Annotated in this window: 46 protein-coding genes (1 of these 46 running past the window's edge); 32 read left to right on the top strand and 14 right to left on the bottom strand. The window is 43.9% G+C overall.

The features are described from left to right. On the bottom strand, positions 1 to 1,343 hold the beginning of the coding sequence (locus G563_RS0109090; protein WP_028665054.1) for a CHAT domain-containing protein. The gene continues 2,497 nt to the left of window position 1, outside the view; only the first 1,343 of its 3,840 coding nucleotides appear in the window; its start codon is at positions 1,341 to 1,343; the stop codon falls past the left edge of the window. A 125-nt stretch (positions 1,344 to 1,468) separates the two neighbouring features. Here G563_RS0109090 and G563_RS0109085 point away from each other — a divergent pair, with 125 nt between their 5' ends. Beyond that, a complete protein-coding gene (locus G563_RS0109085) occupies positions 1,469 to 2,083 on the top strand; it encodes an RNA polymerase sigma factor (RefSeq protein WP_028665053.1) in 615 nt (204 codons plus the stop codon). Then, positions 2,076 to 2,852, top strand: coding sequence for a hypothetical protein (locus G563_RS0109080; RefSeq protein WP_028665052.1), 777 nt, complete (start codon positions 2,076 to 2,078; stop codon positions 2,850 to 2,852). Before G563_RS0109085 ends, G563_RS0109080 begins: the two co-directional genes overlap by 8 nt. A 3-nt stretch (positions 2,853 to 2,855) precedes the next feature. Here G563_RS0109080 and G563_RS0109075 read toward each other — a convergent pair whose 3' ends face one another. Next, complete coding sequence (locus G563_RS0109075; RefSeq protein ID WP_028665051.1) at positions 2,856 to 4,472, bottom strand: M48 family metalloprotease; 1,617 nt, start codon at positions 4,470 to 4,472, stop codon at positions 2,856 to 2,858. 453 nt (positions 4,473 to 4,925) lie between these two features. Between G563_RS0109075 and G563_RS0109070 the strand changes: the two genes are divergently transcribed. The 8 genes from G563_RS0109070 to G563_RS34090 all read left to right on the top strand — a co-directional run bounded on the left by G563_RS0109070 (position 4,926) and on the right by G563_RS34090 (position 14,238). Then, positions 4,926 to 5,918, top strand: coding sequence for a TolB family protein (locus tag G563_RS0109070; protein WP_028665050.1), 993 nt, complete (start codon positions 4,926 to 4,928; stop codon positions 5,916 to 5,918). A 55-nt stretch (positions 5,919 to 5,973) separates the two neighbouring features. Then, on the top strand, positions 5,974 to 6,615 hold the full coding sequence (locus G563_RS34100) for a hypothetical protein (protein ID WP_037326263.1): 642 nt from the start codon (positions 5,974 to 5,976) through the stop codon (positions 6,613 to 6,615). Positions 6,616 to 6,640: 25 nt separating this feature from the next. Beyond that, entirely contained in the window at positions 6,641 to 8,587 is a 1,947-nt protein-coding gene (locus tag G563_RS36855) for an OmpA family protein (RefSeq protein ID WP_028665048.1), read from the top strand. Positions 8,588 to 8,636: 49 nt separating this feature from the next. Beyond that, positions 8,637 to 9,833: a hypothetical protein gene (locus G563_RS0109055; protein WP_028665047.1), complete on the top strand. Its 1,197-nt coding sequence runs from the start codon at positions 8,637 to 8,639 to the stop codon at positions 9,831 to 9,833. Further along, a complete protein-coding gene (locus tag G563_RS0109050; protein WP_084650815.1) occupies positions 9,817 to 12,513 on the top strand; it encodes a VWD domain-containing protein in 2,697 nt (898 codons plus the stop codon). The genes G563_RS0109055 and G563_RS0109050 overlap by 17 nt, the downstream gene beginning before the upstream one ends. An 85-nt stretch (positions 12,514 to 12,598) precedes the next feature. Next, complete coding sequence (locus G563_RS0109045; protein ID WP_157585192.1) at positions 12,599 to 13,132, top strand: hypothetical protein; 534 nt, start codon at positions 12,599 to 12,601, stop codon at positions 13,130 to 13,132. After that, a complete protein-coding gene (locus tag G563_RS0109040) occupies positions 13,117 to 13,767 on the top strand; it encodes a hypothetical protein (protein WP_028665044.1) in 651 nt (216 codons plus the stop codon). The genes G563_RS0109045 and G563_RS0109040 overlap by 16 nt, the downstream gene beginning before the upstream one ends. Before the next feature lie 111 nt (positions 13,768 to 13,878). After that, a complete protein-coding gene (locus G563_RS34090; RefSeq protein WP_084650814.1) occupies positions 13,879 to 14,238 on the top strand; it encodes a LytTR family DNA-binding domain-containing protein in 360 nt (119 codons plus the stop codon). 34 nt (positions 14,239 to 14,272) lie between these two features. Here the strand turns inward: G563_RS34090 and G563_RS0109030 are convergent, their stop codons facing one another. Beyond that, on the bottom strand, positions 14,273 to 14,467 hold the full coding sequence (locus G563_RS0109030; protein WP_169579741.1) for a hypothetical protein: 195 nt from the start codon (positions 14,465 to 14,467) through the stop codon (positions 14,273 to 14,275). A 182-nt stretch (positions 14,468 to 14,649) separates the two neighbouring features. Between G563_RS0109030 and G563_RS0109025 the strand changes: the two genes are divergently transcribed. After that, entirely contained in the window at positions 14,650 to 15,231 is a 582-nt protein-coding gene (locus G563_RS0109025) for an RNA polymerase sigma factor (RefSeq protein WP_169579740.1), read from the top strand. After that, complete coding sequence (locus G563_RS0109020) at positions 15,228 to 15,914, top strand: hypothetical protein (RefSeq protein WP_028665041.1); 687 nt, start codon at positions 15,228 to 15,230, stop codon at positions 15,912 to 15,914. Before G563_RS0109025 ends, G563_RS0109020 begins: the two co-directional genes overlap by 4 nt. Here the strand turns inward: G563_RS0109020 and G563_RS0109015 are convergent. From G563_RS0109015 to G563_RS0108975, 9 genes are all read right to left on the bottom strand, one after another. Continuing rightward, positions 15,887 to 18,688, bottom strand: coding sequence for a CHAT domain-containing protein (locus tag G563_RS0109015; RefSeq protein ID WP_028665040.1), 2,802 nt, complete (start codon positions 18,686 to 18,688; stop codon positions 15,887 to 15,889). The two genes, G563_RS0109020 and G563_RS0109015, sit on opposite strands and share 28 nt — an antisense overlap. Before the next feature lie 28 nt (positions 18,689 to 18,716). Continuing rightward, entirely contained in the window at positions 18,717 to 20,750 is a 2,034-nt protein-coding gene (gene brxL, locus G563_RS0109010) for a BREX system Lon protease-like protein BrxL (RefSeq protein WP_028665039.1), read from the bottom strand. A gap of 3 nt (positions 20,751 to 20,753) precedes the next feature. Then, a complete protein-coding gene (gene pglZ / locus G563_RS0109005) occupies positions 20,754 to 23,291 on the bottom strand; it encodes a BREX-1 system phosphatase PglZ type A (RefSeq protein ID WP_157585190.1) in 2,538 nt (845 codons plus the stop codon). Positions 23,292 to 23,390: 99 nt separating this feature from the next. Next, complete coding sequence (gene pglX, locus G563_RS0109000; RefSeq protein ID WP_028665037.1) at positions 23,391 to 26,891, bottom strand: BREX-1 system adenine-specific DNA-methyltransferase PglX; 3,501 nt, start codon at positions 26,889 to 26,891, stop codon at positions 23,391 to 23,393. Between the two features lie 14 nt (positions 26,892 to 26,905). Next, complete coding sequence (locus G563_RS0108995) at positions 26,906 to 27,685, bottom strand: nucleotidyl transferase AbiEii/AbiGii toxin family protein (RefSeq protein ID WP_028665036.1); 780 nt, start codon at positions 27,683 to 27,685, stop codon at positions 26,906 to 26,908. After that, complete coding sequence (locus tag G563_RS36850) at positions 27,682 to 28,338, bottom strand: type IV toxin-antitoxin system AbiEi family antitoxin domain-containing protein (protein WP_229598466.1); 657 nt, start codon at positions 28,336 to 28,338, stop codon at positions 27,682 to 27,684. The genes G563_RS0108995 and G563_RS36850 overlap by 4 nt, the downstream gene beginning before the upstream one ends. Positions 28,339 to 28,353: 15 nt before the next feature. Further along, on the bottom strand, positions 28,354 to 31,869 hold the full coding sequence (gene brxC, locus G563_RS0108985; RefSeq protein ID WP_028665035.1) for a BREX system P-loop protein BrxC: 3,516 nt from the start codon (positions 31,867 to 31,869) through the stop codon (positions 28,354 to 28,356). A gap of 2 nt (positions 31,870 to 31,871) precedes the next feature. Beyond that, positions 31,872 to 32,462: a BREX protein BrxB domain-containing protein gene (locus G563_RS0108980; protein WP_028665034.1), complete on the bottom strand. Its 591-nt coding sequence runs from the start codon at positions 32,460 to 32,462 to the stop codon at positions 31,872 to 31,874. Then, positions 32,459 to 33,223 (bottom strand): BrxA family protein, encoded by a 765-nt coding sequence (locus G563_RS0108975; protein ID WP_084650812.1) that lies wholly within the window; start codon positions 33,221 to 33,223, stop codon positions 32,459 to 32,461. Before G563_RS0108975 ends, G563_RS0108980 begins: the two co-directional genes overlap by 4 nt. A 56-nt stretch (positions 33,224 to 33,279) precedes the next feature. On the opposite strand from G563_RS0108975, the gene G563_RS39045 reads away from it, so the two are divergent. The 4 genes from G563_RS39045 (at position 33,280) to G563_RS38830 (ending at position 34,908) form a co-directional block, all read left to right on the top strand. Continuing rightward, positions 33,280 to 33,393: an MFS transporter gene (locus G563_RS39045; RefSeq protein ID WP_157585200.1), complete on the top strand. Its 114-nt coding sequence runs from the start codon at positions 33,280 to 33,282 to the stop codon at positions 33,391 to 33,393. Between the two features lie 58 nt (positions 33,394 to 33,451). After that, positions 33,452 to 34,021, top strand: coding sequence for a Crp/Fnr family transcriptional regulator (locus tag G563_RS0108970; RefSeq protein ID WP_028665032.1), 570 nt, complete (start codon positions 33,452 to 33,454; stop codon positions 34,019 to 34,021). Positions 34,022 to 34,174: 153 nt separating this feature from the next. After that, positions 34,175 to 34,609 (top strand): SRPBCC family protein, encoded by a 435-nt coding sequence (locus G563_RS0108960; RefSeq protein WP_028665031.1) that lies wholly within the window; start codon positions 34,175 to 34,177, stop codon positions 34,607 to 34,609. Between the two features lie 29 nt (positions 34,610 to 34,638). Continuing rightward, on the top strand, positions 34,639 to 34,908 hold the full coding sequence (locus tag G563_RS38830) for an SDR family oxidoreductase (protein ID WP_028665030.1): 270 nt from the start codon (positions 34,639 to 34,641) through the stop codon (positions 34,906 to 34,908). An 8-nt stretch (positions 34,909 to 34,916) separates the two neighbouring features. On the opposite strand, the gene G563_RS34080 is transcribed toward G563_RS38830, so the two are convergent. Both G563_RS34080 and G563_RS0108940 read right to left on the bottom strand, forming a co-directional pair. Continuing rightward, positions 34,917 to 35,507, bottom strand: a complete 591-nt coding sequence (locus G563_RS34080; protein WP_051210844.1) for an SDR family NAD(P)-dependent oxidoreductase — start codon at positions 35,505 to 35,507, stop codon at positions 34,917 to 34,919. A gap of 211 nt (positions 35,508 to 35,718) precedes the next feature. After that, the gene (locus tag G563_RS0108940; RefSeq protein ID WP_028665029.1) at positions 35,719 to 36,588 is read right to left on the bottom strand and encodes an AraC family transcriptional regulator; all 870 of its coding nucleotides are present in this window, start codon (positions 36,586 to 36,588) and stop codon (positions 35,719 to 35,721) included. 162 nt (positions 36,589 to 36,750) lie between these two features. On the opposite strand from G563_RS0108940, the gene G563_RS0108935 reads away from it, so the two are divergent. The 16 genes from G563_RS0108935 to G563_RS0108845 all read left to right on the top strand — a co-directional run bounded on the left by G563_RS0108935 (position 36,751) and on the right by G563_RS0108845 (position 57,634). Then, a complete protein-coding gene (locus tag G563_RS0108935) occupies positions 36,751 to 37,482 on the top strand; it encodes a 3-keto-disaccharide hydrolase (RefSeq protein ID WP_084650811.1) in 732 nt (243 codons plus the stop codon). Further along, positions 37,479 to 38,861, top strand: coding sequence for a Gfo/Idh/MocA family protein (locus G563_RS0108930; protein WP_028665027.1), 1,383 nt, complete (start codon positions 37,479 to 37,481; stop codon positions 38,859 to 38,861). The genes G563_RS0108935 and G563_RS0108930 overlap by 4 nt, the downstream gene beginning before the upstream one ends. A gap of 34 nt (positions 38,862 to 38,895) precedes the next feature. Next, complete coding sequence (locus tag G563_RS36845) at positions 38,896 to 39,783, top strand: sugar phosphate isomerase/epimerase family protein (protein WP_051210843.1); 888 nt, start codon at positions 38,896 to 38,898, stop codon at positions 39,781 to 39,783. Further along, positions 39,780 to 41,057, top strand: a complete 1,278-nt coding sequence (locus tag G563_RS0108920; RefSeq protein ID WP_051210842.1) for an MFS transporter — start codon at positions 39,780 to 39,782, stop codon at positions 41,055 to 41,057. The genes G563_RS36845 and G563_RS0108920 overlap by 4 nt, the downstream gene beginning before the upstream one ends. 14 nt (positions 41,058 to 41,071) lie before the next feature. Next, complete coding sequence (locus G563_RS0108915) at positions 41,072 to 41,860, top strand: phytanoyl-CoA dioxygenase family protein (protein ID WP_037326259.1); 789 nt, start codon at positions 41,072 to 41,074, stop codon at positions 41,858 to 41,860. Positions 41,861 to 42,025: 165 nt separating this feature from the next. Continuing rightward, a complete protein-coding gene (locus tag G563_RS0108910) occupies positions 42,026 to 42,841 on the top strand; it encodes a sugar phosphate isomerase/epimerase family protein (protein ID WP_028665024.1) in 816 nt (271 codons plus the stop codon). Positions 42,842 to 43,123: 282 nt separating this feature from the next. Continuing rightward, positions 43,124 to 43,681 carry an RNA polymerase sigma factor gene (locus G563_RS0108905; protein WP_028665023.1) on the top strand — a complete coding sequence of 186 codons (558 nt, stop codon included), beginning with the start codon at positions 43,124 to 43,126 and terminating at the stop codon, positions 43,679 to 43,681. Between the two features lie 12 nt (positions 43,682 to 43,693). Continuing rightward, positions 43,694 to 44,698 (top strand): FecR family protein, encoded by a 1,005-nt coding sequence (locus tag G563_RS0108900; protein ID WP_028665022.1) that lies wholly within the window; start codon positions 43,694 to 43,696, stop codon positions 44,696 to 44,698. Between the two features lie 193 nt (positions 44,699 to 44,891). Further along, entirely contained in the window at positions 44,892 to 48,434 is a 3,543-nt protein-coding gene (locus G563_RS0108895) for a SusC/RagA family TonB-linked outer membrane protein (RefSeq protein WP_028665021.1), read from the top strand. 21 nt (positions 48,435 to 48,455) lie between these two features. After that, positions 48,456 to 50,096: a RagB/SusD family nutrient uptake outer membrane protein gene (locus G563_RS0108890; RefSeq protein WP_028665020.1), complete on the top strand. Its 1,641-nt coding sequence runs from the start codon at positions 48,456 to 48,458 to the stop codon at positions 50,094 to 50,096. 15 nt (positions 50,097 to 50,111) lie between these two features. After that, positions 50,112 to 50,801: a hypothetical protein gene (locus tag G563_RS0108885; protein WP_028665019.1), complete on the top strand. Its 690-nt coding sequence runs from the start codon at positions 50,112 to 50,114 to the stop codon at positions 50,799 to 50,801. A 14-nt stretch (positions 50,802 to 50,815) separates the two neighbouring features. Next, complete coding sequence (locus tag G563_RS0108880) at positions 50,816 to 52,003, top strand: right-handed parallel beta-helix repeat-containing protein (protein WP_229598464.1); 1,188 nt, start codon at positions 50,816 to 50,818, stop codon at positions 52,001 to 52,003. An 11-nt stretch (positions 52,004 to 52,014) separates the two neighbouring features. After that, a complete protein-coding gene (locus G563_RS0108875; protein ID WP_028665017.1) occupies positions 52,015 to 54,213 on the top strand; it encodes a beta-galactosidase trimerization domain-containing protein in 2,199 nt (732 codons plus the stop codon). A 1,009-nt stretch (positions 54,214 to 55,222) separates the two neighbouring features. Continuing rightward, complete coding sequence (locus tag G563_RS0108860) at positions 55,223 to 55,792, top strand: Crp/Fnr family transcriptional regulator (RefSeq protein WP_028665014.1); 570 nt, start codon at positions 55,223 to 55,225, stop codon at positions 55,790 to 55,792. Between the two features lie 172 nt (positions 55,793 to 55,964). After that, on the top strand, positions 55,965 to 56,783 hold the full coding sequence (locus G563_RS34070; protein ID WP_051210841.1) for an SDR family oxidoreductase: 819 nt from the start codon (positions 55,965 to 55,967) through the stop codon (positions 56,781 to 56,783). Between the two features lie 134 nt (positions 56,784 to 56,917). Beyond that, positions 56,918 to 57,634: a hypothetical protein gene (locus G563_RS0108845; RefSeq protein WP_028665013.1), complete on the top strand. Its 717-nt coding sequence runs from the start codon at positions 56,918 to 56,920 to the stop codon at positions 57,632 to 57,634. Positions 57,635 to 57,671: the final 37 nt, after the last annotated feature.

Below are 57,671 nucleotides of genomic sequence, written 5' to 3'. Positions count from 1 at the left end.
TCTTCTGCTTTTTCAAACTTTCCCAATTCTTCATAAATACCCCCTAATTCAATACTTAATTTGGCTTTGAGCGAATCTTCCGAAAAGGCCAGTTCATTGCGTAGCATAGTGATATTGGTTATCGCTTCCTGAAACTTGCCCTGCCTCTTTTGCGCTAAAATGCATTGATATTTCATTGCTTTTGATTCAAATCCGGTGGTAAAATTTTCCACCTCCTCGTTCATTCCCATCGAAAGCAGCATTCCACAAATGGGTAGCATGTCTCTTTCATACTGTACTCTGTTCTTTTTTCGAATTAGTTTTAATATTCCCTTAATAAACTTTAAAGCACGCCTTACATTAGTCACATATTCATCAGGTATTGCTCTTTGGGTTTGATTACTCTCCTCCCCTACTTCTATAATTTTCTGCTTTTTGTAGATTTGGATTTTGAGCGTTACGATTTCGGAGGCGAGTCGTTGCGCGGAGGCAGTATCTCCTTTAGAAGCGTATAAATCCTGAAGCGTAGCCAATCTGTCCAATTGTTTTTGGGTATCATTCTCAGGCTTATCGGGGTGACTCTCCAGCTTTACATTGTTTTCCGAAAGACTTGCTTTCATTTTCAGTACGGCTATTACATTCATACGTTCCAGTTTTTCGGCGATTTGAAGTGCTGTTTCTCCTTTATCATTTTTAAGGCTTGGATCGGCCCCTTCCAACAACAGGATTTTACACACATAGTCATCGCCTTCCATAGTAGCCATCATAAGTGGAGAGAAGTTGCCTTGCTGCATTTTAGCCATTAAATTTACATTAGGCTGTACAGCTTTTTCACTTCTTACAAACAAGTTAATATAATTGATAGCATTAGCGCCTGTCAAGCAAGCCCGATGTATAGGAGCAATCTGAGTTTTGCTATTAGGTGGAGATAAATCATACTCAAAGGGAGATTGTTTCGCATTTTCGTAAAGAATTTTGACAGCGCTGTATTCGCCGCTGATAACTGCTGCACTCAGCACACTTCCCGCATAAGCATCAGGGGTATTTTGTTTGAGGTAGATAATGCCTTTGATGTTAGGATTGGCTCCTTTTTGCAATAAGAACTCTATAAGTGTCCAATTCCCGCGCAAGGCCGCCCACATTAGAGCTGTAGCACCATTTTCGTCCCTTGTATTGATATCAACTCCGCGATTAAGTAATTTGATGAACTCATGTTCAGAGGCCGAATTTTTGGCATAAGAAATCCAAAGTCCCTGTAAAACTTCCTTATCCTGCTTATTCAACGTTTGAGCAATTCCGTAAGAAGAGTAAATGAGTAAGAGTGTCAGGGTATAATAGCAAAAGTTCTTAAACAATTTGTTCATAATTGATATTTCAGAAGAGTTTACGGTTTCTAAAATTCATAAAAATAATTCACAAAAAGTTTAAACTACAAAAATTTTGTAAGCCTTTCTCTTTAGTTTATTTTGCGTTATAAACCTTTGACCCGATGATCAGCGATAGTACCCTTTTAGAGCGTATTAAGCAAAACGACCGAAAAGCTTGGCAAGAACTGTACGCAAGTTATAAAAGTCCAATTGGAAGTTTTATGAGAAATTGGTCCTGTAAAGGCCCCGATTTCGACGATGTGTATCAAGAAACGATGATTCGGTTTGATGCTCAATGTCACACTATACGCTTAGATGCCACCCTCAAAACGATTATCATTTCTATCGCTAAACGAGTCTGGTTTGAGACCTTGCGTAACAGAAAAAAATACGGAATACTCGCGGATGAAGAACAACGGGTCTTTACACGGTTGAGTATGGACGATGAGGTAAAGCCAGATTCCGAAGAGCCATTTTTTAATCCTGAAGAAGAAGTCTTTGATATTTCGGGCAAAGTTGTGGAAGCAATGTTGAAAATGCGTTCGGGCGATTGTGCCGACATATTTTATGCTCGGTATTGGTATAAGATAAGAGTAGATAAAGTAGCGGAGCAATTTGGTATCAATTACAACTCCATGAAAACCAAAATTTATGAGTGTAAGCAATCGTTAAAGCGATTGTTACAAAAAGCCGGTGTGAAGTTTCCAACCTCCAAAAATTCCAAAAACAATGAATGAGATAGAAAGAGATGAACTCTACGAAAAGTACCTGATGGGGGAAGCAGACGAAATGGAACGCCAACAGGTTGAAAAAATGATTACCTCCAATAAAGCTTATCGAGCGGAGTTTGAAACCCAAAAAATCTTACTTGCTCATATTCGGCAAAACCGTCGTCGGGAACTAAAAGATATGTTTGTCGAATTTGAAGAGGAAATGAAAACCGGAGGCCTTGCGACAAAAGCCGAAGAAGAACCGGAAATAGGCAAAGTAATAAAGGTAAAATGGTGGCAAAGTTCTGTGGTAAGATACGCGGCTGCTATTACCGGAATATTGTTGATAGCAGGTATATTGGTTTGGAACAATTGGCCCAAAACTGGTGATGAAATTGCGGGGAAAGATGATTCCACAAAAACAGTAAAAGACTCTACCCTGAAACAACAATTGGAGGGGCCTAAACCACTCGAACAAATCGCCCAAGACATACCTCAAAAGCAGTACATGGAAGGCGTAATATCCCTACCGATTTACGAATCTTCAGATTCGGGCATGGGTTTTGGCAAAAATCAAAAGGCTAAGGATACTTTGGTAGTTCGATTTGAAAAATCTGGTTCACCTGCGTATGAATTTGGGGATACCCTTACGATTTCCATGCCTTATTTCTTTGCTTATTCATCAAAGTGGCGCATTGTGTATGACCGTTTGAATGATACCTACTATTTTACGGACGGAAAAATACGCTACGTTTTGATCAAAGGAGCAAAAGAGCCAATGGTTGAGCAAAAATAGCCTTTATTGATTCTTTGGTTCAAAAACCATCCATTCTTCCACGCACCCGTTGTTGACCACAAACCAGCAGCGGGCGTTTTCGTACCCATACCAGAAAGCATCGTTTCCAGCGGGTATCTTGCGCGAAGGGGCTCCGTACAATTCCAATAGACGGGCTTCGGTGTCACCCTTCTTTAATTGTTGTTTAGTTTGCCATGGAGCTGCGAGTGCCGTTGCGCGAATGACATCAAATTGCTTGTCAGCTAACTTAACATGAAAGGAAAGCACTCCATTGGTAAGCATATATGAAGTACGAATAAAGTCTTGACCAGGCAAATTGAAAGGATTTGAGAGTGATGTCAAGGCCAAAGGAAATTTTAAATTATAAATCTGATTTTCAATACTATTCGACTTAAAATAGGGAATTAAACTCTTTTTCTGAAACATTTGAAGCGAATCAATATTCAATTCCTCGCGTTGATTAAGCCACGAAAAATACTTCTTCAGTAAAGAAACATTATACTGCTGTTCATGGACGTTGTTTAGTAACTCTAATTGCTTTTTCAACCTTCTTTCGTTTTTGTTTTGGGCAAATGTAATTGCCCGCAGGAGTTGGCCGTTCGGAGAAAGTTTACCCCCATTCATCTCCCATTTTTTAAGTAAATCGTCGGCTGAACCGTTTTGATTTTGGAGCAAATGTGTGGAACAAAGACCCAAATACGCTGCTTCATATGTAGGGTCTTGCTCTATCAGATTCGTAAAAATGCGCGCTGCTTCGTTGAGCATTTTTTGTCGTTTTTCTTCTTCCCCACTGCGCAGATCCGACAGCATCCGATTGGTAGCCGCCAACTCAATCGGTAATTTGAAAGGCATAGTACTGAGAGGGGTCATTTGGTAGGCTTGCTGCAACCACGCTATACCTTGATTATGAATTACTTCTCGAATTGGCAGGAGATTGGAAACGTAGCGATAACAACGTTCGGCTAAGGCATACTGACCGTTTAAAAACAGAAAGTTACCAGTCTCGAACGCAACGCCCGCGTTACGAGCTACTACTGCCTGTTCTTGAGCTAGCTTGATCCGTTCATCCCGTGAGAAATATCCCGGTATACTCAACTCCAATTTATATTCGGTATATATCTTCTCATATAGAGGTTTAACAATTGAGAAGGGATAATAACCCGCCACAAAGGCTTGAAACATGCCTCGTTGATCGGCTTGCAATTCCAATTTTTTCTTTTCTTCTGACTTGACAGACGGCGGTAATTTCTTAGCCAATTGTGCAAACCCCATCCATTCGTTGTGCCGTTCGTAAAAATGGGTGAGTTCATGGCTTAATAATAATGCTAATGCCGTGGTAGAATCTGCGCCAAAAGATTGACAAATATCATAGAGCTTCTCATCAAAATAAAGTACCGGCTCCCCTATTGAAATTATTTCAGCGATGCGACCGCTTTTAATGCGCACGGGCATTTCGAGACGGGGGGCCGCCCGTCTGTCTCCGAAGGTACGGGCTATCTGCTCAGTTATTTGCAGCGTAACTTGGTATTTGTAATGAGTCGTGGGTAATATCCCTTGAGCTGATACCACACAAGAGAGGGTAGTTAGGAAAAGACTAAACCCAAAAAACAGACGAATCATGGTAGGGTAACTTTAGTTTTTGCAAAAAAACAAAAAAAGTTCATTCCTACCCCCTGACATTTTCAATATTCCCTCATCAACAGTCAACTAAGTTCAAACACTAATTCCTGTTGATGATGAAAAATTTTCAAAAAAACTTCCCTAGGCCTGTAACATGGAAGGATGTAGAGGTGTGTAACCTGTACCTATAACATTGTAACCTATAACATACGTAACTGGCAAAATTTCATTTCACTAAAAAAAAGACTAAGTCTGCCAAAAACAAAAGGCATTTTACCAAAATGGGATTGTGTTCCCTGATGTTCAATACTATTTTGTATAACGTTGATTCACTATCAATTCAAAAACTAATAATCTCATGTAATCACAAATAGATTCATTGTTCAAAGGATAGGTCATTTCAACAAGTCTCAAATTTTCATTTTTAACTCACTTAAAACAACCACAATACTAATGAAAAAAAGTGTCTTCTTTGCAACGGTCGTACTAAGTGCGATTCTTATGTATTCGTGCTCCAAAAAACCACAAACCCAAAAAGCAGTATTTCCATCTGCTCCATCTGCTACGGGCAACGCGGAAAACCTAACCCGTGAAACCAGCGAACCTTCCAATGAATTTTATCCTCGTGTAAGCTCAGATGGTAAATACCTCTATTATAATGCCATTGAAACCAATACCTCCGGTGGAGGGCTTAACATTGATAATCTCCTGTCAGGAAGAGGTAGTTTGTTTAACCCTGTGGTGGTCACCAACAAAAAAACCAAAATTGTTCGCAAAGAGATTGGAATGCCAACCACCAATCCACTCAAGGACAATGCTGCTGATGCAACCGTAATGCCTAATGGCAACATTCTGTTTACATATGTACTGCCCTCTAAACCGGTCATTGCTTACACATCACCGGAAGGTATGGGAATCAACTATGTTTCGCAGGGAGAGTTAGGAGATGATGACTCACAACCCGTTATTTCAAAAGACGGGTCCAAAATAGTGTTCAGTACGCTTATCGGTGGAAACCGAATGATTTGTTCGATGGATCAAAAAGGGGGGAGTTTTACGGTGATTACGGAAGGATATAAACCTCAGTTTTTACCCAACGATGAAACGCGGATAGTGTACAATCTGACCGTTAATAAATATGTGCAGATGTTTACACTCAACCTGAAAACAGGCCAGAAATCACAGCTAACCACAGGAGAATATCATAATAAAGATGCAGCATACTCGCGCGATGGACGTTATGTGGCATTTGTAAGCAATAGAGAAACGCCAACTTCAAGCCGCCACCATGTGTATGTGATGAAGGCCGACGGTACTGAAATAAAGCAAATCACCCAAGGTGAAACCGATGAAGCCGACCCCACTTGGGGGCCTGATGGAATGCTGTTCTTCTCTTCCAATGCCGCTAAAAACTACAGTATTTGGAAGGCAAAGCCAAGATTGTGATAATGCACTTACAGGCCGGTACTACCAAGTGGTACCGGTATAACTCTACTTAGTTATGAAAAAAATAATGCGATTTTCGCTATTGGTTGTAGTTGTGCTAACAGGCTGTGTTAAAGAGTCCAACATAAGGCCGAGTAATAACTATCAATTTATAGGGGTAGTCCACAACGGAAAATTTATACAGCTCCCCCTTGATTTGCCCAATTGCAACATGAAGCTAACAGAAGTAAAAGCTACTATCAGTCGACCCTCTACTACCAAAATCACATTAGATTCGCTCAGTTTCACCATGCAAAGCCCTGATGCTTTCTGGTTTGGAACAGGCTCAGAACAGTTTACATTACACAATTTTGAGGAACCCCTCCAAATAAGTGAAAATAAGATCACTCACCGAGGCAGGCTCGTGGGAAAAACGAATGGTGATACATTAACCCTCAAAATCCTCCGAACGAACTATTTCCGAATTGCAGGCTCTAATGGGGGATACATGGACTATCGAATAAATAAGGATGGTTCTTACACAGGTACCGGTGGCATCAATGGCGGTGACAATGCCATCTTAACTACTGCCAATGGGTTTGCACGAACAAGTCCCCAATGTCGCAAAGACATGTGGTACTATGGAGAGCCTACAGCCACGCTACGTATGGGAGGAACTGATTTCTCTCAGTCAGATTGGGTTTTCGTAAAAAGGTAAAGCAAACACATTAATTGAAAGCCAAATGAAAAAGATACTCATTTTGTTACTCATTACCCTCAGCACTCAAGCCCAACAAAAGAAAGGATTATTAGAACGCATCAATGAGGGTTTGCAAAAAGTAAATACCACCCTCGAAACGGGAAAAGCACCTTCCTCTTCGGGGGGAACAAGCCGTTCTATTTTCTCTGCGGGTAAAACCATTCGGGGGGAGTGGAAGGAATATGGCGCGGGGGGAACAAATACGTGGAATTGGTCTTCGCCCCGTAATCACATCTATTCAATAACCATCAACCAAGACATGCCTCGTTTAAACATGAGTGACAATTCAAACGGATTTGTTGGGGCGAGCCTTTTTTCTTCAAATGGTCAGCGAGTGTGGTCTTGGGGAAGTGCTTGGATAGATAACGTCAAAGCTGGAAATTATAAGTTATGTGTGTATGGTGAGCGATACGAGCGAAACAATTATGAAATCAATTTTGAAGGCAGTATCTCCAACGTTCAATTATTACCAGTTGAATATGTCCCTATGGATAATAGTTCTTTCGGTGAAGAAGGGGGCGGCGGCGGCAGTTACGCATGGTACTCCCCGAGAAATCAACTCTATTTGTTTGAACCTGAACGGGATAGTCATTTTGACATTAACGTCGAATCAACAGGTTTACCTATATTCATACGAGTGGTTAGCCCAAGTGGAAAAATAATGAATCATGTCAATACTAATAGTCCTGGTGTTGAATATTGTACCGAACAAGCCAAAGAAAAGGGAATTTATAAAATTATAATAGGTACCAATGAGGTAAATGCTCGTGGAGAATACAAAATAGAAGCCGTCGGTAAATTCATTAAAAAGCCTGAACGCCTTCCCTCGCAAGAACAAAAAATTACTCAGAAATGGACTCGCCAGAGCATCAAACACGTCTATACCCTGCCCGCCCAAGTAGGCTACCAAGAGGTCATGCTACGCACTACGGAGGGAGAATGTAATCTGAGTGTCACGGATGCGTTTGGGCAACAGGTAGATGCGCACAGAAACCTACACAGTCCTGGGTTAAAAAATGCCATTTTTGAGTGCAAAACGGCAGGCAACTACAAAGTAACGGTCGAGACCACCAACCCCAATGGTGGCGAGTATGAGTTGTTGTTTTTTGGAAAATTTGGCGAAATCAGCGGGCAAAACCTCAAAGTAGCTGCACCCACGCCTCGGGTAAACAATAGTATCAATTACCAAAATGGCGGGGGAGGAAGTTACACCAACCAAACTACGACGACCGTCATTGATCAAACAATCGTAAATGAGCCTGAACCAGTAACAAGCACTACCGTCGAAGAAGTCATCATACGCGGGCAAGTGAGCAACCAAGCCAATGCCCAAAACTTGCGTGTAATCTATTATAACCTCGCTACCAACGAACAACTGGGCGAAATACCCGTGGCGGCCAACGGCAGCTATCAGTTTGCCCTGCCTCGCGGTCAGCGGTACAGCCTACAAGTAGTTGGAGATGGTGAGTTTGTAGCAAGTTCGCAAAATATTGACTTGCGCGAAACCAAAGTAGTAAAAGGCAAACCCACGCCTCAAATCAAAAACTACACCGTGCGCGAGGTAGTCACGATGCCCATTGAGGCTGGCTCAACCATTACCCTTAACAACCTCTTCTTCCCTAATGGTAAATACACTCTATTACCTGAATCCTATGCTGAACTCAACCGTTTGACGGAGCTGATGGAAGCCAACCCTTCGGTAAAAGTAGAAATTGCAGGACATACCGACAACGTTGGTGGTGATGTCCCCAATCAAGAACTGTCGCAGGACCGCGCTGAGGCAGTACGTTCATATCTGCTCTCTAAAGGCATATCAAGCATCCGCCTCCGCGCCAAAGGCTACGGCAAAGCTCGCCCCATTGCGCCTAATACTACTGAAGACGGCAAAGCCCAAAATAGAAGGGTAGAGTTTGTGATTTTGGGTCGGTAAAATGGACAAAAATTAGCTACGTATATCAACTTTACTGACTAAACAATATATGAAACATTTTATATTGATATTTTTTTTGATAGTAGTATTTGGGGAATTAAAAGCCCAAAAAGTAGATATTATTTACCAAGTGAATGGCCGTCAAGTACGCGCCTACACCCTACAAATAAAAGAACGAGAAGCTATTTACAGGCTCCGGAACACAAAAAATGCGGCCACTTATAAAATGCCCACCGATAGTATCGTAAAAGTGCGATATGCCAGTGGCCGTGTCTATTATTATCAAATACAGCGTCTCAGCGTACGGCCTGCAAACATCCTCAGAACTAACTTCCAACAGCTAACAATTCCTTTACAACTCCAAAAGAAGCCAAAAGGCCAGAAACCTGATTTAATTCTAACCAAAGATAGGAGAATTATTGAATGTGAAATTATAGAAATAACAGACAGAGAAATAAAATACACCGCCCTCACCGACGATACTCAAAAAATAAGGACTTTACGACGTAAGGATGTACTGGGCTATGAAAAAAACCTCCCTGAAAAGCCAAAACCTCAACCTACCGTAATAGTGCAGAAAGTAAAGCAAAAAAAGATAGAGGATACCGTTAAAGTAGCACCACCTTTTTACAAGTACAGTAGTTTTTCATTGTATGCGTTGGGTTCTTATTTATGGCCTACTGCCAGCTCTAAATGGACCAATGCTACAACAGGTATGGGATTGGTTTATGCGGTAGGGGGGGGCATCATATTTACCCAAAGATTTAATCAATTTTTAGGTGTTCATGCAGAAGCTGCGTATGTACCGTGGCAGTCTGACTACCTATACAAACGAAATGGCGAATTGCTTTTTTCTCACTCTTTCATACTTAGAAGTGTCCCTTTGGGGGTGGGCTGCCGTGTTTATCCCTACAAAAGGGTCTATTTATCTCCAAGCCTTCAAGGTACTCTATTTCAGTTTGTTACCAAAAGTACCGAAAGCAATTCTCTGAGTGTTTCTCCAAATGTACAAAATAGCTTGTATTGGGGTGGCTCAGTGACCTTAGGTCAGGAGGTTTCTTTGGGAAAATCGCTTTGTGTGGATATAAGTATTCGTTACAATCACCTTGTTTCGGGACTACCCCAGTTTACACACTACTACGAATCAATTACTGCTCCATTTGGTTCGTTAGAAGCGAAATTGTGCTTAGGATTAAAATCATACAAAAAACAACTCGCATCAAAAAATCATGAGACGCCATATTAGTCTTTTCGGAATTGTTCTCATTGCTTTGCTCATCAATAATAGCTGCAAGAAAGTATATGAGATAGATATAGCACCCAACGGAGAAATTTATACGGGTGCTATCCCTCTTGACTCCAATGAGTACAAGAAAATCCCGCTTATCTCGCCTCCCTTGATAGCTGCTCGAACTGCTGAAAAGGTAACATTGGCAGAGGAATACATCATCCCCTATATGCCTCCTATAGGAGATCAAAAGACGACAGGTTCTTGTGTAGGATGGGCTGTAGGATATGCGGCGAGAAGTGCGATATATAATAAATTTTCAGGTATGGGTTATGACGATGGTAATGGGCGCACAAACGCTGATGCTGTTTTCAGTCCAGCCTTTATTTATAATTCAATAAATAATGGAAAAGATGAGGGAACATACACGTATAAAGCACTTGATTTAGTACAACATCATGGTGTCTGTAAATGGAGAGATATGCCTTTTCAAAACTCTCATCTGCCCTCTCCCAGTGATGCACAAAAACAAAAAGCCCTGCCGTTCAAAATTAAAAACTGGGGGCGTATCAACATTGATTTAAAAACTATCCAGCAGTTTGTTTTTTTTGATATTCCAGTTATTGTAGTACTTAGATTAGATGATAATTTTGTGAATCCCTCCCAAAGATTGAACGATGGAGCTTTTTTATGGAATAAATATGACCCTAACGCAACACTTGACCCTAAGACTAAAAAGCATCGCTACCATGCTGTCGTGATAGCGGGATATAGTAAAAAAGACAATGCTTTTTTGATACAAAACAGTTGGGGACAAGATTGGCATAAAAAAGCGGGAGAATCACTAAAAATTAGGAGTGGCTACATTTGGATGGATTATCAGCTACTCAAATTAGCCACTACGGAAGCATACGTCATGCTTACGGATGATCAGTCTAAACAGCCACCTATCATTGAAACATTAGCCGCTTCTGGTATTACCGACAAAAAAGCCAAATTGAATGGCGTAGTCAGGTCTTTGGGAGATACTCCGATTCAAATACATGGTTTTTTAGTGTCAGAAGACTCTACGAAACTCCGATTTGATTATATTGAATCTTCTGGCTCATATTTGCCGCCAAGAGGTGCGACGTACCTTCTGGCAAAGGGAACGATTAAGCCTCCACAATCATATGATGTTGACTATGATTTTGTGGGAAGTCGTAAAAAATATTTTCGTGCTTTTGGAAGGTCATACAATGGTGTTTATTATGGGAAAATACTAAATTTTGAGCCTGCTGGATTACCTGATGACCCCATAGCCAACGACACACAAGAAAGAAGCACTGCTTCCAGCAATGGTGATCCGCATATTAGCACATTTGATGGAGCTTCGTTTAGTTTCATGGCAGCAGGTGAATTTACGGTATTGAAATCAACGTCCGATAATTTTGAAATACAGGCACGACAAGAAGAGGTTAAATCATTGAATAGCGATGGTACAGTATCCTGGAACACAGGACTGGCTATTCGTTCGAATAATGATAAGGTGTGTTTCTATCCTCCCAATAGAGTGTTTTTAAATGGTCAAAATCTTGGAAATAGTTTCCAATCACAAGCACTATCCAATGGAGGCATGATTATTAAAGACGGCAGTACTTTTTTTGTCACTACAGCCAATCAAGATGAAATCAAAGTATATCTCCATAATGTCAATCTCGATTATTATGTCACTCCCAATCAAAACCGTCGAGGCAAGCTACGGGGTGTGCTTGGCAATTTTGACGAGCAGCCTCAAAACGACTTGCAGATACAAGGAGGAGGAATTATTAAAGAGATATACAATGAATTGTACCCCCGCTACGCTGATAGTTGGCGTATCAAGCAAAGCGAATCGCTTTTTGTCTATGATACTGGTAAAAATACCGATACTTACACCGATCGTAATTTCCCTCGAAATCCTCTCAATATAACTACTGCCCAACGTAATGCGGCCAGAACTATTTGTGAAAAAGCAGGAATTACTGACCCCATTTTACTTGAAAATTGCATAGTAGATGTGGCCTCAACCAATAATAATACGTCACTTGCAGAGCATTATTATGACGCTCAGGTCAGCACCCAGGTATTGGAAAGTTTTTCGATCGGAGGGTTTAGTAGTTCAGATGTAAAATTAGGGTATTCAGGTGTGACCGTCACGAATAAAGAAGCGGTACTTGATACCCGCTTAAAATCACCTGCGATTATTTTAATGCGGCAAGGTGTAGATATAAGAACTGGATTTGTTACGGAGTTTAGTTTTTCTACCAATACATTACACCCCACCTCGTGCTTTTATTTGGCTTTATGGCCTACTGATACAAAATTCAGAAGCGCATCTCAAAACCGCATTGGTTTTTGTTTTGCTGTTGAAAATGGCACTCCAACTACATTTTTTGTAGACCCCAATGGTAAAAAAATTGCTGAAAAACAGATAAATAATTTTATTGATGGCAAAAATCATAAAGTCAAAATCGTTGAGACTCAACTCACCAATCGTAAATGGCGTGTGCAATTATTTTTGGATAATATGTTTGTTCCGCAATTTTCGGTAGATAATGATCAGTCTATCGCCGACATGATTAGAACACCTGATAAGGTTGGTTTTATTGAATTACAAATTAATCAGGGAGTCCCTTCAGCGGTGAAAGTATTTAATTGGTCTTATGATGCACTTTAAAATGCTCTCTACTAATGGAGACAAATAGAACAGTCATACTATTCCCAGTCTATAATCCTGAAGTAGAAACAAATAAAAGAAGCTCATGAACAAATTACTGCTTTGCTTATGCTTGATAAGTGGTAGCTTACTAGCTCAAACAACCCCAAAAAAACGCTTGATTTACTATGGCTACCCGTTGCTTGTCAACAGTACAGCAGGTAATCTTGTAACAGCGAGTAATACTTTTCGGCAATACGAGTATGTGGTTTTGGAAGCTGGCTCGGAAAATCCAAGCCACGGCGACCATACCAATACCGCCACGATTATCAACAACATCAAAAACCAAGTCAAGGTCTTTGGTTATGTTTGGCTGGGGCGGCATTTGTCCAACCCCACTCCTTGGAACAACACCCAAATCAGGCAAAAAGTTGACCTTTGGAAGGCAATGGGCGTGCATGCCATATTTTTGGATGATCATGGCTATTCGGCAAAAGTCAGGCGTGTCAGGCAAGACAGCGCGGTTCGCTACATTCATGCCCAAAAGCTAAGTGTTTTTGCCAATACAGGCAACGCCGACGAAGTGTTTGGCAACACTGTGACTCTACCTACAATCCTACCGGTATGGTTACTCCTTTAGAAAATCGGGACTTTTATTTGTGGGAAAGCTACGAGGGGATAGTGGGTCTGTACTATGGGATGTATCTAACCTTTAGTGAATGGCAGTATTGGCGTGTCAAATCAAACCAGCTTCGTGCTTATCAAACACCCTCGGTTTCAAAACTATGTCTATCACCACCCTTGATGCTGCTAAATGGCAGTTTACTTGGTATGTGGCATGGGTTACAAGGGCATGAGGCTACAGGCTTGGGAAAAGCCAATTACTCCGCTACTTCGTCCGCAGCTAACGCAGCTCCTTTTCGATCGCGGCTTTCTGTCGTCAATCCCGGCACACAATATACAACCGGTGTGCAATATACAGGTAATCAGTTTTTTAGGCTTACCAACATGAGCAAGATTTGGGCCGACACAACCCTTAAAACGGCAGGATTTACTGGCTCTACTTTGTGCCAGACTACGGCTTTGGGGCTTTGGTCCAACCCCGCGATTTGGTCATGTGGACACGTACCTTATGTTTTTGATGATGTACTCATCAAAACACCCCATGTGATATCTATTACGCCCGCAATGGGCAAGGTTCAATGCCGAAATTTTGAGGTGCAGCGCGGTGCCGTCTTTACCGTCAGTCGGGTTTTGGAAGTAGGAGTAAGGTGAGGACTCATCTCATTATTTGTTTTAAACCAAAAAAGTAAAAAACTTCTCAAAAAATCAGGGTACGTTCTGTAACATTCTCCACCTTTTCGGGGTGTAATTACTAAAAAACAGATGATGAATGATACCGTAACTGCATTGGCCGATTTTGTGTTTGTGGGTCATAAAAACCAGTACGAACGTGTAGCCAAAACTGACATTATAGCTCTGACTGCTTCAGGAGCCTACGTAGATATTTTGACCGTGGGCAATAAACAATATCGGGTTTCCACCTATTTGGCCAATGTGTTGGAGCAATTGAATGATCCCAATTTCGTCCGTATTTCACGCAAACAGGTAGTAAATCTATTTCATATAGAATTAGTAAATCATGATACGGTCTTTATAGGTTCTCAAAATTTTACAGTTACCCAATCGTATCGTCAGGAATTTATGGATTCTTTGCCTATTTTGCGAACGGGAAAAAAAGGATGAGCAGGCACTTCCACCTGCTCATCCTCGGCACTGATTAGCCCCCTCCGTTAACGTCTTTAGGTGGTGCTTCTGCAGTAAGTGTAGAGTCCGAAACGGATGCTGGCTTTAGAGAATGAGCTTTTGGCTCATTGTGGCGTGGCTCAGGAAGATTTGTGCTGCAAGCGGAAAGATAAGCTCCCAAAGTCAGTCCCAAAAGGGCGGTTTTTGACCAATGAAATCTGCGTTTCATTTGGCCTTTCTCTCTAACATTTTGCATGTTATTTGTAGTGAAAGGTTTTTGAAAAGCAGCCTATTATGTGTACCCCCGGGCTGATTATCGGGTGAGCTCGTATGTTTATGCTGAGAAGGGGAAAATGTCAGGGGGTACAAACCCGTTTATTTAGAGTATTTTTAAAAGTATTTTTCAACTGTTTGAAAATCAATAAATTAGTGATTCAAAAAAAATCATTTACTACGCAGGAAATCGTCGAACAACTAAGAATAGGCGAGAATGTGGAAGGTATTACGACGAATCTGTACCGTCGTTTTGAGGGAAAATCTATTCGCTTGGTGCAACGTTTGGGGGGGAATTATGAAGACGCAGAGGACGTTTTGCACGATAGTCTATTGGCTTTATTGCATCATATTCAGGAGGACAAATTTGATGCCGTCGGAGTCGCTTCTTTGGATACCTACTTTTACAGTATTGTCAGGAATGAATGGTTAAATAAAAATCGAGGTGACAGTAGGCGCTTACAGAGGGAAGAGACCGCCGCCGCCATGACCGGTTCAGTAGAGAATACAACTCCGTTGAGCGAAATGATACAAAATGATACGGCTTACCAGGTGTTTCAAAAAATAGGCGAAAAGTGTCGAAAAATTTTATCTGCCTACTATGCAGAAAATCGTCCTTTAACAGAAGTTGCGGAGGAGTTGCAAATCTCGCTTGGGGCTTTAAGAGTGGAGAAACACCGTTGTATGAAAAAATTGTCAGGCTTAGTAAACGAACTATGATACCACAGGATGAAATAGAACGCCAGGAATGGCTGGAAGCTTATTGGAAGAAAAAACTCAGTCACCCTGAGGTAGAGTGGTTGGAAAACGCCATGCAGGACGATACGATGTTAGCCAAGGAAGTTCAGCAAATAAGAAAAGCCATGAAAACCATACAGGATGCTCAGGTAGAACAACGAATGCGGGATACGCTCCAATTGCTGAGAAAAAAGCAGCCAAAACCGATGCCTCAACCGCAACTGCCTTGGCGATATGCGCTTTTAGGAGGAATGGCGGCTTGCGTGGCATTTTTGCTTTATTTGTCGTTCGGTTCAATTCAGTTGCCGCCTACCGATTACGACTTACAGGTGATGCGCGATACGGATCCGATTCAAATGGATGCCGTACAGAAAGTGGCTTTTGATGAATTTTTCGCGGGTCAGGCCGGAATGGCGGAAGGGAAATATAGTGAAGCTACCCAGCACTTTGAACAGGTATTGAAAGCCACCCAAATCCGTCCTTATTTTCGAGAAGCGGCTGAATGGCATTTGGTTGTCAGCTGTTTTAAAAGCGGACAATTCGTGAAAGCCGAAAAGTACCTAACCCAATTGGAGAGCTGCGAGGTCTGTGAATATGAAGTTAGCCAGGTAGAAAAGTGGAAAGTCAAATGGCAACTCTATTGGCGTCTCTTTTTCCAAGCGTAACCACCCACGGCCCCCACCAACAAGCAGAGGGCAATAATATAGAAGGGAACACGAGAGGATGAGGAGAGTTCAAGGGGGGCGGCATGGCCGATTAAGACCAGATTGGACCAATAATAGGGGTGATTGTATTTGCGACCCACCGGCGATTGCCAATAGGTTTGACGTGCCTTTTGCAAAGCAATGTCCAATGGCAGTCCTTCCTGAATAAATTGATAGGTAAGTTTGGATAAATAGGCGGTACTTTGATCCTGAGCTTTCCAGAGTGTACTTATCACGGATGGACAGCCGGCGTAGGTAAGCGCTCGGGCCAGACTCAATACCCCTTCGCCTCGGTGCAACAGTCCGCTCCCACCCTCGCAGGAGCCCAAAACCACCAATTTACTTTGGGAGAGGTCTAAACTGTATATTTCATTAGTATACAGCTGGTATGGTTTTGCGGTAGGGTGAAAAGCAATGTACGATTGGTTGGGATTATCGTTATCGATGGCAGCATGAGTAGCTAAATAAAAAACGGTGTGTTTAGGATACTCTTTCAAAAACCGAGCTTTGGTCGCTTCCTGGTTGACTAATGTTACGTCGCCAATGCTACGTGCTTCTTCCCCCGAAGCCGGTAGGGGTTGGAAGCCCAGTGTGGCGGTGCTTTGAAGCGGTGATTCAAACGGCGCTACGGCGAGCGTAGAAGATCGCGGCTGAACAAGGCTTGCCGAATTAAGTAAAGTAGTAGCCGAATAAGCATACCGAATGGCCGCTTGATTGGCGACATAATCCTGCTTCTTTTTGCCGGATTCTAATACTTCAAAAGGCAGAAAATTGCAAACGGCATCCCTGGCAATGATGAGCCTCGGATGGCTTTTTAATTCCTTTTGTAAGGGACTGATGAACCAATCGTACACCAAGACACTGTATTTCTGTGCCGTGTACGTGCTTAACCCGGGATTAGTATACAGGCTTCTATATAGCTTATCCAGAGCCGCCTGAAGTTGATCGGGGTTAATTTCTTGACGTCGAAGGGTCATGCTGTTATTACTGATGCCTGTTATATACAGATAGGGCTTGCTCCAAAAATAAGACACAAACAACTCTTCCGGTTTCAAAAACTGTTGCAGCTGCTTAATGGTACTGATTTTATCGGTGTATTTGGCCCGGTAATAGTTGGGGTATTTCTGCTCAAAAGTCTGCAACAACGTATTACGCTTTAGTTCTAAGTCGTTCATTTTCTGCCGTTGACTGACGGCTTTTGTGCTGTCGCGTTCGGTAGCGATTTGATTTGACAACTTGGCAATTTGTTGTTGGAGCGTTTTTTCTTCGTAAAGCAATTGGGGGGTAATTGTGCCCGGTTTGATTTTCAACTCCTGCAAGGCATCCCTCAAAGCCGCTGAACGGCTGTACTCGATCAACGAAAAAAGCAGGTTTTGGTAAAGGGGGTTGTGCGTTTGGTCGTAGAGTTGATACGTCAGATGAATGGCTTTTTCGAAGCTTTTAAACACTTTTTCGCTATAAAACAGCTTCGTTTCCGGGCTGGGAAAGTTAATTCTGATTTGCTCGCTGAGACGAATGAGTTCTGTATACGTATCAACAGCTTTTTTTAAGTCCTCTTTTTTGCCGGATTGTTCATACAGTTGAGCATATACTTCCGCTTTGGAGCGAGTTGCCTCAAAAAGTGGTTTTGGCGCTAAAACAGCGCTTAAAATAGTCTTATTTGCTTTTTTCAAAGGGTTTCTACAGGCGTTTCGGGCTTTTTCATAGTAGTCAAGGGCCAACGAAAATTGGTTCGTTTGCTCGGCCGTTCGTCCTAATCCTATATAACTGTCAGCAAGAACTTTCCCTTTCATGACTTTCTGGCGTTCCGTAATTGACAAAGCGGTAAGAAACGTACTTTTTGCCCGGCGAACATCAGCTAATTTTACATAACAGTTTCCCAGAAGATTGAGCGTATACGCTTCGTAATCAGGATTTTGTTGTTTGGCTTTGATTTGCTCCAACAGGGTCAGCGCTTTTACAAAATACGTTATTGCCAATTGCGTTTTGTTCAGTAAATAAGCATCCCACCCCAATCCGGAATACATTTGACAAAGGGAAATATCTTTTTTGGAGTAGGTCTGAACGGCACTTTGGCGCGACTGAAATGCCTTGGAATAATCCCCTAAAATTTCGTAATACTCCGCAATGTTGTTGGATAAAATGGCGGCATCGTCTTTTTTGTTGAGCTTTTTTGAAACCTCAATGGCTTTATTGAACAGGGCGATTCCCTGGCCATAGTCTTCGTTAAGAAAATAAAACCGACTCTGATTGTTGTAACTGTATAACACATAATCGGGAATTTGTTTGAGCAGTTCAGGTTTACTGTCGGCTAACGCATTGGCTTTTTGGAAGAAAAAAAGGCTTGAATCGGCCATATAGCGCTTTTTGTACATCTCTCCAAGGCTGGAATAGCACTTAAAAAACAGCGAATCAGGGGCCGCAGAAGACAGCATTTTCAACCCCTCCCAACACTTTTGAGTGGCTGCTTCGTACTTGCTTTCGGTGTAATAAACCGTACTGATGTCAACGCACAAATTGGCCGTACGATCCACATCTTTGTGGAAAGCGGCCTGAAATGCTTTTTGGTAATATTCCAGCGCTTTTACGTTATTGCCTTCATTAAAAAACACCTCTGCCCGGGCACGAAATGAATCTGAAAGATTCGCCTGACCATACAACGTTGTTCCGATGAGTGCAGCCAATTGCATTAGCCCTACGCGCATCCATACGTTCCCGCGTTTTGATGTATTCATGCAAACTATTTTCATACTGATTGCCTTCTCAAAATCTTAAAAAAGTAATATCACACGCCTTACATTTCCTGCGAGTTTGATCGATGTCGGCGATGTTGAAGCGACCTTCGATGCGGTCGAAGATGTCTAAGCCCCGGCCCAGTGAAATTTTCCAGCCGTTGTTGGCGTAAATACTGCGGTCGTGAAGCTGAGCGTCAAATCGGTAGGAGAGATGAATGCCCAAATCCTGTAAGTTTTCCTTTAATTCCTCAAAATTGTCGGTAGAATCCTGCAAATGATCGGGAGTATTGAACGTAACAACTTCCAACTCAATTTCCTGATCCGGCTCTTTGATACTGTCCAACATTCCGCAGAATTCGAGTAGGTTCTTGAATTGATATGGCAACCGTATGTACGGATCCTGTAAAGTAATTTTCGTGGCTCCCTTTAAATAATCGCTGAAGAGCTTTTGGTACGAAACCCCCGTTTGATTGTCTTTCAAACTCACCTGATGCGGGTGCAGATGAATGGAGGGGGCGGCGTCCGGAGCCGGTTTTTCTGAAACTTCTGAAGGGTCTGCCTCCGAGGTGGCTTCCTGTGCTTTGTCGGCCATGGCCGATTGATAGTTCAGGTTTTCGAGGGTTTCGGGGGCTACTTCTTTGCCGGAGGATTTGATGGTGTACCTGAACGTAACGGGCTCCGCTCTGAACGTCTCGTCAATGAGGTAAAGTTGGTCTTTGACGCGTTTTCGGCCTTCAATGGCAAAATCCAACAGTTCCAAGGCTTCTGTCTCCGTTATTTTTTTGTCCGGATACAACAGCTTGACCAAGCCCGAGAACGTTTTTCGAATGGCCGTTTTGTCGCGGGTGGAGAGAGAAGCGTCGAGTTCCACAAAGGAATCCATAAGACCGCTGTAATCGGCTTTTCGCAATTCTTTCAGGATTTCGGCGATGTAGTCCACGATAAAACCGTAACCTTTGGAAAAAACCTGATTCTTCAAAATACGTACTTCCCAACCCGGTATGTATAGGTGCATCCGATCCAGAAACGCCCCTTTGATGTATCCTTCGGGAATGGACTCAAAAAGGTGAGAGTTTTTGAGCATATACGGCACGGAGTGCTTGGTATTGCCCACAAAAGCCATGGAGGCCGTTGCCTGATAGGTCTCTTTCCCACGATTAAACGACTGATTGGCCATGTAATTCTGCATGATCTTGACCAGATCGCCGTCCACGCGTTTGGAACCGCTTTCCTGTTCAAATTCATCCAGCGCCACTACATCCCAGTATCCCACCAATCCGATTCGGTTGCCTGAATTGTTGACAAAAAGCCGCGCTTTGGACACATCCCCGCCCGATACCAGAACGCCGTGCGGCGACAATTCGGAAAAAATGTGGGATTTGCCCGTGCCCTTGGGCCCTAATTCTATGTAGTTGTAATTGTTTTCAACGTGGGTAATGAGCCTTGATAATTGGATAAATTTTCCCCTTCGGTTAAAATACTCCGGGTTTAATCCGATGCTGTGCATCAACAGATCCAGCCACTCCTCGGTTGTAAATGACGGTCGGGTCTCGATGTACTGCTCTACATTGACGTTGGATACCTGAATGGGCTTAAGGTCTTCCACAATCCAGCGAATGGTTGTATCTGCGGCGTGCGAGTAGCTCATGGTCAGAATGCACCACACCCCGCCCCCGCTCAAAAGTTTGGGATGCTGTATCACCATTCGATCTGCAATCGGGATTTGCTTAATGCCCAAATTGGCAAATTCCGCTTCGTAAACATTGGCTCGGTCGTTGAGTGATACGTTGATTTTGTCAATGATTTTGTGATTTCCCGAATTACGAATGTTGGACTTCACAACTTCGGCATCACTGCGATGGACGTAATTGTTTTTGATGACATTCTTTACTTTCTCGATGCCTTCCTGCACAATCTTCTCGTCATCGATGGCGCAGTACTGCCCCAAAAGGTATTCCAAAACGTAGGTAGGCACAACGGCGTTGCCTTTGACCAATGACGTCAGGTCCTTACGAACCACTTTACCTTCAAAATAGCGGATGATTTTCTGTTGTAAGTCCATACGTTAAAAATCCTGTTGAATGAGCGTACTGTTTTCGATGCGTTCTTCGATGAGCGGGTTGAGTCGGTCGTCTATGTCCACTACTCTCAGTTTTAAGAAAGTTTCACTCGCGGCGGCCCGGCTGAGGGTGAGCTCAAAGCGGTGCTGACGGTCGGTGGGTGAGTCAGAGGTGGAGTTCATGACGATGGTTTGTTCATTGCTGACCAATTCGAGGTCTTTGTAGATTCCTACCGCCAAGGTAATTTCTTTTTCAAAACGTCCCACTTTTTTCTCCTGCAAAAGATTGACCCGCAAAATGTTTGACACGATTCTCAATTGATTGCTAACCAGCATCGGGCGTACTTTCCCAATCACTTCCTGCTTTTTGCGGGCGCTTTCGATGATGGGTACGACCAACTCCTGCAAACTTCCGCCGCCGTGGACAAACTGATGACTGGCTCCCTGTTTTTTGTAGCGATTGGTGGACTTGGGCGTCAGTACGTACCATTCCTCGGTGAAAACCGACGTGGCCGATAGCGGAATTTGATACGCCATGGGCGTGGCCTGAACGGTTTTGACGATTTCGTAGCGCTGATGGGTTTTCAAAGTGGGCAGGCCAGAGGCTTTTTCTTTGTCCTTTTCCGCTATTTCGCGGTCGTTGTACAAAAATCCGTGGTCGGCGGTGATGAGTACCCGTGCTACGGCGTAGGTGCCGTGCAGCAGCTTGACAAGGGTTTTCAGTTCCTGAATGGCCGTTTGCACGGCTTCGATTGTGCGCCGTTCCGAGGGGCTTTTGTCGCCGGTGGCGTCAATGACGTCGTGGTAGAGATACACCAAGGAGGCCTTAAACAACTCCCGACGCTCGTCTTTGTTTTTGCGCTCGTAGTCGGTGTAGGTGATGGCCACAGCGTCCGATTTGGCACGACTCAGCAGCTTTTGCCGATTTTCGGTGCCTTCGGTAGAGATTCCGTCCAACAAAATAGCACCTTCGTTAAACTGCCAGAGGGTGCCGGGCAATAACTGCGCCATGCCCACGCTCGTACGGGAGGGAATGGCGGCGAGTTGGTAGCGTATTTGGGCCGTATTTTTGGTGTCGGCGTGGAGTTCGCCCAGCAGTTCGTGGGCTACTTCGTACCGCAGGGCGTCGGAAATGACGACCACCGTTTTTTGGTCAAAAGGCGCGACTTCTTTGCGGTAAAAATCGTATTGTTTGGGCGTGTTCAGTTGACGGTAATCAAAACTGACCTGCGACAGGCACGCCAGCCATTCGCGGTTAAGCTTTTCGGTAAAGGCTTCGTAGTGCTTGTTGAGCAGCAAATGAAGTGCGTCGGGCTCAATTTGCTCGGGGAGTTCGGAGTGGTCGAGTTGCTGATAATACCGCGTGGCTTTGCGGTAGGTTTGGTCTATCTGGTACCAAACGGCGGTGTAGCGCTCCAAATACTGCTCCGGACGGTCCAGAATGTAGGTCGGAATGGCGTTGATGTGAGACATCATCCACGCCGTTTGGCTCATCATGCCCAGGTACTCGGGCAGCGCGGCGACCTGATGGGCTTTGAGCATCAGGCGCTCCAATTGCTCCAGTACGGCCCTGGGATTAAACTCGATTTTGGTTTGTTCCTGCGCGGCTATTGCCCACAGCATATCGGTCGTAAAGAGCGAAAAAGGCGCGTCGGAGCCGTATACCTCCAGCAGTTTGGTGCCTTTGATTTGATCTTCGGCCTCGCGCAGAGCTTGCTGAAATGTGTGGTGCAGGGCTTCGTGCAAACGTACTTCCTGAACCAGTTGATTGAGGTAAATGAGGGTGTCGCGTTTGGTGATTTTCAGGGTTCGATAGGGGTCGTTGTCTTTGGCCACGGGGATTTCTTCGGTGATCTGGTTGTAGCGAATGCGCTGCAAAACGCCCCGCAAGGCTTCGGCATCTAAGCCCGTGAGCGGCTGCCCCAGCAGTTCCTGTACGGCGTGACTGAGGGCGGCCTGCAAGCCGTTTTCCTTGACTTTTTGGGTCAGTTTTTTGAGGTCTTCTTCGTGGCCCGGTAGGCTGTAGGTCAGCGTTTTGGCTAGGATCAACGCCCAGCTTTCGACTTTTTTAAACTTCAGAAAAGCAGAAAATAGACCCCGCACCAAGGCTTTTTCTTCAAAATTGTGCGGATTGAGCAGCTCACGACACACTTCTTTGGTGGTTTTGTATTTGAGCTCCCGCATGTATAGTTTCACCAAAGCCCGTTGTGACGGCAGCAGGCCGTATTCTTCCATAAACTCGGTCTCATCGTCGAGCCGCAGTTCTTTGTTGGCTATGAGCAGATCCAACAGCGGAAAAGCGCGGTACTGTTCGGCGGTTTGGGGGGCAGCTTTTGGGAGGTACAAAAACACCTTTTCGTTTTTCCACTCGCCGTGCAACTTGATTTTGAGCCGAAAATCATTGTTGTCCCAAGGTACGATGCGAACGTCGTCGACCGTGAGCTTGGCTACTTCTTCGGTAAACTCGCCTACGGGGTCGAAAAAGAACAGCACCCGCAAAGAGGGGTATTGGTGGAAATAGCTTATAATTTTTTCTTTCAGCATGACTGATTGATAGTGATTTATTTTTGACACGGAGTTTCGCGGAGTTTTGCACAGAGTTTCACAAAGTTATTCTCACTACTCACTTCTCGCTACTCACTCCTACTTTATCCCCGCTACCACCGCTTTGAATTTTTCGTAATTGACGCTGACGCCGTCGTCGAGGTCAAAGGAGATTTGGGCGTCGGCGATTGTCTTGAGGTGCAGGTCGTAGGTTTCGCATTCGAGCAGGTCGGCGCGGAGCTTGTCGAGGCGCTTGGCGTCGTCGCGGCCGAGGGTGCCGGGCTGGTTGCTTAGTTGTTCGATCTGAAACCGCAGGTTGCGCAGGTGTTCCATGAGGTAATTGGAACGGATCTTTTCGACCGTGAAACTGTTCATGCGGTGCATGTACACCAGCACCTGAAACGCCCCCTTGGGCGAGGCAAACAGCCAATAAATGGGCTTCTTTTTGTACATGCTGCAATGTACTTTCCAGAAACCGTTGACCAAAAACTTTTCCAAATCCTGATTCAGGCACTCCTGCAAAAAGTTGAGGTTGGCAATACGCGTTTCTTCGCCCCACAGCACATCCAGAAAAGTTTTGAATCGGTGCAACACATCGTCGGGAAAATCGGCGGCGGTGCCCATGAGCGGCAAAATGGCATCGGCGTCGATTTCTACGGGGTAACCGCCGATCTCATACGGGGCCAATTCGGCTTCAGTGGGGTCGGGATGGGCGATGTGCAGACCCGGTTTGTCTAACCGATAGCGGCCCATCATGCAGCCGATGGCGTAAGAGATCAATTGCTGCATCACGACTTCGCGTTTGATGGGCAGCTCGACCGCGCCGCGCTCCCGAAATTCTGACTCCAAGGCCACCAAGGCGTTAGTATCGAGTTCCTCCTGCAAGATAGTGATGTCTTTGAGGGCTACCTCGGGCGTGAGTTCCTCCTGTAGGCCGTACAGCTCGATGAAAATACGGTTGAGTTCCTCTTCGTTGGCGTGGAGTTGGAAAAAATCGTGGGTGACTTCCCGTTGCCATTGTTGGTAGGCTTCCGGCAGGTTGGCCCCTTTCTCTCCCAAAGGCGTGGTTTCAAAATCCCAACTCGTTTCGCGACTGTCCCAGTCTTTTTTTGTATTGGTGATGCAATAACTAACCTTTTCTTCAATTACTATTTTTTCAATTGGATCGGCAAATACTAATGGAAGACTTTGAATAGATCCAACTGTATAATTAATGTTATTACCGCTAATTGATAATAGAGCTTCTGTAACTTTTGTATTTAATAAGCCGCATAAGTAAAAAAGATATTTATTACTAAAAAGTGAAGGTGCCGCATCGTTAAATCCATAACCTTGTGATCTGTATCTAAAACTACTTTGCCCAGATGTAACTTTTCCCCAAGATACCGCTGGTAAATATAGAAACGATATATTTTGCGGTCTTGATTTTAACTTACCGTTTCCATCTTTAAAATTTCTTATTTCAAATCCATTATTTTCCCAATTCATAACATGTAAAATCATGGAATACCACTTCCTATTGCTACCAGCCTTATCTGTTAACAACCATTTTAAATCTTTGCCAATTTTAATTTTACTTACTTCCCATGAAAATCTTATGAATCTTTCATCATCTCTTGTTCCAATTCCTTCTTTAGCATTTCCAATTTCTTGAATTTTAGGTTTGTTAAATAAGTCAATCATTCTGTTACTCACCCAATAAGCAACAGGGGAGCCGGGTATTTTAGAGAATTCCTTGGCAGATTTAACATGCTTGTTATCATTTGAAAAATTTCTTTCAAGGAATAGCGTATGTTTATCGACCGTAGCTGGTACATTACTGAGATTAATATAGATACCTGCTCTGTTACTATACTTGCATAAACAAAATGCCACGCCTCTATTATAAGGATGTCCATCGGGAAAGCTATTCCATCCTATATGAACTAATGAATCAATATTGGATTGTGTAAAAATTAGGTTTCTTAATTTTTCAAATGAAGACAAAAACATCCAACTGTCAAGAGTCACTATGCCTGAATAAGCCTTATCAACCATGAGATTATGACACACTTCAATAAACACCGTCATTAAATCCGTTTTTGAATCAGCATAGTTTTTTTCAATGTATTTAGCTAAGCTTTCATTCATCCATTTATTACCCATGTAGGGAGGATTTGCTACAACGGCTTCATATTTCTTTAAAAGGAGAAATAATACTCTTAAATAGGGGCCTATTTTAGAATAAATTATTTCTTCATCAAAGCTTTTAAAGGGCTTATTTTCCAATTCAACCAGCCTTTTTGCGAAAAAATCAGCCGCTTCTACACTGATTGAAAATTTCATGATAGACCCTAAATTCTTGGCTTCTTTCATCAAGTTTAGAACTGCAATGAGTTCATCTTCGTATTTTACTCCTACCAAACCCAAAAAATCAAAAATTTCCTGACGGCTAAAATCTGCCGATTCAGGCATTGAATAAATATGCGGTACCCAGCCTTTTTTGATAACGTCCTTGTATTTTTTGGCTGCTTTCAGCAGTACTGCAAACTTTGCCAATTGAGCAGCCCGTTTATCTAAATCTAGCCCGAATAAATTGTTTTGTAAGATACTTTCTACCGCTTCTTCGGGCGTGTAGAATTCTTCCATGTACATCTCATACAAAAGGTCGAATCCTTCCACCAGGATATGGCCGGATCCCGCCGCCGGATCAAGAAGTTTTAATTGTGATACCTCTTTTATAATGGGACTATCGTACTTGGTATCAGCACTTTCTACCAAATATTTTAAGTCATTTTTCAGTAAACTGTCAGGGTGGAGATTTAGCCATAATTTTCCCACGGTGTTCTCAACCATATATTTTACAATCCAATTGGGCGTAAATATTTGAGTCGCTGCGGGTATATCTTTCGTCTCTACTTTTTTTCCGCTTTTTGAGAACCCTACTACTTCATCTTTTCGATCTGCTACATAAAACTGATACAGCCACCCAATCAGCTCCACGCGTTGGTAGTCGGCCTCGGTGAGGGCATCGGTGGTATTGAGCAGGTGCAAAAAGCCGTTGGCGTCCAGAATATCGTCGGGTAGGAGCAATTCGGTATAATCGTCGATGCCCCCAAACACCCGTTGAATGAGCGGGTGCGCGTGGCAATAGCCCGTCAGCAAAATCCCGAAAGCGGCCGTATCCATGGCGTAGTCGTGCAGCACCCGTTGAATGCGGCCCTGTTCGTTGGCGGTGAGGTAGGTGGTATATTCGCCACGGCGGGCGCGTTGGAGGAGTTGGGGCAGGTGTTGGTTGCCGTCGGCGTAGTCGAGCGTGGGCAGTTCGTAGCCGTTGGCCGATAAGATTTTGAGGGCTACCATGCGGTTAAACCACGTATAGGCGGCCTCTTCGGTCACTTCGCGCACGCCCCGCTTCCTAATGGCCTCGCGCAGTTTTTGGTAGCGGGGTTTGGCACCGGCATTGTCGTAGGGTTCGCCCCGGAAAAAATAGCCGCCTTCTACCCACTTCGGCTCTTCGGTGAGGTGTCCCTGGGCATCAAAGCCCCAATAACTGATTTTTTTTGCCACGCCGCCCATCAGAATCGTACGCGCCTGTTGGGCAAAGGTTTTAAGGTTCATGGTGGTATAAAATGCTAAATAACTGCCTGTTTAATGATTTGAGGAAAGAGTGTCACCATTCGGACATCGCTGGGAGTGAAGAGAAACGAGGCCACATCGCGGCCCTGTTCGTCCATGTTGAGTTTTTCGCAATGGGCCAGTAAGCGTTCTTTCAGTTGTGTGGCCGTGGTGATGCCCACTTTTTGCGCCAGATACGCGTAGTTGGGCTTGACGTTGAGGCCCAATAAAAACACCACGTCAAAAAAATCGCGGCCTTTGTTGCGCGGTCGGTTGAGAATGGCGTAGCATTTTTGGGAAAACATCAGGTCGAGTGGGGTAACGTTGATTTGCGAAAAAATCCCGAAACGGTTGAGAATGTAGGTTTCTTTCTCAAACGGGAAGTTCTGCGCCTCGCTGTCGAGCTGAATCAACAGTTTTTCTTCCTGATACCCGCTCAAGCCGTGCTGAAAAAACAGACGCGGAAATTTGACGTTGCAGCGGTAAGCGCCCTTGCCTGCTACCTGTATTTCGACTTCGTAGCCGCTGCCCTTGAGCTCTTTTTCCACGATTTCGGCCACTTGGTCAAACTGCGCTGCCGATACGGCAAAGTTGTCAAAGTCCAAATCTTCCGAAAAGCGCTTGTTTTCGTGCACCAACCGCAGGCAGGTCCCGCCCAAAAAGGCAAAGTGTTTGCCCAAGGGGCTGTCAAAGAGAATTTGCAAAATTTGACATTGGAGGTATTCGCGCAATAGTTCGCGCTCAAATCCATGCAAATGCGCTGGATAGTATTTTTTGATGGCTTCTAACGTAATCATTGCGGTAATTGGCCGAGAAGGATGGAGGTCAGTTTGGATACGCGTTTGTTGGCGATAGCATCGGCATAAGCTATCAGTTTTTCTACGGAACAGCGCTCGGCGATGAGGTCGAGATTGAGCCGCATGGCTTCCAGATCGAGTTCGTCTTTGAGGCTTGGGTTGAGATAAAACGTATCCAAGAGCGCTTTTTCGGGCTCGGCCATCAGGAAGTCGCGGTTTTCCAATCGCTGCGGTCCGTAGCCAAACAGCAGGTCGGGTTTGAGGTGATGATAGTTAAAATGCCCCAACACGGTTTCAAAATGATGGGTTTGTTTGGAAGATACCGAGAAGACCTGATAGACTCCTTCGGGAATGAAGCCATACCACCGCAGCGCCGACCACAGCGACACGTAGGAGTTGCTGCACAGGCGATTGGCCGTAAAAAAAAGACGACTTTCCGAGATTGGCTTTTGGGGCCAGGTATAGTATTTATTGATGAGTTTTTGAAGGTACTGCTTGTTCTGCCATTCCACCAAACGGCGCGTATCAAAGTCCGGGAACTGTTTGAGGATGTCATTGACGGGAATGACATCGCGCTCCTGAAAGGCTTTTTGGAAGGAAATAAAATTCATTTGTATTGTATTTTTGCGATAAATAACAAAAATACAATACAAATCGGAAAAATCAAGCTATTTAAGGATAATTACTTTGTTCTGTTGGAGCAGGCGCAGCAGTTCCGTTTTGGTGGTGAGCAGATAAGCTTCCAATTCCGCCTCGGTCGAGATGGTGGTGACCTTGCCCGAAAGGTAATATTCCTGCGTTTCGCGCACCACTCCGCCGGGGTTGGTCAAACTGGCTTTTCGATTGGCTTCGTTGACGATTTTGGTGACCTGATCAGTTTTAAATTTCGACGCTTCCGAGCGCCGCAGTTGGAGTTGGGTGATGGCCTCTGTGTTACGTATGGTATACAGCGTTCGAGTTTCGTCGGCATACACGCCCGATTCGGTCACGTTGTGCTTTTTGGCTTCCTCGGCCAATTCGACAAAAATCTCCGTGTACATTGTTATCACTTCGGTGCGCAGCGACTCCGTAAATTCTTTCAAAGCTTTCCGAATTTCTTCGTAGGCAGGTTTAATGTGGCGGAAATCAAAACGCGGGTCCTCCTTTTTTAGGAACTCCCCGATGCGATCCGCTTTTTCGTGCAATTCAGGCCCGAGGGCTTCGATATTGTCGCGGTGCGTATCGTAAAACTTACGGATGGCGTCGTAGTCATTTTTGGCTCGGGAAATAAAATCAGCGACGCCTTTGGTTTGGTCAAACTGCTTTTTAAGGTCGGTTTGTTGGTCTCGAAGTTTTGAAAAGAGGATTTTGGGATCACGGGCGGCCATGAGTTCAGCCAGTTTTTCCCGAAAATCCCGAAATACAACCCCAAAAGGATAGTGTCCGTAAAATTCTTTTTCGCTGCCGGCATACTCCTCGTGGCGTTTTTTGAAGGCCGCTTTCAGCTTATCAAACAATTCATTGCCGTCGGTCGAGGTGCCCAGGGTTTCATTAAAAATATCGGCATAAGCCCGCAGAGTAGCATCAAGCGTAGCCTGATCGATTTCTTCTCCGGCTTTTATCACGCACACCGAGCGCTCGGAAGTGACGAGGGCTTTGTTGATAAACTCCATGATGCCGTAGCGGGGCTCATTGCGGTACACCAATTCGCGGCGTTTTTTCTTCACGAGCTGCACGATCACATCCAACAAAGCTTCCGAGCGCCAGCCAAAGGGCGGTTTGGAAAATTCGCGCACGAGGTCTTCGATGTTCATTTCACCCCCAAACTTGGTAATGACCTCCTCCACGCGCTCTTCCGCTGGCGTCAGTCCAGTCGTTGTAGTTTGCAGTCCGCGCGGAATGCGCTCCTTGAGTTCCTGCTGCGTACGGGCGTAGTCCAACGACAGCTTATGAAATTTATAGAGCCGGTCGAGGTGCTTTTCGATGGCATTTTTCAGGCGTTCTTCGGGCTTGGTTCCCGTTATTTCATTGGCCTCCAGGATCTGATTGCCGCTGATAAAGCGGGTCGCGACAAACTGTGCTTCAATGCGCTGATTGATCTTGTGGAGCAGGGCCGTATTGCGCTCTTTGAATTTTTGGATGGTATTGGTCCGTTCTCCGGTGGCGGCTTCGGCGTTGTTTCTGAAAAATTTGAGCGTTTGGCAATAGCGTTCAAAATCATTGCGCAAGCCGGAATCTTTCAAATACCACTCATTGAGCGCCACGGAAAGGGTGACGGTATCGTTGGCGAGGGCTTTTTGGTTCAACGGCTTCGCATCCAAGAGCAAAACCGTGACTTTAAAATCTCCGTTTCGCAAAAACTCCTTGTCTTCCACGGCATAGCCCACCCTAAAATCGTTTTGTCCAAAGGTGTGCTTTCCCGTGATTTTGACCATTTTGCGGAACATGTCATCAAATTCCGTTAAGCGTTCCTCGTAGTTGATCGGAAGGTTTTTGATGATGGACTGCACATCCATTTCATCTTCATTGAAGAAGAAATAACTGCCGTTTTCTTCGCGAACGAGGCTGTTTTCAATCAATTTTTCCAATACATCCCTGATTTTGTTTTGGAGTTGCAGCCGGTTTTGATCCAGTTCGTTCATCATCAGCACTGTCAGGTTATCCACCGTCGAGGCAAAGCGGAGCTGAATGGTTTGCGAGAGGTTGGAGATCATAAACAGGTTTTTGACCACCCGTTGCGCAAAAGTATCATTGGCCGTAAAATCAAGGGCCGCCTGCGACGCCCGCTGCCCGCGATGGGTCAGGTTGGACCGAAATTGCTTGTTGAAAAAAGCATCAAACGGCAGAAATGCGCCGACCTCAAGGCCCTTGTCGGTTTCTTCTTTGGTCGTAAAGTGCGTGATACCCAGTACCGAACGCTCGTTGTCTTTAACCTCTTTGATGACAAAGCCCAGGTTTTGGAAGGCTTCAAACACCTGCGAAATGAGCTTGAATTGAAAAGGTACAAAGGGATAAGCTAGGATGAAATCGTCTTCGGTTTCGTAGCCTTTGTAGAGGTCGGTACGGAGTTTGAACTGATTTTGGATATAGTCTTTTTTGTCGCGAAAGAGCTGACTTAACACACGAATTCCGTCACTGCTTTTGTCCAGTACCCGTTTTTGAGTGATGTAAGAGGCGTCATTGCTCTGCAACGAAATACGGGTATCAAAGCGGCCGAGGATTTTTCCGAATTCATCCTTCACGTCGCCCGAGGTATCGGTATTCATCGCCACTTCTTCTAGGGTTTGCTGCGCCGTACAGGCAATCCACACCTGATTTTGACAATCCTGACTGACTCGCTCGATGATATTCTGGAAGTTGAGTAAGATTTCGGGATTTTTGCCAATGTACTGCGATACTTCATCCACCAAAAACACCAAACGATAGTCTTTGCCTTTGCCAGCAATGTATTCTTTCAGTTCGGGAATAAGTGTAGACGCAATCCCGATCTTGTACGAATCAGGGTGGGTCAATTTATGGTGCAGCGAAACGGTGTCCATTTCGGGAATGAGCCGCTTGCCGATGGATAGAATACTTTCCAATTCAAAACCCGCCGCCTGAGCGGCGTCTTTGTCCCAATCGTAGCCGAGCTCCTCGGCAATGATTTCTTTGAACTCGGCAAATTTGCCTTTGTTATCGAGGTACTTTTCAAACAGCAGCGCCAGCGGAATGTCCGATGCATTGTAGCCACGGTACCGGTTGAACATGTTCAGAAAGATCCGCGTGAGGCGTTCGCCGCCTGCATCGTCGGTCTCATCTTCTACGTTGAAGAGAATATCGTCACATTGAGTGGCTTGCAGGCGTTTTTTGATCAGTACTACATTACTGACGGTGATTTCGTCAACATGTCTTTTTTCGTACTCTTTCACCGCCTCTAACCAGCACTCAAATGCCTCTTCGGAAGTAGCTGGATGAAAGCAGTAGTGGGCGTATTTGATAAAGTGCGACTTTCCCGAACCGTAATAGCCGTTGATCCAAATGCCCGTTTTTCCGGTTCGTTTGTTGAGAATGGTATTGAGCAGTACATAAAGTTTTTCAATGAGCTCATCCGTAAATATATATTCCTTGATTTCAGCAGAAACGGTTTCGGCATCTTTGTTACTGACCACTACCGCCGGGTTGATGGGCCGGTCAAGGGGTTTTTTGAATATATCTTTAATTTTCATACTTATTGATTGATCAAATGAATGGCTCGGTAAAGGTTTTCGTCGTTGAGGAGTTTAAATAAATTGTAATTCTCTTTTACTTCTCCCGGATAAAAAAGGATAATTTTATACTTCTGAATGTATTTTTCAAAATTGTTCATGAATTTACTTGCGCGTAAATACGGAAAAATAGCCCCAAACCCCATCATAAACACATACGCCACTTCAGCATCAACCGACTCCCGGAAGTGTTTCTGAATTCGTTGATGTAGCCATTCAAAAAAGGCGGTGCTGTTGGCATCCTGTTTGAGAAAGAGCGCGACTTTGTCCGATTTAAGGGGCTCTTGCTCCAGATAAAAATCATATTTGCTGACCTTTCCGAAGCGCTCCTGTTGGAGAAAAGTCAACAACTCCTGAAAAATATCTAGTACCAATACATTGAGGTAGTTGTCGGGGCGGTGCAGCCTTTCTTTGATGTACAGAATTTCCTTTTGGATCTGATACTCCTCGGTGGGATCATAGACGTACATGTAAGCGGGGAAAAACAGATTCCCGGTCATGGGATTCTGAAAATCTTTATCGGCAAGCTGATTGTAGAGTTCAGTAATGGTCATAGCAGTGCTTCTTTGTCAAGTTTGGTCAGGAAACAGGCATCCAAAAACCAAGCATCGCCTTGGTGAATGAAGTATTTCCAAAAGTCAGGATTGGGGATATTGGGTTTTATCAAGGTGGTTTGATGCAGTAGTTTAGCTTCTCTGAGCATCCGCAAATAAGTTTGAATCAGCTCTTTACGGGTAGATTCTGTCCAATTACCGATGTTTGTATCTGTTTGGGAAGCCAATTCGTCGAATCGCATCTGTAAATCATAGAGGCTAATTTCACGTTCTAAAATACGCCATCGTTTGACCACCACTTCAAAATGTAAGTCAAACACCAAAGCATAGGTTTTCATGCACACATAAAAAAGGCTTACGTATTTTTCGGGGTCGGAGCATTCGAGAAAAAAATGCCAAAAAGAACCATCGACCGCTTTTATTCTTTTTTTGATTTCAGAAACAACTCGACTGCGTGCCTTTTCAGATTTAATGCTGAGTACATGGTTAAGTTTGACCTCATTGCGAAGGATTTCGAGAATGTTTTCTGAAATGAGTTGATCGCTCAATGCAATGAATTCATTTACAAACAAAGAGCCCGCTGTAAAAGACGCTGAAAATTGGGGTTTCGTCATTTGTTTTTTATCTCCGATCATTGGTAAACAGTACACGATAAATGCCGAAGAAGTGGGATACATCCAACTTCTTCTAAAATCCCAAAGGTACTCTAAGAATACAATAATCGTAAAACAAATGATGTATCGATAGCGATACCCGGACATGGTAACAATGAAATTATTCCAGAAGAGCGGTTTCTTCCTCCACCACTTCAAATTCAATTTTTCTCATTCTTGCCCTCATCTGTTTTGTTTATTTCCTTTTTATCCGCGCAAAAGTGCCCGAAACAAAAGGGAAATCGCTAGAAGAAATTGAGCGATTATTAAAATGTTAGGAATAAAATAATTAAACTTGAAGAGTGAATATCATCCTGAAGAGCTTCACAGCAAGCTATGAGTGAACTTGAAAAATACATAAAAACCTATTTTGGGGTCAGTAATGACGACCTCTCAAAAATCAGTAGCTACTTCAAACCGGTAACGTTAAAAAAGAACGACTATTTTTTGAAGGAAGGCAGATATTGCGACAAACTTGGATTTGTGCAACGTGGAATAATCAGAGAGTATGTGTTGATTGGTGACAAAGAAGTTACGAAATGGATTTCTACCAGCGGCTATTTTGTGGTGGATTTGTCTAGTTTTGTCTTTCATCAAACGGCAAGATGGAATATTCAGGCACTGACAGACTGTGAACTTTATGTGATTGACCAAAAAGACTATCAACAAATTGGCAAAGTAGTAACTCGTTGGACTGAGTTAGAGAAATTATTTATTGCAAAATGCTTTACTGTGCTGGAAGACAGGGTTTTAACGCATTTGTCAATGACAGCAGAAGAGCGCTACAATCAACTTTTCAATTTCAATAAAGAATTGTTTAATCAGGTGCCGCTGCAATACCTGGCTTCCATGCTTGGTATGACACCTGAAACATTGAGCAGATTAAGAAAAAAAGCGGCTGGATAAACTTCTTGATTTTTGTCAAGACCAACTGTTGATTTTGTACTGATCTTTGTATTGTTAATTCGAAACAATCAAAGAGGGTTCATAAAATCAATTTTATTCACCACCCTAAGCTTGACAATTTCGGCAAGTTCATCGGCACAAAACAATTCAATCATGAAAAGTATCAACAACAACGCACCGGTCAAATGCAGTAAGTCAATCACTATCAATGCAAGTTGTGAAAAAGTATGGGCAGTGATGACCAATATTGACAGTTGGGCTACTTGGCAAACAGACATTAGCAAACCAAAATTGAATGGGGAGTTGAAACCAGAAACAATATTTGACTGGAAAACAGGGGGAGCTAAAATTCATTCAACGCTTCATACGGTTGACCCAAATAAACACTTCGGCTGGACAGGCACAACTTTTGGTATGTTTGCCATTCACAACTGGACATTAACCGATTTCAAGGGGCAGACGAAGGTTTCGGTCGATGAAAGTATGGAAGGCTTTTTTGCAATGCTTTTTCAAAAATCGTTCAATAAAAACTTAGAGAAAGGAATGCAAAATTGGCTTAACCTACTGAAACAGGAATGTGAAAACTAAACGGAACGTGCATTGATTGGAGTAAATGCTTGGGCTGTTTAGAGCATCGTGAGGCCATTTATAAAATTTTTTTAGCCAATAAACGGGATATCGGGCCTGGCTACATCGCTACCCCCATCAATACGTCGTACCGAGGAGTCGGAAACCCTCTAAATGGCTACATTGTAAGTCGCACGCCGGCAGGGCGCAGGGGAACGCCCGAAGATTTGGTGGGGGCAGCTGTATTTCTGGCTTCCAGCGCCTCCGATGTCAATTCGGATTGCGTGTGTTTCCAATTAAGAATCCGCTTTAAGAGTTAGAATAAATACTAACTCTGATGAAACACGCTTGAAGGGTGTATACCGTTTATCTGAATATTGTGTGGTGCCCATTCGGTCGCCAAATTACGGGTCAGCATTTTGATGCCGCCTTTGGCTGCCGCGTAGGCTGACACGGTATCACGGCCCAACTCACTCATCAGTGAACATATATTAATGATTTTGCCGCTTTTGCGTTTTATCATGTGTTGCCCTACGTATTTCGATACCAAAAAAGGAGCAGTTAAGTTGGTCAAAATCACCTCGTTCCAGTCCTTTTCGGGCAAATCTTCGGCAGGAGCGCGTCGGATGATACCAGCATTGTTGACCAAAATATCAATAGGGCCGATATGAGTCTCAATATGCTGTATTGCCTCTTTGATACCTTCAGCATTTGTTACATCAAACAATGCGCCTGTTGCATCAATACCCTTCGCCTGGAGTTGCTGAATACATTGGGTCAGTTTTTCAGGATTACGGGCATTAACCACCAACGAAGCCCCTGCTTCTCCCAGTCCATTAGCGATAGAAAAACCAATTCCCTGTGTTCCTCCCGTAATCAATGCCTTTTTGCCTGATAAATTAAATAAAGATAAAGACATGTTTTTTGTTAAAATAATACAAGACTTTCTTGGATACAAAGGTAAAAGATACGCTTACGAAGAAGTGGGGGAGATTTAGCGAAAAATTAAACTATTCTAGCAAGTTTTTCCTGAAAATTGGAATAGAAAAGTTAAAACTTGACTTGTAATTGAGCTTTTGGGCACCGTTTTTATGGTAGAAATCAGTTTTCTATGATCTATTAAACGGCAGTTAAAACGGTTTCCCTCGTTTTCTAAATTCGAACGGGGTTTGATTTCGTAGTTTCTTAAAGGTTTGAATAAAGTGTGAAACATTTTCGAATCCTACCTGAAAACATATCTGGGTAATGGAATCTTCCCCTTTTATCAAGAGTTCACAGGCATATCGAATTCGCAAATCCGTGATGTATTGCGTAATAGTTTGACCTGTTTGCGATTTGAAATAGCGACAAAGGGCAGCTTCGTTCATGTTTGCGACCGAAGCTACCTCCAGTAGTTGGATGGGTTCGGTAAAATGATCAATCAAATAGCCCATGATTTTACTGAGCCGGTCGTTGTTTTTGGTTAGCAATTGGCTTGGAACATAATGCGGCGAGATGACCTCAACAGCACTTGAAAACGCAATTTTCTGTAAAATCGCCAAGAGTGAGATTAATTGGTCAAACCCCTCTTTTTGGGTTAATTTTATTAATTCTTCGGCAATTTGCGTTCGGAGTGGTTCTGTTAATTTGAGGCCGTCGGTGGCTCGCCCAAAAAGTGAATGGATAGCCCGGGTCTCGGGCAAATGAAAGAAGTCTTTTCCTGCAAAATCTTCAGAAAATCGCACTACGATAGCCTCTGCCGAACTGAGCGGTTGGGGTTGGTAAAATAGGGCATCATTTTTCCAATAATGAGGTAAATTTTTGCCAATGAGGATGATTTCGCCTCCTTCGAAGCGTTCTACACTCTGTCCGATAAAGCGTGTGCCTGAGCTTTTTACTACGTAGTTTAATTCTAATTCGGGATGAAAATGCCAAGGATTGGTAAAATAAGCAACAACCTCATGGCGTAAATCGAACGACTTACTTTCATTTTGAGGAACGGCAAGGAGGTTAGGTCGCATGGATTTGATTGAGTTAAGAAAATCAACCGCAAGTATATATCTATATTTGCTTTAATTAGTATTATTGAAAACTTATTGCAAATATTGCCGTATTTTTTGCAAAATAACCATTAGAATAATGAAGATTTTTATCAGAATTTTGCAAAATAAAACAACCCATTTATGTTCAGGCTGCAAACTTTACTTACCATTCTTATGGTCTTTGGCGTCATTTATGGCAATGCCCAAACTCCCAATACCTTGACTGCTTCCGAAAAAAAATCGGGATGGATTTTGTTGTTTGATGGAAAGACTACCAATGGTTGGCGTGGTGCATATAGTTTAGAATTTCCAAAACAGGGTTGGACAGTAATTAATGGCGAACTGAGGGGTGAACTCACTAACGGAGCCGAATCGGGGGATGCGGGGGATATAGTTACTGTAGGGAAGTACGATGACTTCGAACTGATTTTTGAGTGGAAATTAGGGAAAGGGGGAAACTCTGGGGTAAAGTACTTTATCGAAGAGCGGCAGCCCAAGCCTGAAAAAGGGTCACAGGTGGGATATGAGTACCAACTCATTGATGATGCTGATTATATCTACAATGGCAAGCCTTTGCCGCAAGACCTCAAAACCGCTTCCATTTATGATGTTGTTGCTGCCAAAAAGCCCAATGCCAAAATAGGGGTGTGGCATACTTCCAAAATTGTGGTGAAAAAGAATCACATCGAACATTGGCTTGACGGTATAAAAGTGCTAGATGTTGACCGAAATTCTAATTCATTCAAACAGGGTGTTCGGGATAGTAAATTCAAAGATTATCAAGGGTTTACTACCATTTCCGAAGGACATATTCTATTACAAGACCACGGACACAGCGTTGCATTCAAAAACATTAAACTCAAAGAATTATGAACCGCCGAAATTTCCTCAAAAATACCACTTTAGCTACGGCCTCTGTCGGCTTTCCCACCATAGTGCCCGCTTCAGTTTTTGGGAAAAATGCCCCTTCCAACCGAATTACCGTTGGCCTGATCGGTACCGGTCGACAGGGTTATGGACAAAATTTACAGGGTGCCGAGCAAAAAAGCCTTGGAACAAAAATTCCCGGCCTGCTGGATATCGCCGATGCCCAAATCGTAGCCGCCTGCGATGTGGACAGCTGGCGGTTAAACAAAGCCAAGACAACCATTGAGGACCACTATGCCAAAAATACAGCAAGCGGCAAATACAAAGGTTGTGCCACCTATGTGGATTTTCGGGAGATTATCGCCCGAAAAGACATTGATGCTGTGATGATCTCTACACCAGACTATTGGCATGTACCGATGGGCATTTTGGCAGCCAAAGCCAAAAAACACATCAGTTGCGAAAAACCCCTCAGCATGAGTGTGCATCAGGGGAGGGAATTGGTAGAAGCCCTCAATAAGTATAGCCGAGCCAGCGCACCGCTTATAAACCGTACCGACAGTGAGTTCCGTTCTATTCGCCCACAAAATCAGGCGGTAGAATTGGTACGAAATGGGCGAATCGGAAAGCTGCAAAAGATAGAAATACAGTTTCCTTCCGATCCCACTCCCATCCCTTCACAGGCAGATATGCCTATTCCGAAAGAACTTAATTATGACCTGTGGCTTGGCCCGATGCCCTATGTGCCTTATACTGATATGCGCGTTCATACCCCTTTTGATATCTTAAAACGCCCCAATTGGATGCGAGTAGATACCTATGCCCAAGGAATGATTGCCAACTGGGGAGCCCACTATTTTGACGTAGCGCAGTGGGCTAACAACAGTGAGTATTCAGGCCCGGTCGAGGTAGAAGGGGAAGGCGAATTTCCCAAAAGCCTCTGGAATACCATGATTAACTTTCAGGTAACATACCGCTACGCCAACGGCGTGGAAATGACCTGTCAACAAACCCCAACGAGCGCACCATCCATCAAATACATCGGCTCAGAGGGATGGATTCACGTAGAGGGGTATCCTGGTAAAATCACAGCTTCTAATCCAAAAGTGCTGGATTCTAAACCCACAGGTAGTGAGTTGGATCTGTCAAAAACGCCGTGGGATAAGACTGATTTTATCGAGGCTATAAAAACAAACCGCAAAACCTTGGAACCTATTGAAGTAGGACATCGTACCATTTCGATTTCACAAATTGGGCTCATTGCAGCTCAGGTAGGAGCGGGGGAGAAGCTGAAATGGAATCCCGAAAAAGAATTGTTTGAGGGTAATAACTACGCCAATGCGCTTCTGGCGGCTCCATTGGCAAGGAAAGAATGGGCAATGTAAAACTGCTTTAACCGTTGGCAAAAAGAAAACAAAAATGGCACTCAGAATACAGTTTTTATTTCTTTTTTGGATAGGATGTGTAACAATAGCATTAGCCCAAAAAATCAAAAACGATTTTTTTACCCTGCACAACATCATTCGGGGCGACAGTACCTACAATACCTTTGATAAACAGGTAGAATTTATCAAAAAATCGGGTTTTGATGGCATCGAAATCAATCAAACCCAAAGTTTTGAAGGCATGAAAGCCGCCCTTGATAAGCATCAATTTACGGGGTCTTATTTTTACGTAAGAATTGAGTTAAAAGAACCGTATATAGATAAGCGTTTAGAACAATACATTCAGCAACTCAAAGGAAGCAAGACCATCATTGCCCCCTTTATCATTGCTACTGCTTCGTTTAAGCCTTCGTCTCACGAGGCAGATACATTGGCAGTAAGATTACTGACCCAAATCTCAGATTGGGCCAAGGCTTCCGGTTTGCAAGTGGCTCTCTATCCTCATCACGGGTTTTATGTAGAGCGAACCGATCATGCCCTGACGTTGATTAAGCAAATCAATCGAAAAAATGTGGGGTTGACTTTTAATTTGTGTCATTGGTTGGCCACTACTTCAAATTCAGAACGCTTGGCACTGAAACCCCACTTGAAAGAACTCAAACCTTATCTTAAAATGGTTACTATTTGTGGGGCTAACGACGTGATAACTCAGCAAAAAACGATATGGGATGATTATATTTTGCCCTTGGGAAGCGGTAGTTTTGATACCTATGGTTTGTTGAAATACATCATTAAAGACCTGAAAATGAGTGTACCTATTGGGGTACAGTGTTACAACATAAAAGGTGACAAACCACTGTTAGTTCAAAATACAATCTCGGTTTGGAAAGAGTATAAAAACCGCCTAGAAAACGAAAAATGAAATTAGAAACTCAGTATTCACCTCCGCAAAAACCTACTTTCATGCGATGGTGGGTATGTGCTCTACTTTTTTTTGCCACGACCATCAATTACGTTGACCGTCAGGTATTGGCCATTTTAGCCCCGCAATTACAAAAAGAAATTGGCTGGACAGAAATAGAATACGGCTATATCGTCACGGCATTTCAGCTTTCGTATGCAGTCGGTTTGTTGTTGGCTGGGAAATTGATTGATTTTCTAGGGACTAAACGAGGATACATTCTCTCCATCATTGTATGGTCGTTGGCGGCCATGAGTCACGCCTTGGCTCGCACAGCAATGGGTTTCGGGATAGCCCGATTGGCATTGGGCATTGGCGAATCAGGCAATTTTCCGGCCGCCATTAAGACCATTGCCGAGTGGTTTCCCCGAAAAGAACGGGCCTTGGCAACGGGTATTTTCAATTCAGGATCCAATATCGGGGCCATCGCTGCGCCCTTGTTAGTGCCCGTCATTGCGCTCAATTTTGGGTGGCAGTGGGCTTTTATTCTCACTGGGTTGCTTGGGTTCATTTGGCTGTTTTTCTGGATAAAAATGGTTCACAACCCCGAAAATCACCCGTCGGTCAATGCAGCAGAAGCGAACCTGATAAAAGCGGATACAGTTTTTGATGACGAAAAATCCGCCTCATTATGGGAAATAATCCGAACTCGTAAAGTTTGGGCAATTGCCATCGGAAAATTCATGACTGACCCTATTTGGTGGTTTTTTCTGTATTGGTTGCCCAAGTTTTTAAATACCACTTACGGGCTCCAACTAGACAAAATCGGTGTTCCACTTATTGTGGCTTATTTGATTGCCGATGTAGGAAGTATTGGTGGCGGCTGGCTTTCGTCCAAATTTTTACAAATGGGTTGGAGTCTCAATGCTTCTCGAAAAACCACGCTGCTCGTCTGTGCGCTGCTTGTTATTCCCATTTATTGGGTATCGGGTATGGCTCAACTATGGCCTGCTGTGTTGCTGATTGGTCTTGGAATGGCGGCACACACAGGATGGTCGGCCAATATGTACACGTTGGCTACCGACTTTTTTCCCAAAAAAGATGTCGGAACCGTGGTGGGGTTTATAGGTATGTCGGGGGCGGTGGGTGGGATGTTGATGGCCTCCGCCACGGGGCATTTGCTCGAAGCTACGGGTAGTTACAAAAGTCTTTTTGTGGTGGCTGCTTCCATGTATGGGATTGCCCTGCTCATCATTCATCTGATAGTCCCTAATATTGATGCTGTAAAATCTTAAAAATAGATATAATCATGAAATTTACCCAAGAACATCTCGAAACCTACCAACGTGATGGCTACGTGGTAGTTCGTAACTTCTTCACGCAGCAAGAAGTAGATTTGCTTTACAAAATTGCCATTGATGATGACGTAATGAGCAAAAAAAGCTATGACCGCACCGATGCCTCAGGCCTGAAAACCAAACTAGCGCTATGGTATTCGTTGGACGAAAGCCTGTACAGTAAATTTGCTCGCTCAGAACGAATTATAGAAGGGGTAGAGCAGATACTGGGAGGAAAAGCCGCTCATTATCATTCTAAATTGATGCAGAAAGAGCCCAAAACAGGCGGCGCTTGGGAGTGGCACCAAGATTATGGCTATTGGTATAAAAACAACGGGTTTCTATTTCCTGATATGTTAAGCGTTCTGACTGCCCTTACTCCCGCAACGAAAGAAAATGGCTGTTTGCAAATGATTCGAGGCTCGCACAAAATGGGGCGGGTTGAGCATGGTTTTGCGGGTGAACAGGTAGGGGCAGATATGGAGAAGGTAAATGAAGCCCTGAAAATTATGCCCTTGGATTACTTAGAAATGAACCCCGGCGATACGGCTTTTTTTCATTGTAATACCCTCCATGCTTCGGCGGCAAACCTCTCCGATAAGCCTCGTTGGTCAATCATTACAGCCTATAATTTGGCAACTAACAAACCCTACAAAGACGTTCATGCGAGCAGTTATACTCCGATTGAGCCTTTTGCAGGAGATTTATTGGCAGAGAAAGCCGTGAGTATTACTGATGAGGCTGAATTTTTGGTGAAATAAGTAGATTGAACGTACTAAAATTAGGTAGTACCCTGACTACCTAATTTTTCAAAGTCTACAAAACAAATCGTGAGGTGTAGAACCTTACTTAAATTATAGGAAGCAAGCGTTGGAGTTCTACTTTTCACAATTAAAATGTGAATTTTACTCAACAATAAAAATAGCATGAATATTAAATTCTTTGCTCCTTCATGGGGTAATACATTACCTTTTGCATTATTCTGTAAAAACGTCAAAGAGGCAGGTTACGATGGGGTGGAAATGGCATTGCCTCTTGAAAAAACAGAAAAACAAGCGATTCTTGATATATTAAGAGACTTCGACCTCAAGTTTATTGGGCAATATTACCAATCGTTTGAGCGTGACCTCAGCGAACATGCCAAAAACTACGAGAAATACCTCCGTCATCTCATTGAAGCCCAACCTATTTTGGTCAACTGCCAAACGGGCAAGGACTATTTCAGTTTTGAGCAAAATAAACATTTGTTTGAAATTGCAGAACGTATTTCCAAAGAAACAGGCGTGAAAATTATTCACGAAACCCACCGTGGTAAAAGTCTTTTTGCTGCACACATTACCCAACTTTACCTTACTTCCCTTCCTAACTTACGCATCACGCTGGACATTTCACATTGGTGTAATGTCCACGAATCGCTCTTGGCCGACCAAACTGAAGCCGTGGAGTTGGCTTTACACCACGCTGACCATATCCATACCCGCATCGGGCACCCCGAAGGCCCTCAAGTAAATGACCCTCGGGCTCCTGAGTGGAAAGAAACCTTTGAAACCCACCTGAAATGGTGGGATAAAATCGTGGAAATACACCGAAAAAAAGGAACGCAACTGACGATGAACACTGAGTTTGGACCCGCTACCTACATGCCTGTATTGCCCTATACCCAACAACCCGTGGCGAGTCAGTGGGAAATCAATGTATTTATGATGAATTTTTTGAAGAAGAGGTATGCCACTTTGTGCTAAAATACCAAAATTAAGTACTATGACATTGAAGACCTTTAAGCCCCCGAACAAGTGCCTTTGAGCTTGGCATATCTGAAAGGACTTTGATAGAATAACATTAAGGTAGCGAATAGAAAACAAGATAGACGAAGTTAGGTTTATTACTTCGTCTATCTTGTTTTTTTATGGCCCTAAATGAGCTATTTTCGAGTATTTTGGTATTTTTTAAAATAAAAATAGAAATTATTTTAGGGATTTGGGGGATAAGGTGAACCTTAAACAAAATTGAACGATAGTTGACAGATGTACTACTCCAATCTAACTGATGACATATTGATCGATTTATTGAAAAATGACGATGCGAAAGCCTTTGAAGTAATCTATCGGAGGTATTGGCGTCAGCTCTATGGATTTGTGTATCAGCAATTGGGTTCAAGGGAGGAAGCCGAAGAAATCGTGCATGATTTGATGTTGAGCCTCTGGCAAAATCGCCAACAATCTCAAATTCAAAATCTGAAAGTATATTTCTTTATCGCAGCCCGCAATTTGACTAACAAATTCATCAAATCCCAAATCAATCTTCGCAAGTACCGTGAGTACCAGATTTTGCATGAGGTGTTTGAGAAAGTAGATGCCAACGAGATTTTCAATGTCAATGAGTTGTCAAAGGCAATCGAACAAGCCTTGAAGAAAATGCCCGAAAAAACCGCCACAATTTTCAAGATGAGCAAAATAGAAGAGCTACCGGTCAAGAAAATTGCTTCTCAAATGGATTTGACCGAAAAAGCCGTAGAATACCACATCACTAAATCCTTGAAAATGTTGCGATTATACTTGCAGGATTTTCATTCAGATAATTAAAATTTCGTCCAGATGACAAAGCATGAGTTTGATATACTCTCCGACAAATTTATGAAGGGTGAATGCTCTCCCGCCGAAATCGCTTTGATGGAAAAGTGGGCGGATTTGCACTTCAATCACCACGACGATAAGGTAATCTTTGAAAGCAGTTCCGAACTTCAAGCCATAGATACTCGGCTTTGGCAACGCATCCAGGCCGATGCCATGCCCGTAGCGCAAGGCCAACTAAGGTCACTTTCAAAGTGGATTTGGGTAGGTGCTGCTGCTGCTTGTATTAGTTTGGTCATTGGGTATTTTGTATTCCTAAATCATCCATCGCCAGAAATTGTCAGCCAACCTACGCACGGTATTGAGACCAAAAACATTGATAGTTCGCAGCAAAAAGTGGTGCTACCCGACGGTAGTATTGTGATTCTTGCCAAAAACGCCAGCATCATTACCGACGAAAATTACAATCAACAAACCCGAACCGTGTATCTAAAAGGAGAAGCTTTTTTTCAAGTAAAACGTAATGAAAAAATACCCTTTTTGGTTCAATCAGGCAATTTAGTAACCGAAGTGCTTGGCACAAGTTTTCGTATTAGTCCACAACCTAACGGAAAAATGATTGAGGTATCCGTAAAAACGGGGCGGGTTTCGGTCTATGCCAAAGAGCCTGAGCTGTCTAAAAAATTAAACGGTGTGATATTAACCCCCAATCAAAAAGCACTCTTTGATAACGAATTAAAAACCATACGACAGGAGATTGTGGAAATGCCACAGGTTATAGTTCCTGATATTGCTTCCACCGACTTTCAATTTGAAGAAGCAAACATCGAAACAGTATTGGCACTCATCCAAAAGATATATGGAGTAGAAATTGTGGTGGCCAATCCTGTGCTCAACCACTGCGCATTCACGGGCGATTTAAACGGCCTCTCCATGTACAAGCAGTTGGACTTAGTATGTGCTTCTATCAGTGCCGAATACGAAGTGCGTGGTACAACTGTCTTTATCCAAGGAAGTGGCTGCCACTAAATATGTTTCGTTCAACACTCACAACCCAGAATTTTTGGCCTATGGAGTAATCTAAAAAGTAAAAAAGCCGACAATGCGTCAACATTATCGGCTTGCTGTGTACCTCACTCAAACGTCAATTTGAGCTTTGTTCGTCAAAACAAAAAGTACACCCGTTTAAAAGTTCTCTCAAACCCAAAAACTTTTACAAGTTATGTACAAAAAATTACAGATTCAAACGCAAGTTTGGGCTATTATGAAAATGTCATTTCAACAGATTCTGTTTGTTATTTTTTTCTGCGGGATTTCTCTAGCCCATTCCTCCAAAGCGCAAGATGTGCTCAATCAGCCTCTAACTTTGGACGCCAACGGCATGGAGATAAAAAAGGTGCTTAACCTGATTGAGAAGCAAGCCAAAGTTCGATTTATTTATAGTTCAAGTGCCATCAATATCACCCAAAAGGTAAAAATAAAAGTCATCAACCAACGCTTAGACTTAGTATTGAAAGAGCTATTGAAACCTATTTCGATTGAATACCAGGTAATTGACAACCGAATTCTACTCAAAAATAGTAAAAATGAACAAAGTGTACTCCCAAACGAAGAACAACAACTAATCGACGTCATACAGCCTACTCTGCTACCCATTAGTGGCACAATCAAGGACGAAAAAGGGGTGACGATGGCAGGCGTAAGTATTTTAATCAAAGGAACTTCACGAGGCACTACGACCGATGCCAACGGAAACTTTAAAATTGAGGTCCCCGACAAAAACACGAACTTAATCATCAGTTATGTAGGATATTTATCCCAGCAAATTACGGTCGGCAATCGAACTCAAATCAACATTACGCTACTTCCCGACGAGCGTTCCCTCAATGAGGTGCAGGTAGTAGCTTTTGGCGAGCAGCGCAAGCGCGATGTGACAGGTTCTATTGCCTCACTAAAAGCGGCCGATATTCGCGCCAATACCGCCGCCAGTCCTGATGTAGCCCTTCAGGGACGGGCAGCGGGGGTACAAATCACGCAGGCGGGAGGTACTCCTGGCGGTGCAGTGCGGATCAATGTACGCGGGGTAGCTTCTATCAATTCTAACTCGCAACCTTTGATTGTTATTGATGGTCAGCCTGTTAATAGCTCCGCTTTCGGTACAGGCGGTGTGGCCATGAACCCACTGGCCGAAATCAATCCCGACGATATTGAGTCAATGGAAGTCTTAAAAGATGCTTCGGCGTCTATCTTGTTTGGTTCAAGAGCGGCCAACGGGGTCATTTTAATCACGACCAAAAAAGGAGCAAAAGGTAAACCTACTTTTGATTTCAGCTACCAACAAGGCATCAATACGGCTACCAATCGTGTTGATTTTATCGACAACGGAGCCGATCATTTTAATATTCTAAAACGTGCTGCCCGCAACAACATCCAAGCGGGACTGGCTCCAGCCTCTTCCAATTTGACCAATCTAGTGCCTACGAGTATTTTGCGCGGCTCATTGCCCGCTTCGTTTGATAATCAATTGATTGACTCCACTACCCTCTACAATACCCGTACCAATTGGCTCGATCAAGTGCTGCGGCAGGGTGGTTTTCAGCAGGCTACGCTGAGTGTAGGCGGTGGTGCCAAAAACCTGACAATTTATGGAAGTGGGTCGTACCGTAAAGAAGACGGGATTATCATTGGACAAGGGCTGCGTCGGTTGAGCGGACGCGTAAACGTAGAATACAACCCCATCAAAATGCTTAAACTGGGTGCCAATGTTTCGCTTAATGGTATTGACAATGAGATGGTTCCATTGGGCAACTCGTACCAATACGGCCTCACATCGGCCTTGCCTGCCTATCCAGTCCAATTGCCCGACGGCTCTTTTTTCAACGGCATCGCCAATGGTACCAACAATACACTGAGTATCGGAACAAACCCCGTTTTTTACCGAAATAACTATTCCAATCAATCCAACACTTTCCGAAATATCAACACCTTTTTCGCCCAAATTGAACCTATCAAAGGATTAACAATTCGCTCAGAATTTGGCACGGATTATCAAAAAACGAAGAATGATATTTTGCTAAATCCCACGCTGTATCCCACTGGAATTCAGGGTGCTGAGCGTACAGGGGGAGGCCGGGCCGAGAATCGCGACGTGCTGAACCGTAATTCTAACTGGAATACCACCATTAATTACACCCGTGAATTAGGCAAAGACCACCGCATCGGTGTGTTGGCAGGAAATAGTCTCCAAAATCGCATTTCTGACAATGAAACCTACATCACTGAGCGCGTACCGCCCGGCGCAAAAACAGGCTTGGACACGACCCGCTCAGTGGTATTCAATGACGAAATATCGTTTCGCTTTGTGTCTTATTTTGGAAGAATCAATTACGCCTACAAAGACAGATACCTGTTTGAAGTCAGTCTACGTTCTGACGGCTCGTCACGCTTCGGTCCCGAAAATCGCTGGGCCACCTTCCCCGGTATGTCGGTGGGATGGGTCATCAGTGATGAGAGCTTCCTGAGCAACAGTTCGTTTGTGAATTTCCTTAAACTGCGTGCTAGCTATGGCCGCACCGGAAACGCCGAAATCGGGAATTTCTCGTGGCAGAAAAACTTTACATTTGTGGGATACAATGCCGCCATCTACGGCGGGATTCAGGGAGGGCAATTTACCAACCCCGGCAACTCCGCCCTGACTTGGGAATCGACGAAGCAATTTGACGCGGGCATTGAATTTACCCTGTGGAACAAACGCATCAGCGGTACGCTTGATTTCTACAACAAAGACTCCGAAGGCTTATTGCTGGATTACGCATTGGGGCCGTTGTTTGGTACCATCAACAACTCCATGACCATCAACCTCGGTTCCGTTCGCAACCGTGGGGTAGAATTTAGCATTACTACGCGCAACATCACCAAAAAGGACTTCCGCTGGACTACCGATTTTAACATCAGTCACAACAAAAATACAGTGTTGAGTACTTACACCGCGCCATTCCTTAATTTCCCCTTCCAAGTTATTGCTGGGCCGAGCATAGCCACGCCGGGCTATCCTTTGGGGAACTATTACATGGCGCAGTTTGCGGGTTTTGACCCCAATACCGGCAATGAACTATTTTACGAGCGCGACCGGGTCGTCTTTAACAATACGGGAAAAACGGTAAAAACAGGGGCTTTGTGGGATGGAACAATTGCCAATAATGCGGGTAATAATCAATTTATTCTCGAAAATCGAACCCCATACCCAGTACTGTTTGGGGGATTGACCAACAGTTTTCAATTCCGTAAAGTTGATTTTAACTTTTTGTTTTATTATCAATACGGCAACTGGATTTATGACCAAGCCCAACGCGCGCAGAGCTATCCTACCACGGGTCAGGTGCTACGGGCCGAAAGTCCAGGTATCGGCAGTCTGCGTGATGAACTCAACAAAACCGAAGGAGCCTTTCGGATGCAATGGAACTCCAACGCACGGGGTTTTGAGTCTTCTCGGTTCTTGCACGATGGCTCTTTCATTCGCCTCAAAAACGTGCAGCTCGGTTATACGCTTCCTGCATCGGTAGCCAAAAAACTACATCTTCGTACAGCGCGTATTTCGTTCACTGGACAAAACCTACTCACCTTCACCAAATTTATGGGCTGGGATCCTGAAGTATTCCGCAATGGTGGAGCCGATGGCTCTACGGCTACGCTTTCACCGGGAGTCACCAACAACGATTTGCCACAAGTCCGTACGCTTTTAATAGGTATCAACTTTGGGTTTTAATTATTTAGACAATCAGCATTCATGAAAAAGACATATAGCATAATGGGAATTATTGCCGTAGCACTCTGCGGTGTTTCCTGCGATAAATATTTAGACGAAGTTTCTTCCAAAACCCTCATCCAAGCCCAAAATGTGCGCACGGTGCAGGAATTGGATATTTTGATGACGGGGGCTTATTCTGGCATTGCCCGTGAAGTGGCCTTTGGAGGCAATGCACTTGTTATTGGTGAAACCTTCGGTGATTTAGTGGCTGTCAACAACGTCAACTATCGCAATAGCCCAAGCCGCTCGTCAAGAGTGTACACTTGGACGCATCGCGAGGAAGATTATGGGTATCAGGCAGAATTTTTACAATGGTCAACCTTTGGGCTGAACAATGCCAACAACGTACTGGAAATCCTGCAAAGCAATCAAGTACAAACCCCCAACGAACCCGACCCTCGCAAGGACATCAACCTGCAAAGGGGACGCATCGAAGGCGATGCCCGTTTTGTACGTGCATTATGTATTTTTGAACAAACGCGCCTCATCGGTTACCCGTGGGGATATACTCCAGATAATTCACATCCCGGCCCCGTCGGAAATTACAAATCGGTATCAGAGTTTGGTGATTTATCCTACCCACGTTTGAGCGTCAAAGCTGCCTATGACAGTGTTTTGAACGATTTGCGCATTGCCGAACGACTCCTGCCAGAAAACTACAATCCGGCACAGCATTTGCCCGATATGCAGCCTCGTGCCAATAAATACGCCGCGCTTGCCCTCATGGCGCGGGTCTATTGGCAGCAAGACAATGTGGACAGTTGTCTGGCAGTTTGTAACCGTTTGCTTGGACAAGGCAACGCCAACCGTTTTCCGTTAGTGCCTGGCAATCAAATGTTAGCGCAACTTTTCCAACGTACGGGTATTTTACCAAGTACCAATTCTGCCAATCGCGACGAAGTGATTTTTGAATTGGTCAACGTAGTGGGACGTAACTCTCGTACTACCAACGGCGCGCCTTTGCGTACGCATTATACCCTTCAGAGTGTTTATACGACTGCTCAATTGGCCAATGTCAACAACCTTACTTCGGGGCCTAACTTACGCATGAGCCAACGCTTTAAAACCTTGGCTGACTTTGACCGTCAGCGCGATTTGCGTTACCGAACTCTCTTAGACACCACGCAAGCTACCACGGCCGCAACGGCTTGGAACAGTCCCAATCGGCTTTGGTTTTCCAGAAAATGGGGTTCATTGGGAACGGCCAATTTAGGGCCTGTGCAGGGAGTCAATTCCAACATTGTCTTATTCCGTTCCGCCGAATTTTTATTAATGCGCGCCGAAATGAACCAACGTAAAGGCAATACCGTCTTGGCATTGGCCGACTTAAATGCGGTGCGGACGCGGGCAGGTTTACCAACGTTGACCACGGCTCCAACCAACCTGTTGGAAGAAATTAGAAAAGAGTTTATTAGAGAAACTTTCAGCGAAGGAACACGCATACACAATGTTAAAAGGCTAAGACAACCCCTCAACCCAGGCGACCGTCCTACTTCACCAGGCGGGGTAGATTGTGCCTTGGGCAACTGCACCGAAGTACCTTGGAACAGCCGTTTGTTGGTGTTTTTGGTACCGCAAACCATGATTGACCGCAATCCTTTATTGGTTCAAAATGATTAAAAAAGACTAAAAAACATGAAAATATCTCATCCAATTTTGGCTGTTTGTAGCGCCCTGTTGCTGGTTTCTTCATTTTGGGCGTGCGAAAATCCACCTTTCCCTACGGTGTCAAATGATAGGGCCTTGCGCGACCAAATCAAGGGTGTTTGGGTGCCTGTATCGCTCACGATGAAGTATCAGGTGGGGCTTGTTCCTCGCTCCCGCGATACGCTGGTCACCGTCACGCCGACCACTGCCCCTTTGTTAGTGACTGGACGTGCCAACCCCGTCATGCCTTTTACCGATACGCTTTATTTAGCCGCTCGCACTGCTACCGCTGATACATTTTGGCTAGCCAATCGAGGTATTCGTCAACAGGGTAATTTTTCGTTGGTCAAAGTCAACGATGAAGGTCAGGAAGCTACCTTGCTTCGTATCGGTCGTCCCACCTATACACGAGGTCAAATCAGTCGCTGGAACTACGATTTTGTTTTTCACGGAACTGTAGCCCCCAACGCCGCTGGTGCAGCGGTCTATACTCCGGCGACTTACACCAATTACTCGCCGACCATTACCGCACTCACCGACCGACAAATGACCCTTACATTTAGCACCCAAGCCAATATCAACGTGCCATTAGTGCCCATTACATCGGCCAATCAAACCGTGAATGCATCTTGGGGGGGGCGATTGATTGTATTTACGGCAACCTATGCTAAACAGTAATGCTATTAACAGCCATGAATTTTACAGCTATAAGGCCAATAACGTATTTACTTTTCTTTATGGGAGTTTCGATACCCGTTTTTGCCCAACACCAAATTGGTGACGTCGGATACATCTTTGACGAAAGCCGCTTTGACCCGCGCTTTCCCGACATGAAAGAATGGGCCAAAGCGGGCGTACAGGGTGGCATTCCGTTGAGACATACCTTAAAAATCCAAAAAACGATTACGCCTAAGGATAATTTACAGGAGGCGATTGATGAAGTAGCTGCAAAAGGCGGCGGAGTTATTTTTCTCAAAAATGGAGAGTATATTATTTCAAAACCCGTTACGTTGAAGTCAAAGGTGGTACTACGTGGCGAAAGCAAAGATCAAACGGTGCTGAAAGTAGTGATGAAAAAGATGTTTTTCAAATACGCCCCCGACCAAAAACACCTCGTAGCGTTTGAAATAAACGATGCCGAACGAGTGGGATTGGAAGACCTGACTTTTCGTTACGCCGCCGTTGATTTTGAACCTTACGACAAATCCGATTTCAACGCTGCGTGGGACCGTCGGGTTTTTCACGAGCACGAAACCCGCGACACTACGCTGTTTGTCCATTTGGTTATTTTTAGAAACAGCCGTAATTCGTGGGTGGACAACTGTAACTTTCTTTGGGCGGGCACGCATCCGCTGGGGTTGGGTAATTGTGAACACATCACCTGCCGCAACAACTTCATGGACCGCGCCTACGTCAAAAAAGATTCCTTTCATGGAGGCTACTACGGGTGCTGGGGTTCCAAATATTGCCTATTTTACAACGAAAAAGTCCGACGCATTCGCCACTTTGCCATTATGAACCCAGGCGCGGCTTACAACGTAGTCTATCGCTGTGATTTTGAGGTAGATGTCAATTTTCACGACCAAGACCACGGTCATAATTTGGTAGAACAATGCCGCATCGCCACGCCCGTTTGGCACAGTTGGGATGCCATCGGCATCGGTGCCCCCAACAAACACCGCCCGCCTGGCCCCGAAAATTTGCTGTTCAACAATACAGTCATTTCCAAAGGCGTAGCTGGCTACAACCGAAAAATGGGGGTGGCTCAACCCAATGCGGTGTATCAGGTCACTACCGAATTTGGACAACCCAACGTTTTTCTCCGCCCCGATGCGCCGCCCAAAGGAGGTACATTTTACGCCGTAAAAGCCCAACCCTAAGTTTTACAAATATGAAACCCTCGAACTGTCTCTTAACTATACTTCTGATTTTCAGTATATTTATTCAAGTTTACGCCCAAAGCGACCCGTACCTCCACCAACGCTACGATGCCTTGCATGATTCACCCATGCAGCAGAAGTTTCGGAAACTGGCACCCATGCCAGCGGGGGTCGTGTACGTGCAGCAACCCAACGAAGGCGAGAAAGAGATGCGGGCACATTTCCGAAACATGAAAAAACTGGGCTTCAATGCTTTGAAACAAATCATGCCCTTACCGAACTGGACCATTGAGCAAATTTCATTGATAGCCTTGGAAGAGGGCATCATGCCGTGGTGGTACGGGGAGGGTGGTTATGAAGAAATAACGCCTGCGCTTTTGGAACAGCTCGGCATCGCTAAAACCCTGTCAATGAGCGAAATTTTGGAGCATCCTAAGATGATTAATTACCAAAAAGAAGTTGCAAAAAAACGAATCCAAAACATAGAAAAATACATCCAAGACAGTCCAGACAAAAAGTTCATGCGGGTCACGAGCGTGGCTTATGACCCCGAAATTGGTGGGCGTGGGGTAGAACTCAGTACCAAAGGGGAAGCCTTGTTTTTGGAATGGCTCAAAAAGCGTTACCAAACCGTAGAAAATTTGAACCAAGCTTGGAATCAGTATCATGCAGGTCTTTTCCTCAACGAACAGCGGGTATTCAGTGACTGGGAGGATGTGACAAAAAATTGGCGAAATATTACAGGCAGAGAATACAATCACGTCAAAGACATTTACCGATTCAAGGTGGAGCACAATTTGGGTCGCATCCGCGAATCTGCCGCTCAGTTCAATCGTTTTGATGCCAACGCGCCCTATCGTGGCGGCGGTGAATTGGCTGTTTTTCACCCTTTTGCGTGGTACGGCGTGGATATGGAAGGCATCGCCGACGTGCTGACGCAGTACGGTTCTTTTTATCCTTCGATGCACTTTTCGTGGCATTACAATTTGGTCAAAGGCGAAATCACCAAGTCGCTCTACCAGCAAGCGTCGTTGATGAACGACTTCAATAAAGGCGGCTGGACGGGCGGTTGGGAAAGTACTGGTGGGCCGATGCAAATGGATGGTGAAAAAAATCCAGGACACAACAACTCTTACTACGTCGGCCCCGGTGAATTGATGCAGCTATACCTCAGTCAGTTGGCCGCGGGCTTCAAAGGGTTCGGCATTTGGTGCTGGAATGCCCGAAGTGCTGGAAAGGAAGGTGGTGAGTATAGTTTATTGGACCGAAACGGACAACTGACCGACCGCGCCGTCGCCATCGGACAATTGGGAAAAGCCATGCAAAAATACCGTTTTGAACTCTGGAAAGCCCACAAAGAGCCCCTCGTTGGTATTTTGTACGATTGGGAAAACGAAGCCACTTGGGGCGCTATGAGCATATCGGGGCGCGATGATTTTCGATTCCAGCCCGTCAAAGCGCGAATCGGCATCAGCAATGTACTGATGGCCAACAACGTACCTTTTGAATACCTCACCCCCAATGATTTATCCAAAGGCTTAGCTGGGCGTTACAAAGTGCTGTATTTACCAGCCATGATTACGGTACGAAAAGAACTGCTACCCCTGTTAAAAAAATACGTGCAGGATGGTGGCCGACTCGTCATAGATTTGCCATCGGGCTGGTACGATGAAAATACCGTCAATCTTCCTACGGGGAAAGGCTCGGATTTTGAACAGCTTTTTGGGGCTACCATTGATGATTTTCAATTTTCGGGCACCAATCGGCAACTCACTATCGCAGGGAAAGACGTGCTGGGCTTTACCATGAACTCAACGGCTACGGCAGCCCGTGTTGTTGAAAAATACGATAATGGCAAACCCGCCGTGTTGGAACATTCTCTCGGTAAGGGTAAAGCCATTTTACTAGGCTTTCAGGCATCACTCAATGCCTTTGAAAATGCAGAAAAGCCTTCATTACCTATTTTGCAGTACGCACTTGGGGCTTATTCATCCCCTTATTCGTGTTCCAACGCTTTGGTATATCGCTTGGCTGCACCCGAAGCAGATCATTATTTTTTGTTGAACGAAGCTACCGCCAAAACCGTCGCACTTGACTTTAAAAATCTGAAATACAAACGTGTTACGGATGCCATCACAGGGGAAACCGTTGACAGCAATCAACTCAAAATAGCCACCAAAGGTGGACGGTGGTTACGTGCCGAAAAATAAAGTTACTCTAAAACAAGTGTGTCTATCGGTACTTTAAATCGAATGGGGACTCCTGCGCCATATCCTGCTTAAAATTTATAAAATCTTTGCAAAGCCCTGAATGTTGATTTTAATTCAACATTCAGGACTTTGTGCTAAACGTAACAATTGCCGATGAAATGCTCTGACAGGCTGTACGAGATGTCAGCGAAACTGCTTTTGAGATATTGTATCGCAGGTATTTTCAAAACGAGTATCATTATTTATGGCTGCACCTTTACGCATAATGGTTCGCTTCAACTGATTATGAACAAAATAGCGGCCAAGAAAATCAGACTCAAAACCTTTGGTAACATGGAATATGCGATAATTTTTCTGCTACCGTTTTGAGTGACGACGGAAATATAGAAATTCAATCCGATTTGACTGGGTTAAAGAAATAGTGACGTTAATGAGCGAAATATGTATTTTTTTAAACGATTTCGCTCGAAAGGTTAAAAATAGGCAAAATGAAACTCATAGGCACAGAGGCTAAGAAAAAACAAATAGAGAAGCTATTGAATGCAAACCGTTCGCATTTTATGGCTGTTTACGGCCGTAGAAAAAAGCTATTTGGCCTATATTCATTTCCCCCTACGAATTGGGAAGTAGTGCCTATAATCATTTCTTTTAAAGGCTTTAACGATGGAAATTTTCTTTGAAAAAACAGATAATACGCTTTATTAGTCAAACAGTATTGATTTCATAATTCAAAAAATGGAAAATGACGGGCTTACAGGGAGACAAAAAAGGCAGTCTGTCGGTGCTTTTCGGTTCATTTTTAACTTACTCATTGGTCAATATTGCCTGTGGATTTGTATAAGAATCGACGACGTATAAGGCACTCCGTTTTGTGGCGAGAATTGGCTTGGCGTGTGATGAAGAGTTACTGAGAATTTGTTGTGAATTTGATTGTCAATGTTTTATATTGGACTTTTTACATAAATTTCTTGTGGAAACGGAACCTTTGATATAAAAGAGAAAAGACCTAATGAAAGAACAACTCGAAAGATACATCGGCGACCTGAATGACGAAACGTGGCGATTGTTAGAGCAGTTGCTTTCAAAACAAACCCTTAAAAAAGAGGATATCCTCATAAACGAAGGCGAGGTGTGTCGGTATCTGTGGTTTTTGGAAAAAGGGGCGGTTAAAGCGTACGAGAATTGTGAGGGCGAATACCGAACCACGCATTTTTTTACCGATGGAAGTTTTATTACCAACTACATGAGTGTAATCTCTAAACAACCTTCCGACATCATTTTTAAGGCGGTCGAAACATGCGAGCTGTTGAAAATACCATATAATAGACTCGAACAACTTTACAACAGCAATCATAAACTCGAACACATAGGCCGTGTGATGGCAGAGTTACAGTTTATTGCTGAATTTCAACTACGGCGGCTACATTTAACGATGGATGCTTTGGAGCGTTATGAATATTTGGAGACCCGACAGCCTGAAGTCTTTGTTCGCTTTGCTTTGAAAGATATTGCGAGTTTTTTAGGCATTACGCCCGTTTCGCTCAGTCGTTTGAGAAAATACCGCTTCGACAAAAAATAACGAACTTATCATTTGATAATTCTCTTTCCATTCGTTCTTTGGAGTTTTGCAGTGTAATTCATTGTCAAACTTAAATCAACCGAAAAATGAGGAGTAACCTGCTGTTTGTACTGCCAACCGTCATCGCTATCTCTTTCCATCTTCCGCACACAATCAAAAAAAGCCACAAACCATGACCACTCAAAAAATAATTCTCATCACCGGTAGTTCAAGGGGCATTGGCGAGCACGTTGCCAAACACTTAGCCGCCCAAGGGCATATTGTCTATGGTTCTTCCCGAATCATTCCACCCGATGCTCCTAAAAATCATATCAGCCTCGATGTAACAGACAGTCATTCTTGCCAGCGAGCCATTGAAAGAATACTTGCCGAACGGGGTAAACTGGATGTCTTGATTAACAATGCGGGTTTTCACCTGACAGGGGCAGCCCAAGAAACATCCATGGAAGAACTCTATGCACAGATGGAGTTGAATTTCTTTGGAGCAGTCCATATGATTAAAGCGGTTTTGCCGCTGTTTTTGGAACAAAAATCGGGCAACATTATCAATATGAGTTCTATTGGCGGGTTGCTTTCCTTACCTTTTACTAGTGCTTACAATGCAAGCAAATTTGCACTGGAAGGTTATACAGAAGCGTTGCGTTTGGAGTTGTTGCCCTTCGGGATTTTTGTTTCAAACCTTGAACCTGGCTACGTCAATTCAGGCACGATAGATCAATCCATTGGCAGACCCAAAATGCCCCTTCCTCCGTTTGCGAAATATCGGGAGCAAATGCACCGTAAAATGGAACAGGACTCCCTGAAGGGTACTTCAAAGCAAGAGATTGCCGAAATTATTGAAAAAATAATCGACTCGAAAAAACCTAAATTCAGGTATAAAATGGGCGGAATGGCCTACTCACTCCCTTTGATGAAAGCAATCATGCCACAGGGTTTTTTTGAGAAAACAGTTTTAAATTCATTTCAATTACCAACAAAAATAAATTTTTAGTCTTACTCTTTCGCATTTTCTGGGGAAGGTTCGCCAAAATAGTGGAAATATTTGCTGTCATTCTGCAATAACAGCATCAAGATTTACGCGTACTTTAAAGTACTTTTTCAAGAAAAATCAGAACAATTTTGTTAATGAAATCCGTCTTTTTTTCTGGTCTTATTGCCCTTTTACTATTTTGGTCAGTAAACGCCCAAGCACAATTCACTCCTTTTGACGAGTCAAAATTAGAGCTAATTTACGTCAGCCCAATGGGCAATGACAATAACGCTGGTACAACTGTTGCCCCGTTTAAAACCATTAAAAAAGCCCTTAGTACCGCCTCTGCCAAAAAAAGAGCAGGAACAGGGGAAGTTTTGGGCTATACGGGCTGGTCGGTTTGTGGAGTTAAGTTTTACTCAACAACCGCTGGTAATAAAAACATTACGGTACTTCGGAGCGAAGCGATTGATAACCGTTCTACTGGTTTTTGGTGGGATACGGGTAACCACGATTGTCAGTTGATAGAGTGTACTACTTTGCGAAACAGCACAAACGGTACCTTTATCGAAGCTAATAATTCGGTTGGTAACAATTTTGAAAACCCAGGTACAGGAATGACCGGAACCACAGGAATTGCCAGCCTAACGGGGCGTTATACAGTGAATGTAGTTCGATGTATCATTGCCGATACCTGCCCCTGGCACAGAAAGTTATCGTACAACGAAGGGAAGAGGAGTCTTTTTCTCCGAAAACGAAAATGCGATTCTAGACGGTTGTTTGATTTGCAACAACGATATTCAAATTGCTACTTATCTGATTACTGGACAAAAGTTAAGCTCATGGGGACAGAGCATATTTATTTTTTTTAGCCATAACTATCAAGTACTCTATAAAAATTACAATTTT

Source organism: Runella zeae DSM 19591, from assembly GCF_000423565.1.
Taxonomy (GTDB): Bacteria; Bacteroidota; Bacteroidia; order Cytophagales; family Spirosomataceae; genus Runella; species Runella zeae.
Note: the sequence above shows the minus strand (reverse complement) of the source record. Positions and strands in the feature narration are given on the sequence as shown.

Bases quoted from the DNA above. Each gene is read 5' to 3' on its own strand.
- G563_RS0109070 (WP_028665050.1), top strand. From the start codon at position 4,926: ATGAAAAAAAGTGTCTTCTTTGCAACGGTCGTACTAAGTGCGATTCTT.
- G563_RS0109080 (WP_028665052.1), top strand. From the start codon at position 2,076: ATGAATGAGATAGAAAGAGATGAACTCTACGAAAAGTACCTGATGGGG.
- G563_RS0109045 (WP_157585192.1), top strand. From the start codon at position 12,599: ATGAACAAATTACTGCTTTGCTTATGCTTGATAAGTGGTAGCTTACTA.
- G563_RS0108970 (WP_028665032.1), top strand. From the start codon at position 33,452: ATGAGTGAACTTGAAAAATACATAAAAACCTATTTTGGGGTCAGTAAT.
- G563_RS0108995 (WP_028665036.1), bottom strand. From the start codon at position 27,685: ATGATTACGTTAGAAGCCATCAAAAAATACTATCCAGCGCATTTGCAT.
- G563_RS0108910 (WP_028665024.1), top strand. From the start codon at position 42,026: ATGAATATTAAATTCTTTGCTCCTTCATGGGGTAATACATTACCTTTT.
- G563_RS0108880 (WP_229598464.1), top strand. From the start codon at position 50,816: ATGAATTTTACAGCTATAAGGCCAATAACGTATTTACTTTTCTTTATG.
- G563_RS0108885 (WP_028665019.1), top strand. From the start codon at position 50,112: ATGAAAATATCTCATCCAATTTTGGCTGTTTGTAGCGCCCTGTTGCTG.
- G563_RS0108845 (WP_028665013.1), top strand. From the start codon at position 56,918: ATGAAATCCGTCTTTTTTTCTGGTCTTATTGCCCTTTTACTATTTTGG.
- G563_RS0108875 (WP_028665017.1), top strand. From the start codon at position 52,015: ATGAAACCCTCGAACTGTCTCTTAACTATACTTCTGATTTTCAGTATA.
- brxC (WP_028665035.1), bottom strand. From the start codon at position 31,869: ATGAAAATTAAAGATATATTCAAAAAACCCCTTGACCGGCCCATCAAC.
- G563_RS0109040 (WP_028665044.1), top strand. From the start codon at position 13,117: ATGGTTACTCCTTTAGAAAATCGGGACTTTTATTTGTGGGAAAGCTAC.
- G563_RS0108960 (WP_028665031.1), top strand. From the start codon at position 34,175: ATGAAAAGTATCAACAACAACGCACCGGTCAAATGCAGTAAGTCAATC.
- G563_RS0109085 (WP_028665053.1), top strand. From the start codon at position 1,469: ATGATCAGCGATAGTACCCTTTTAGAGCGTATTAAGCAAAACGACCGA.
- G563_RS0109050 (WP_084650815.1), top strand. From the start codon at position 9,817: ATGAGACGCCATATTAGTCTTTTCGGAATTGTTCTCATTGCTTTGCTC.
- G563_RS0109030 (WP_169579741.1), bottom strand. From the start codon at position 14,467: ATGAAACGCAGATTTCATTGGTCAAAAACCGCCCTTTTGGGACTGACT.
- G563_RS0108930 (WP_028665027.1), top strand. From the start codon at position 37,479: ATGAACCGCCGAAATTTCCTCAAAAATACCACTTTAGCTACGGCCTCT.
- G563_RS0109015 (WP_028665040.1), bottom strand. From the start codon at position 18,688: ATGAATACATCAAAACGCGGGAACGTATGGATGCGCGTAGGGCTAATG.
- G563_RS0108920 (WP_051210842.1), top strand. From the start codon at position 39,780: ATGAAATTAGAAACTCAGTATTCACCTCCGCAAAAACCTACTTTCATG.
- G563_RS0108890 (WP_028665020.1), top strand. From the start codon at position 48,456: ATGAAAAAGACATATAGCATAATGGGAATTATTGCCGTAGCACTCTGC.
- G563_RS0108980 (WP_028665034.1), bottom strand. From the start codon at position 32,462: ATGACCATTACTGAACTCTACAATCAGCTTGCCGATAAAGATTTTCAG.
- G563_RS34100 (WP_037326263.1), top strand. From the start codon at position 5,974: ATGAAAAAAATAATGCGATTTTCGCTATTGGTTGTAGTTGTGCTAACA.
- G563_RS0108860 (WP_028665014.1), top strand. From the start codon at position 55,223: ATGAAAGAACAACTCGAAAGATACATCGGCGACCTGAATGACGAAACG.
- G563_RS0108940 (WP_028665029.1), bottom strand. From the start codon at position 36,588: ATGCGACCTAACCTCCTTGCCGTTCCTCAAAATGAAAGTAAGTCGTTC.
- G563_RS34090 (WP_084650814.1), top strand. From the start codon at position 13,879: ATGATGAATGATACCGTAACTGCATTGGCCGATTTTGTGTTTGTGGGT.
- G563_RS0109055 (WP_028665047.1), top strand. From the start codon at position 8,637: ATGAAACATTTTATATTGATATTTTTTTTGATAGTAGTATTTGGGGAA.
- G563_RS36845 (WP_051210843.1), top strand. From the start codon at position 38,896: ATGGCACTCAGAATACAGTTTTTATTTCTTTTTTGGATAGGATGTGTA.
- G563_RS0108915 (WP_037326259.1), top strand. From the start codon at position 41,072: ATGAAATTTACCCAAGAACATCTCGAAACCTACCAACGTGATGGCTAC.
- G563_RS0108900 (WP_028665022.1), top strand. From the start codon at position 43,694: ATGACAAAGCATGAGTTTGATATACTCTCCGACAAATTTATGAAGGGT.
- G563_RS34070 (WP_051210841.1), top strand. From the start codon at position 55,965: ATGACCACTCAAAAAATAATTCTCATCACCGGTAGTTCAAGGGGCATT.
- G563_RS36855 (WP_028665048.1), top strand. From the start codon at position 6,641: ATGAAAAAGATACTCATTTTGTTACTCATTACCCTCAGCACTCAAGCC.
- G563_RS0108975 (WP_084650812.1), bottom strand. From the start codon at position 33,223: ATGTCCGGGTATCGCTATCGATACATCATTTGTTTTACGATTATTGTA.
- G563_RS0109020 (WP_028665041.1), top strand. From the start codon at position 15,228: ATGATACCACAGGATGAAATAGAACGCCAGGAATGGCTGGAAGCTTAT.
- G563_RS0108935 (WP_084650811.1), top strand. From the start codon at position 36,751: ATGTTCAGGCTGCAAACTTTACTTACCATTCTTATGGTCTTTGGCGTC.
- G563_RS0109075 (WP_028665051.1), bottom strand. From the start codon at position 4,472: ATGATTCGTCTGTTTTTTGGGTTTAGTCTTTTCCTAACTACCCTCTCT.
- G563_RS34080 (WP_051210844.1), bottom strand. From the start codon at position 35,507: ATGTCTTTATCTTTATTTAATTTATCAGGCAAAAAGGCATTGATTACG.
- brxL (WP_028665039.1), bottom strand. From the start codon at position 20,750: ATGGACTTACAACAGAAAATCATCCGCTATTTTGAAGGTAAAGTGGTT.
- G563_RS0108895 (WP_028665021.1), top strand. From the start codon at position 44,892: ATGTACAAAAAATTACAGATTCAAACGCAAGTTTGGGCTATTATGAAA.
- pglX (WP_028665037.1), bottom strand. From the start codon at position 26,891: ATGAACCTTAAAACCTTTGCCCAACAGGCGCGTACGATTCTGATGGGC.
- pglZ (WP_157585190.1), bottom strand. From the start codon at position 23,291: ATGCTGAAAGAAAAAATTATAAGCTATTTCCACCAATACCCCTCTTTG.
- G563_RS0108905 (WP_028665023.1), top strand. From the start codon at position 43,124: ATGTACTACTCCAATCTAACTGATGACATATTGATCGATTTATTGAAA.